General features: G+C 36.8%; 61 protein-coding genes, 1 pseudogene and 2 other annotated features (2 of these 64 running past the window's edge). Of the genes and pseudogenes, 4 read left to right on the top strand and 58 right to left on the bottom strand.

Features of this window, described 5'->3' with window-relative positions; translation table 11 throughout:
• Positions 1–1,518, top strand: the 3' portion of a protein-coding gene (locus tag A9Q68_RS03345) for a surface-anchored 5'-nucleotidase (protein WP_071793272.1). Its footprint begins 570 nt before the window's first position; the window shows 1,518 of its 2,088 coding nt (coding positions 571–2,088); its start codon lies beyond the left edge, outside the window; the stop codon is at positions 1,516–1,518.
• Between the two features lie 122 nt (positions 1,519–1,640).
• On the opposite strand, the gene A9Q68_RS03350 is transcribed toward A9Q68_RS03345, so the two are convergent.
• From A9Q68_RS03350 to A9Q68_RS03555, 44 genes and pseudogenes are all read right to left on the bottom strand, one after another.
• A complete protein-coding gene (locus A9Q68_RS03350; RefSeq protein ID WP_071793273.1) occupies positions 1,641–2,051 on the bottom strand; it encodes a peptide deformylase in 411 nt (136 codons plus the stop codon).
• Between the two features lie 88 nt (positions 2,052–2,139).
• Positions 2,140–3,492: an NADP-specific glutamate dehydrogenase gene (gdhA, locus tag A9Q68_RS03355; protein ID WP_071793274.1), complete on the bottom strand. Its 1,353-nt coding sequence runs from the start codon at positions 3,490–3,492 to the stop codon at positions 2,140–2,142.
• Positions 3,493–3,619: 127 nt separating this feature from the next.
• Positions 3,620–5,389, bottom strand: a complete 1,770-nt coding sequence (locus tag A9Q68_RS03360) for an ABC transporter ATP-binding protein (RefSeq protein ID WP_071793275.1) — start codon at positions 5,387–5,389, stop codon at positions 3,620–3,622.
• A complete protein-coding gene (locus tag A9Q68_RS03365; RefSeq protein WP_071793276.1) occupies positions 5,389–7,128 on the bottom strand; it encodes an ABC transporter ATP-binding protein in 1,740 nt (579 codons plus the stop codon). Before A9Q68_RS03365 ends, A9Q68_RS03360 begins: the two co-directional genes overlap by 1 nt.
• 92 nt (positions 7,129–7,220) lie before the next feature.
• Entirely contained in the window at positions 7,221–7,697 is a 477-nt protein-coding gene (locus tag A9Q68_RS03370; protein WP_071793277.1) for a GNAT family N-acetyltransferase, read from the bottom strand.
• 2 nt (positions 7,698–7,699) lie between these two features.
• Entirely contained in the window at positions 7,700–9,571 is a 1,872-nt protein-coding gene (locus A9Q68_RS03375; protein WP_071793278.1) for an ABC-F family ATP-binding cassette domain-containing protein, read from the bottom strand.
• A complete protein-coding gene (locus A9Q68_RS03380) occupies positions 9,564–10,775 on the bottom strand; it encodes a CCA tRNA nucleotidyltransferase (RefSeq protein WP_071793279.1) in 1,212 nt (403 codons plus the stop codon). Before A9Q68_RS03380 ends, A9Q68_RS03375 begins: the two co-directional genes overlap by 8 nt.
• Positions 10,772–11,539: a 4-hydroxy-tetrahydrodipicolinate reductase gene (dapB, locus tag A9Q68_RS03385; RefSeq protein ID WP_071793280.1), complete on the bottom strand. Its 768-nt coding sequence runs from the start codon at positions 11,537–11,539 to the stop codon at positions 10,772–10,774. Before dapB ends, A9Q68_RS03380 begins: the two co-directional genes overlap by 4 nt.
• 10 nt (positions 11,540–11,549) lie before the next feature.
• A complete protein-coding gene (locus A9Q68_RS03390) occupies positions 11,550–12,401 on the bottom strand; it encodes a DegV family protein (protein ID WP_071793281.1) in 852 nt (283 codons plus the stop codon).
• Positions 12,401–12,781 carry a DUF1149 family protein gene (locus tag A9Q68_RS03395; protein WP_071793282.1) on the bottom strand — a complete coding sequence of 127 codons (381 nt, stop codon included), beginning with the start codon at positions 12,779–12,781 and terminating at the stop codon, positions 12,401–12,403. The genes A9Q68_RS03390 and A9Q68_RS03395 overlap by 1 nt, the downstream gene beginning before the upstream one ends.
• Before the next feature lie 69 nt (positions 12,782–12,850).
• A complete protein-coding gene (locus tag A9Q68_RS03400; RefSeq protein WP_071793283.1) occupies positions 12,851–13,372 on the bottom strand; it encodes a hypothetical protein in 522 nt (173 codons plus the stop codon).
• Between the two features lie 58 nt (positions 13,373–13,430).
• Positions 13,431–14,183 carry a glycoside hydrolase family 73 protein gene (locus A9Q68_RS03405; RefSeq protein WP_071793284.1) on the bottom strand — a complete coding sequence of 251 codons (753 nt, stop codon included), beginning with the start codon at positions 14,181–14,183 and terminating at the stop codon, positions 13,431–13,433.
• Between the two features lie 137 nt (positions 14,184–14,320).
• Entirely contained in the window at positions 14,321–14,938 is a 618-nt protein-coding gene (locus A9Q68_RS03410; protein WP_071793285.1) for a glucosaminidase domain-containing protein, read from the bottom strand.
• Positions 14,939–15,023: 85 nt separating this feature from the next.
• Entirely contained in the window at positions 15,024–16,976 is a 1,953-nt protein-coding gene (locus A9Q68_RS03415) for a PTS fructose transporter subunit IIABC (protein WP_071793286.1), read from the bottom strand.
• A complete protein-coding gene (pfkB, locus tag A9Q68_RS03420; protein ID WP_071793287.1) occupies positions 16,973–17,884 on the bottom strand; it encodes a 1-phosphofructokinase in 912 nt (303 codons plus the stop codon). The genes A9Q68_RS03415 and pfkB overlap by 4 nt, the downstream gene beginning before the upstream one ends.
• Positions 17,881–18,600, bottom strand: coding sequence for a DeoR/GlpR family DNA-binding transcription regulator (locus tag A9Q68_RS03425; RefSeq protein ID WP_276204037.1), 720 nt, complete (start codon positions 18,598–18,600; stop codon positions 17,881–17,883). The genes pfkB and A9Q68_RS03425 overlap by 4 nt, the downstream gene beginning before the upstream one ends.
• Before the next feature lie 151 nt (positions 18,601–18,751).
• Positions 18,752–19,675, bottom strand: a complete 924-nt coding sequence (locus A9Q68_RS03430; protein ID WP_071793289.1) for a 2-dehydropantoate 2-reductase — start codon at positions 19,673–19,675, stop codon at positions 18,752–18,754.
• Positions 19,676–19,707: 32 nt separating this feature from the next.
• On the bottom strand, positions 19,708–20,766 hold the full coding sequence (locus A9Q68_RS03435) for a PTS sugar transporter subunit IIC (protein ID WP_071793290.1): 1,059 nt from the start codon (positions 20,764–20,766) through the stop codon (positions 19,708–19,710).
• Positions 20,767–20,918: 152 nt separating this feature from the next.
• Positions 20,919–21,911, bottom strand: a complete 993-nt coding sequence (locus tag A9Q68_RS03440; RefSeq protein WP_071793291.1) for an NAD(P)/FAD-dependent oxidoreductase — start codon at positions 21,909–21,911, stop codon at positions 20,919–20,921.
• A gap of 8 nt (positions 21,912–21,919) precedes the next feature.
• On the bottom strand, positions 21,920–22,642 hold the full coding sequence (gene trmD / locus A9Q68_RS03445) for a tRNA (guanosine(37)-N1)-methyltransferase TrmD (protein WP_071793292.1): 723 nt from the start codon (positions 22,640–22,642) through the stop codon (positions 21,920–21,922).
• Positions 22,632–23,150 carry a ribosome maturation factor RimM gene (gene rimM / locus A9Q68_RS03450; protein ID WP_071793293.1) on the bottom strand — a complete coding sequence of 173 codons (519 nt, stop codon included), beginning with the start codon at positions 23,148–23,150 and terminating at the stop codon, positions 22,632–22,634. The genes trmD and rimM overlap by 11 nt, the downstream gene beginning before the upstream one ends.
• A 111-nt stretch (positions 23,151–23,261) precedes the next feature.
• Positions 23,262–24,791: a glycosyltransferase gene (locus A9Q68_RS03455; RefSeq protein WP_071793294.1), complete on the bottom strand. Its 1,530-nt coding sequence runs from the start codon at positions 24,789–24,791 to the stop codon at positions 23,262–23,264.
• Positions 24,778–26,073: a hypothetical protein gene (locus tag A9Q68_RS03460; RefSeq protein WP_071793295.1), complete on the bottom strand. Its 1,296-nt coding sequence runs from the start codon at positions 26,071–26,073 to the stop codon at positions 24,778–24,780. The genes A9Q68_RS03455 and A9Q68_RS03460 overlap by 14 nt, the downstream gene beginning before the upstream one ends.
• Before the next feature lie 133 nt (positions 26,074–26,206).
• Positions 26,207–26,326, bottom strand: coding sequence for an LPXTG cell wall anchor domain-containing protein (locus tag A9Q68_RS11135; RefSeq protein ID WP_165605220.1), 120 nt, complete (start codon positions 26,324–26,326; stop codon positions 26,207–26,209).
• 194 nt (positions 26,327–26,520) lie between these two features.
• Complete coding sequence (locus tag A9Q68_RS03465; RefSeq protein WP_071793296.1) at positions 26,521–27,552, bottom strand: MSCRAMM family protein; 1,032 nt, start codon at positions 27,550–27,552, stop codon at positions 26,521–26,523.
• 346 nt (positions 27,553–27,898) lie between these two features.
• Positions 27,899–28,138 carry a KH domain-containing protein gene (locus tag A9Q68_RS03470; protein ID WP_003082623.1) on the bottom strand — a complete coding sequence of 80 codons (240 nt, stop codon included), beginning with the start codon at positions 28,136–28,138 and terminating at the stop codon, positions 27,899–27,901.
• A gap of 9 nt (positions 28,139–28,147) precedes the next feature.
• Positions 28,148–28,420 (bottom strand): 30S ribosomal protein S16, encoded by a 273-nt coding sequence (rpsP, locus tag A9Q68_RS03475; RefSeq protein WP_071793297.1) that lies wholly within the window; start codon positions 28,418–28,420, stop codon positions 28,148–28,150.
• Between the two features lie 139 nt (positions 28,421–28,559).
• Positions 28,560–29,165: a TVP38/TMEM64 family protein gene (locus A9Q68_RS03480; protein ID WP_071793298.1), complete on the bottom strand. Its 606-nt coding sequence runs from the start codon at positions 29,163–29,165 to the stop codon at positions 28,560–28,562.
• On the bottom strand, positions 29,158–30,384 hold the full coding sequence (locus tag A9Q68_RS03485; RefSeq protein ID WP_071793299.1) for an ABC transporter permease: 1,227 nt from the start codon (positions 30,382–30,384) through the stop codon (positions 29,158–29,160). The genes A9Q68_RS03480 and A9Q68_RS03485 overlap by 8 nt, the downstream gene beginning before the upstream one ends.
• A 10-nt stretch (positions 30,385–30,394) precedes the next feature.
• Entirely contained in the window at positions 30,395–31,093 is a 699-nt protein-coding gene (locus A9Q68_RS03490) for an ABC transporter ATP-binding protein (RefSeq protein ID WP_083426032.1), read from the bottom strand.
• A 35-nt stretch (positions 31,094–31,128) separates the two neighbouring features.
• Positions 31,129–32,361 (bottom strand): efflux RND transporter periplasmic adaptor subunit, encoded by a 1,233-nt coding sequence (locus A9Q68_RS03495; RefSeq protein WP_071793301.1) that lies wholly within the window; start codon positions 32,359–32,361, stop codon positions 31,129–31,131.
• Between the two features lie 274 nt (positions 32,362–32,635).
• Positions 32,636–32,778, bottom strand: a pseudogene (locus tag A9Q68_RS10950) (IS200/IS605 family transposase); the annotation flags it as partial.
• Between the two features lie 207 nt (positions 32,779–32,985).
• The gene (locus tag A9Q68_RS03500; protein ID WP_071793302.1) at positions 32,986–33,921 is read right to left on the bottom strand and encodes an aspartate carbamoyltransferase catalytic subunit; all 936 of its coding nucleotides are present in this window, start codon (positions 33,919–33,921) and stop codon (positions 32,986–32,988) included.
• Positions 33,922–33,968: 47 nt separating this feature from the next.
• Complete coding sequence (locus tag A9Q68_RS03505) at positions 33,969–35,231, bottom strand: uracil-xanthine permease family protein (RefSeq protein ID WP_071793303.1); 1,263 nt, start codon at positions 35,229–35,231, stop codon at positions 33,969–33,971.
• A 14-nt stretch (positions 35,232–35,245) separates the two neighbouring features.
• Positions 35,246–35,767: a bifunctional pyr operon transcriptional regulator/uracil phosphoribosyltransferase PyrR gene (pyrR, locus tag A9Q68_RS03510; protein WP_071793304.1), complete on the bottom strand. Its 522-nt coding sequence runs from the start codon at positions 35,765–35,767 to the stop codon at positions 35,246–35,248.
• A gap of 214 nt (positions 35,768–35,981) precedes the next feature.
• A complete protein-coding gene (locus A9Q68_RS03515) occupies positions 35,982–36,881 on the bottom strand; it encodes an RluA family pseudouridine synthase (protein ID WP_071793305.1) in 900 nt (299 codons plus the stop codon).
• 2 nt (positions 36,882–36,883) lie between these two features.
• Positions 36,884–37,330 carry a signal peptidase II gene (gene lspA, locus A9Q68_RS03520; RefSeq protein WP_071793306.1) on the bottom strand — a complete coding sequence of 149 codons (447 nt, stop codon included), beginning with the start codon at positions 37,328–37,330 and terminating at the stop codon, positions 36,884–36,886.
• Positions 37,327–38,244, bottom strand: coding sequence for a LysR family transcriptional regulator (locus A9Q68_RS03525; RefSeq protein WP_071793307.1), 918 nt, complete (start codon positions 38,242–38,244; stop codon positions 37,327–37,329). Before A9Q68_RS03525 ends, lspA begins: the two co-directional genes overlap by 4 nt.
• A 181-nt stretch (positions 38,245–38,425) precedes the next feature.
• Positions 38,426–38,719, bottom strand: coding sequence for a 50S ribosomal protein L27 (rpmA, locus tag A9Q68_RS03530; protein WP_003082817.1), 294 nt, complete (start codon positions 38,717–38,719; stop codon positions 38,426–38,428).
• Positions 38,720–38,746: 27 nt separating this feature from the next.
• On the bottom strand, positions 38,747–39,070 hold the full coding sequence (locus tag A9Q68_RS03535; RefSeq protein ID WP_071793308.1) for a ribosomal-processing cysteine protease Prp: 324 nt from the start codon (positions 39,068–39,070) through the stop codon (positions 38,747–38,749).
• 9 nt (positions 39,071–39,079) lie between these two features.
• Positions 39,080–39,394, bottom strand: a complete 315-nt coding sequence (gene rplU / locus A9Q68_RS03540) for a 50S ribosomal protein L21 (protein WP_071793309.1) — start codon at positions 39,392–39,394, stop codon at positions 39,080–39,082.
• 33 nt (positions 39,395–39,427) lie between these two features.
• Positions 39,428–39,499: a sequence feature (ribosomal protein L21 leader region), on the bottom strand.
• A gap of 63 nt (positions 39,500–39,562) precedes the next feature.
• Positions 39,563–40,753: a CapA family protein gene (locus A9Q68_RS03545; RefSeq protein WP_071793310.1), complete on the bottom strand. Its 1,191-nt coding sequence runs from the start codon at positions 40,751–40,753 to the stop codon at positions 39,563–39,565.
• Positions 40,754–40,835: 82 nt separating this feature from the next.
• Positions 40,836–42,050: a tRNA uracil 4-sulfurtransferase ThiI gene (gene thiI, locus A9Q68_RS03550; protein WP_071793311.1), complete on the bottom strand. Its 1,215-nt coding sequence runs from the start codon at positions 42,048–42,050 to the stop codon at positions 40,836–40,838.
• A gap of 1 nt (position 42,051) precedes the next feature.
• On the bottom strand, positions 42,052–43,194 hold the full coding sequence (locus A9Q68_RS03555; RefSeq protein ID WP_071793312.1) for a cysteine desulfurase family protein: 1,143 nt from the start codon (positions 43,192–43,194) through the stop codon (positions 42,052–42,054).
• Between the two features lie 236 nt (positions 43,195–43,430).
• On the opposite strand from A9Q68_RS03555, the gene A9Q68_RS03560 reads away from it, so the two are divergent.
• The gene (locus A9Q68_RS03560; protein ID WP_071793313.1) at positions 43,431–43,853 is read left to right on the top strand and encodes a DUF6556 family protein; all 423 of its coding nucleotides are present in this window, start codon (positions 43,431–43,433) and stop codon (positions 43,851–43,853) included.
• A 30-nt stretch (positions 43,854–43,883) separates the two neighbouring features.
• Here A9Q68_RS03560 and gorA read toward each other — a convergent pair whose 3' ends face one another.
• From gorA to A9Q68_RS03590, 6 genes are all read right to left on the bottom strand, one after another.
• On the bottom strand, positions 43,884–45,236 hold the full coding sequence (gene gorA, locus A9Q68_RS03565) for a glutathione-disulfide reductase (RefSeq protein ID WP_206281796.1): 1,353 nt from the start codon (positions 45,234–45,236) through the stop codon (positions 43,884–43,886).
• 148 nt (positions 45,237–45,384) lie between these two features.
• A complete protein-coding gene (locus A9Q68_RS03570) occupies positions 45,385–46,248 on the bottom strand; it encodes a lactate/malate family dehydrogenase (RefSeq protein WP_071793722.1) in 864 nt (287 codons plus the stop codon).
• 30 nt (positions 46,249–46,278) lie between these two features.
• Positions 46,279–46,617, bottom strand: coding sequence for a YlbF/YmcA family competence regulator (locus tag A9Q68_RS03575; protein ID WP_071793315.1), 339 nt, complete (start codon positions 46,615–46,617; stop codon positions 46,279–46,281).
• A gap of 60 nt (positions 46,618–46,677) precedes the next feature.
• The gene (gene aroC, locus A9Q68_RS03580; RefSeq protein WP_071793316.1) at positions 46,678–47,844 is read right to left on the bottom strand and encodes a chorismate synthase; all 1,167 of its coding nucleotides are present in this window, start codon (positions 47,842–47,844) and stop codon (positions 46,678–46,680) included.
• Between the two features lie 71 nt (positions 47,845–47,915).
• Positions 47,916–48,593, bottom strand: coding sequence for a type I 3-dehydroquinate dehydratase (gene aroD / locus A9Q68_RS03585; protein ID WP_071793317.1), 678 nt, complete (start codon positions 48,591–48,593; stop codon positions 47,916–47,918).
• Entirely contained in the window at positions 48,590–49,750 is a 1,161-nt protein-coding gene (locus A9Q68_RS03590) for a class I SAM-dependent rRNA methyltransferase (RefSeq protein WP_071793318.1), read from the bottom strand. The genes aroD and A9Q68_RS03590 overlap by 4 nt, the downstream gene beginning before the upstream one ends.
• Positions 49,751–49,886: 136 nt before the next feature.
• On the opposite strand from A9Q68_RS03590, the gene A9Q68_RS03595 reads away from it, so the two are divergent.
• On the top strand, positions 49,887–52,073 hold the full coding sequence (locus A9Q68_RS03595) for an LTA synthase family protein (protein WP_106404003.1): 2,187 nt from the start codon (positions 49,887–49,889) through the stop codon (positions 52,071–52,073).
• A gap of 103 nt (positions 52,074–52,176) precedes the next feature.
• Here the strand turns inward: A9Q68_RS03595 and rplT are convergent, their stop codons facing one another.
• From rplT to A9Q68_RS03620, 5 genes are all read right to left on the bottom strand, one after another.
• Positions 52,177–52,536, bottom strand: coding sequence for a 50S ribosomal protein L20 (gene rplT, locus A9Q68_RS03600; protein WP_071793320.1), 360 nt, complete (start codon positions 52,534–52,536; stop codon positions 52,177–52,179).
• 57 nt (positions 52,537–52,593) lie between these two features.
• Positions 52,594–52,794 carry a 50S ribosomal protein L35 gene (gene rpmI, locus A9Q68_RS03605; RefSeq protein WP_003099936.1) on the bottom strand — a complete coding sequence of 67 codons (201 nt, stop codon included), beginning with the start codon at positions 52,792–52,794 and terminating at the stop codon, positions 52,594–52,596.
• A 41-nt stretch (positions 52,795–52,835) separates the two neighbouring features.
• Positions 52,836–53,366, bottom strand: a complete 531-nt coding sequence (gene infC / locus A9Q68_RS03610; protein WP_071793723.1) for a translation initiation factor IF-3 — start codon at positions 53,364–53,366, stop codon at positions 52,836–52,838.
• A gap of 15 nt (positions 53,367–53,381) precedes the next feature.
• Positions 53,382–53,504, bottom strand: a sequence feature (ribosomal protein L20 leader region).
• Between the two features lie 23 nt (positions 53,505–53,527).
• Positions 53,528–54,208 (bottom strand): (d)CMP kinase, encoded by a 681-nt coding sequence (gene cmk / locus A9Q68_RS03615; RefSeq protein ID WP_071793321.1) that lies wholly within the window; start codon positions 54,206–54,208, stop codon positions 53,528–53,530.
• Between the two features lie 20 nt (positions 54,209–54,228).
• Positions 54,229–54,732: an SAG1386/EF1546 family surface-associated protein gene (locus A9Q68_RS03620; RefSeq protein WP_071793322.1), complete on the bottom strand. Its 504-nt coding sequence runs from the start codon at positions 54,730–54,732 to the stop codon at positions 54,229–54,231.
• 46 nt (positions 54,733–54,778) lie between these two features.
• Between A9Q68_RS03620 and A9Q68_RS03625 the strand changes: the two genes are divergently transcribed.
• A complete protein-coding gene (locus tag A9Q68_RS03625) occupies positions 54,779–54,976 on the top strand; it encodes a ferredoxin (protein WP_071793323.1) in 198 nt (65 codons plus the stop codon).
• Here A9Q68_RS03625 and A9Q68_RS03630 read toward each other — a convergent pair.
• From A9Q68_RS03630 to A9Q68_RS03640, 3 genes are all read right to left on the bottom strand, one after another.
• Positions 54,963–55,451 (bottom strand): EbsA family protein, encoded by a 489-nt coding sequence (locus A9Q68_RS03630; RefSeq protein ID WP_071793324.1) that lies wholly within the window; start codon positions 55,449–55,451, stop codon positions 54,963–54,965. The two genes, A9Q68_RS03625 and A9Q68_RS03630, sit on opposite strands and share 14 nt — an antisense overlap.
• Before the next feature lie 29 nt (positions 55,452–55,480).
• Positions 55,481–56,704, bottom strand: a complete 1,224-nt coding sequence (gene pepT / locus A9Q68_RS03635; RefSeq protein ID WP_071793325.1) for a peptidase T — start codon at positions 56,702–56,704, stop codon at positions 55,481–55,483.
• Positions 56,705–56,790: 86 nt separating this feature from the next.
• Positions 56,791–57,671 carry the end of an N-acetylmuramoyl-L-alanine amidase gene (locus A9Q68_RS03640; protein ID WP_071793326.1) on the bottom strand. It continues 988 nt past the right edge of the window, so only the last 881 of its 1,869 coding nucleotides appear in the window; its start codon lies beyond the right edge, outside the window; the stop codon is at positions 56,791–56,793.

Below are 57,671 nucleotides of genomic sequence, written 5' to 3' on the forward strand. Positions count from 1 at the left end.
AACATCCCCGTTAATAATACTTCTGTAAATGTAGGTATTATTGGTGTTGTTACAACTGAAATTCCTGACTTAGTTCTTAAACAAAACTACGAGCAATACAACTTCTTAGATGAAGCTGAAACAATTGCTAAATATGCTCGTGAACTCCGTGCACAAAATGTTAATGCTATCATGATTTTAGCTCACATTCCAGCAACTACTGGTAAAGACGGTATTGTTGGTAATGAAATTGCCACAATCATGGAAAAAGTTAACCAAATTTATCCAGATAACAGTATTGATATCATCTTTACCGGTCATAACCATGTATATGCTAATGGAACAATCGGTAACACACGTGTTGTCCAAGCTCTTTCTTCAGGAAAAGCATATTCTGACGTACGTGGAACTCTAGATACAGATACACAAGACTTTATTGCTACTCCTACAGCTCAAGTTGTTGCTGTTGCACCTGGTGTTTTAACTGGAACTCCAGAAATTCAAGCAATTGTTGATAATGCTAATACAATTGTTGCTCAAGTTACAGAAACAAAAATCGGTACAGCTGTTACAACTGACAGTATCTCAAAAGAAGTGAACGTTGATAAAGAATCAGCTCTTGGTAACCTTATTACAACAGCCCAATTAACAATTGCCAAAGAATCATTCCCTGATGTTGATTTTGCCATGACTAATAATGGAGGTATCCGTGCTGACTTAGTGGTTAAAAGTGATGGAACAATTACTTGGGGTGCAGCACAAGCTGTTCAACCATTCGGTAATATCCTTCAAGTCATTGAACTCACTGGTCAACAAATTTATGATGCTTTAAACGAACAATACGATGAAGGTGAAAAATACTTCCTTCAAATGTCAGGTCTTAAATATACTTATACTGACAGTGGTTCAACAGATCCATTAAATCCTTACAAAGTTGTTAAAGCTTATAAAGCTGATGGTACTGAAATTAACCCTAATGCTACATACAAAGTCGTAACAAATGACTTCCTATTTGGTGGTGGTGATGGCTTCAAGACCTTCAAAAATGGTAAATTACTTGGTGCTATTAACCCTGATACTGAAGTCTTCATTAAGTACATCAAAGATTTAGAAGCAAAAGGACAAAAAGTGTCAGCTGCCATTACAGGTGTAAAAACATATGTAACTATCAAAATGGAAGCTAAACAAACGACTGATGCTACTGGAACTCACGATATTGTTAACCGCCTCTACTTAGATCGCGATGGCAATGTTGTCGTTACTGAACTTGTATCAGATCTCTTTACTCCAGCTCCAGTTGATGATACAAAACCAGAGGACACAACTAAACCAAGTCCTAAACCAGCAACTCTTCCAGTTAAAGTTAAAACATATGGTTACGTTTTAACAGCTGAAAAAGCTGCAAAAGATGCTCAAAAAGCAAGTGCAAATAAAGAATTGCCTACTGCTGGTAGCAATAACCAAAATTCAATTCTTCTGACTTTAGCAGGTATGGCTACTCTATCACTAGCTGGTCTCCTAAAGAAAAAAGAACAATAATAAAGCTTAAAACCCATGCCTTTTAAAGGGCATGGGTTTTTTGATAACAAAAGTTAATCTAAATATATGTGTAGAAACTTTATTCGATTTTCAATTATACAAGGTTAAAACATCAGAAGAAATTATATAAGGATTCCTTCTAAATGGTCCAGTTCATGTTGACAAATTTGTGCAGGTAAACCACTTAAGGTTAAGGATTTACGACGCCAATTATGATCACGATATTCTACTTTTATTTCAGCAAATCGTTTTGTTGGACGACTTCCAGTCAAAGATAAGCAGGATTCTTCGGTTTGATAAGGCTCTTTTTGACTAACCACTTTAGGATTAAACATGACTAAATCAACAAAACCCATGGAAACCACGATAATCCGTTTCGATTCTCCGATCATATTGGCTGCCATACCCAAACAATTTTCACGATGAAAGGCTAGAGTGTCCAATAAATCTGTACCGATTTGAATGTCTTCTTTAGTCGCCTCTTTAGCAATTTGTTGTAAAAATAATGGGTCCTTAACTAATTTGCGAATCACAATGCTTCTCCTTAAGTTCAATTGCTATTATTATATCAGAATATTTTAGAAAGCAAAAAGAACTCATCCATAATGAGTTCTTCAGTGACTAAACAAGTCCTTGAGCATACATTGCTTCAGCAACCTTTAAGAAACCAGCAATATTAGCACCGACGACCAAATTACCTTCCTGACCAAATTCTTTCGCTGCTTGGGCTGAACTTTGATAAATATTTTCCATAATTTCATGAAGTTTCTGATCAACTTCCTCGAAAGTCCAAGCTGAACGTCCACTATTTTGCGCCATTTCAAGTGCTGATACGGCAACACCACCAGCATTTGCTGCTTTACCAGGACCAAAGAGAACTCCCGCCTCAAGGAAAAGATCAACAGCTTTTACAGTCGTTGGCATATTAGCACCTTCGACAACGGCAATGACACCATTATCAATCAACATTTGAGCATCTTTGTAGTCAATTTCATTTTGAGTGGCACATGGGAAGGCTAAATCTGCTTTAAGCGACCAAATGGACTGACCATTGCCAGTCGCAATATAAGAAGCTTGAGGATGTTTTTCTATATAAGATTCAATTCTACCCCGTTCGACTTCTTTAATTTGTTTTAAGGTCTTTAAATCGATGCCGTTTTCGTCATGAATATAACCTGAAGAATCTGATACAGCGATAACTGTCGCTCCAAGTTCTTGCAATTTTTCAGTGGCATAAATGGCAACATTACCAGAACCTGAAACAATCGTTTTCTTACCTTGAAAATCCTCATTTTTAGAATCTAACATATGCTTGGCAAAGTAAACAGCACCGTAACCAGTAGCCTCAGTTCTCGTAAGTGAACCACCATAAGTTAAGCCCTTACCAGTTAAGACACCATTTTGATAGCCATTAAGTCGTTTATATTGTCCAAAAAGATAGCCAATCTCACGACCACCAACCCCGATATCGCCAGCAGGAACATCTAAATCTGGACCAATGTGTTTTTGTAACTCAGTCATAAAGCTTTGGCAAAAACGCATAACTTCACGATCCGACTTCCCCTTAGGGTCAAAGTTTGAACCACCCTTACCGCCACCAATAGGTTGACCTGTTAATGAGTTTTTAAAGATTTGTTCAAACCCCAGGAATTTAACAATTGATTGATTAACCGAAGGATGAAATCTTAAACCACCTTTGTATGGGCCAATGGCTGAAGAGAATTGAACACGATAACCACGGTTTACTTGGACTTGACCTTGATCATCTAACCAAGGAACTCGAAAAGAAACAATTCTCTCAGGTTCCACTAAACGCTCAAGGATATTTTCCTCAATATACTCTGGGTATTTGTCAAAAACAGGAACTAGAGATTCAAAGACTTCTTCTACCGCTTGTAAAAATTCACCTTCATGCCTATTATAAGATTTTACTTTTTCAAGAACACTATTAACATATTCAGTACTTGTTACCATTAATTCACACTCCAATCTTAATCCCTTTATAAGATAATAAATATTATAAATTTTCTGAATATTTATGTCAAGCAATAACTGTATACAAAAAAACAATCTTTTCAAATATGAAAAGATTGTTTTGACATTATTGAGCATTCTTAAATTGACTTTGATATAAGTCATGGTAAAAACCTTTTGCAGCTAATAAGCTCTCATGATTGCCTTGCTCGATAATTTGTCCATCCTTTAAAACGAGGATTTTGTCTGCTTCTTGAATGGTCGATAAACGATGGGCAATAACAAAACTTGTTCTGCCTTGCATCAAATGCTTCATCGCCTTTTGAATTAAAAGTTCTAATCGAGTATCTACCGAAGAAGTTGCCTCATCCAAAATCAATATTTTGGGATCAGCTAGTAAGGCTCTAGCAATCGTCAATAATTGTTTTTGACCTAATGAGATATTACTAGACTCTTGATTCATTAACATCTGATAGCCACCAGGTAAGGTTCTGATAAAATGATCAACATTAGCCATTTTGGCAGCATTGACAATGTCTTCATCACTTGCATTTAAGTTACCAAACTGTAAATTATCGTGAATCGAGCCTTCAAATAACCAGGCGTCCTGTAATACCATACCAAACTGACTGCGATAGTCTTGACGCGATAAATCACGAATATCAATACCATCAACTTTTATAGCTCCCTGATTAACATCGTAAAAACGCATTAATAAATTGATCAAGGTTGTTTTACCAGCACCTGTTGGTCCAACAATGGCAATCATTTGACCCGGTTCAACTTCCAAATTAAAGTTCTCTATCAATGGTTTCTTGGAGCTATAAGAAAATGAAACATTTTGGAAGGAAACCTGTCCCGTCAATGGTTTTTCCAAGTTTCTAGTCACATCACTTAGGTCTTCAGCTTCATCCAAAATGGCAAAAATCCTTTCAAGAGATGATTTTGCACTTTGTAAACCTGGTGCTAACTGGGTTATTGTTTGAATCGGTTGACTAATTTGCCATGTGTATTGAACAAAGGCTTGCATATTACCAAGAGTCAGAGTCCCAGAAATAACTTTTAAACCAGCCACTAAAGCAATAACCATATAGACTGAATCGGAAATAAAATGCAGTAATGGCATCATGATTCCTGAAATAAAGCTGGCTTTAAAACCAATTTTTTGCAGTTTATCGGTAATTTGGTGAAATTCTTCTTCCGAAGCTTCTTCTCGTCCATATAGCTTTAAGACATTAAAACCAGTTAAACGCTCTTGAACGAAACCATTCATTTCACCCAAAACTTTTGCCTGTTCTTTAAAATAGGGTTGTGATTTTTTGAGAACAAACTGACTTGAGAAATAGATAAATGGCATTGAAATAATCAGAATCATAGCCAACTGGACATTTAAATATAAAGTCATGGCGATAGCCAAGACAAGCGTTAAGATAGCATTAACAATTTGTAAGAATGATTGTTGCAAGGCATTTGATACTGTTTCAATATCAGATGTGAAGCGACTGAGCATATCACCAAATTGATTCTTATCGAAATAAGACACGGGTATCTTATTAATCTTTCTACTAAGGTCACTGCGTAAATCTTTGATACTGGACTGAACAGCCTTGGTCATGAAATAGTTGGATCCATAGGAACCTATTTCAAAAAAGAGAGCTCTGATGAAGTAAAGACAGAGAATTAAAGCAATATAGTCCTTATTAAGAGTCGCACCTTCAACCCCCTTGGCCATGTCAATTAGATTTTTTCCAATTTCTGTAATGGCAAGACCCAAAACAAAAGGTTCTAAAACACTCATGCAGACACTGAGGACTTTAAGGGCTAAAGCTAGAGTAAGGGAGAGGCGATAGCGACTAAGGTAATGCCATAGACGTTTAAAGACATGTTTTTCGGTCATTAGTCCACCTCCACTTCCATTGAGCTATTGAGTTGCGAGTTGGCAATTTCTGAATAGATGGCATTGCTTTCCAACAACTCTTCATGGGTTCCACGACCAACAATTTCGCCCTGATCTAAAACAATGATTTGATCAGCATCCATAATGGTTCCAACCCGTTGGGCAACAATCAGAACAGTGGCATCCTGTGTCACTTCTTTTAAACGTCGCCTTAATTCAGCGTCTGTCTTATAATCCAAAGCTGAAAAGGAATCATCGAAAATGTAAATGTCTGGTTTTTTAACAACAGCACGCGCAATCGAGAGCCTTTGTTTTTGCCCACCAGACAAATTACTTCCACCTTCTGCCAGATGCGTCTCGTAACCCTCTTCCCTACTTTCAATGAAGGATTTAGATTGAGAGACATCACTTGCATGATCCAACTCAGGACGACTAGCATCTTCTTTACCATAGCGAATATTTTCTTCGATGGTTCCGGTGAATAGCAGAGCTTTTTGGGGAATGAAGCCAATTTTCGAGCGAAGTGCTTTTAATTGATAGTCCCTGACATCGATGCCATCGACCAAAATTTTTCCGAAAGTAACATCGAAAAAACGTGGGATTAAATTGACGAGAGAAGATTTCCCTGAACCTGTTGAACCAATAAAAGCAATGGTTTCTCCAGGCTTTGTCTTGAAAGAAATATTATTTAAAACTGGATTTTCTGTTTCTCCTGGATAAGCAAAAGTCACATTATCAAATTCTAGATAACCTCTAGTTTCACTTTCAGTAATGCCATCTTCATTTTTGGAAATTGACAGAGATATTTCAAGGACTTCGCTTATTCTTTGACTGGAAACAGCCATTCTTGGATACATGGTAAACAAATTGGCAAACATTAAAAAGGCAAACATAGCATGAAAACTATACTCAATAAAGGCTACTAAATCACCAATTTTAAAGGCTGCTTTTTGTAAAGGATCTAAAGCAAACCAGACAATAGCAACAATCATGGCAATAATAATTTGCACAAAAAGGGGCTCTGTTAAGCCAGTTAATGTAAACAATTTTTTTGAAGTATTGGCATAATCTTGATTTTGTTGCTGAAAACGCTCCTCTTGGAAACTTTCTCTGGAAAATGCCCTGATTACCCTTAATCCCGTTAAATTTTCACGAACTAATTGATTGAGTCTATCCAAATTTGCCTGTTGCTTCTCAGATAAAGGTTTGGTTTTTATGGCAACATATAGAACAACAACAATTAAAAAGGGCATTGATACGGCAACTATCCAAGCTAAAGAAGGGCTAGTTATCAAAATCATGATGACAGAAAATAGCATCATAAAAGGAGTGACAACACCAAGTCGTAATCCCATTTCAGCAAATTGCATTAAGACAAAGGCATCATTTGTGATACGGGTTACTAAGGAGGATACACCGATTTTTTCATACTCAGTATGTGAATAGTCCTGCAATTTTTGATACATATCATTGCGCAGGTCTTTTATCATTTGTGTTGTTAATTGACTTGAAGCATAGGCTAAAATAATGCGACCAATAACACCTAAAATAATAATGATGAACATGATTCCAGTCCAAAAATAGAGAGATTGGGGATTTTTATCTGCTATTCCTTGATCAATCATTTTGGCTAGAATTGCTGGCAAACCAAGATTAACCAATACAAAAAATAGAGCACCAATGATATCTAGTAGAAGCCAAACTTTACCTTTTTTAATATAAGTCCAAATTAAGGCCATTTTACACCTCCTTCTTGCTAAAAAAGAAGCGCTAGTCTGCACTTCTTCATTTATTCTAGTTTACCATATTTTCCATAGCTTAAGCAATGACCTTAAGTAAGATTTTTTAGCATCCAAATATCCATTAAAAAGTGATTCTCGTGATTAGGCAATGGTCTTTCTAAGGATTCATAACCCATCTTGTGATAAAAGGGAATGGCCCTCTCTAATTGGCTTGAACTTTCCAAATACATTTGACTAAAGTTCATTTGTCTAGCCACTTCTTCTACTTTTGTCAGTAAGGTAGACCCAATTCCTTTACCTCTATAATTAGAGGCAACATAACACTTTTGCAATTCACAAATATCCTTGCTTAATGGGGCAAAACCAGCACCTGCAATAATTTGCCCTTGCTCTTCGACAACGAAATATGCTGAAGCTGGTATTTCTTGGTAATAAGCAGTTAAATGGTCTAGCTGAGGATCCGTATAAGCTGTACCAGGAAGGTCTAAAGCAACCTCTTCAAGTGAGGTTCGAATAATGGCAGCTATTTCTTGGTCATCCTTTTTTTGAATCGGTCTAATAAGCATCCTTATGGCTCCAATTCACTCAAATACTCATAACGATCATATTTTTCCAATAAATCTTCATTGAGCTGATCAATTTCTTTTTGTAAATCAGCAAGTTTCCCATAATCACTACCAACATCAAGCATCTGCTCTTCAAGACTAGCAATTTGTTCTTCAATGTCAGCAATCTCATCTTCGATTTTTGCCCATTCTTGTTTTTCCATATAAGACATGCGTTTCATATCTGTTAATATTTTAGCTTCCATTTTAGGAGCTTTTTTAGGTTTGAGAATTTGATTTTCCTTTTGGAATTCTTTTTCATCCAAGTAGTCACTATAATTTCCAAAGAAAGTCTTAATCTGACCATTCTCAAAAGATAAGATTTTATTAGCCACTTTATCAAGGAAATAGCGGTCATGACTTACCGTAATCACCGGACCAGAAAAGGAATTTAAAAAGTTTTCAAGTACTGTTAGAGTCGCAATATCTAAGTCATTGGTAGGCTCATCCAATAATAAGACATTGGGTTTTTCAATCAATATTTTCAAGAGAAAAAGTCGTTTCTTCTCACCACCAGAAAGTTTAGCGATGATTGAGCCGTGGGTAGACCTTGGAAAGAGAAATTGTTCTAACAATTCACTGATACTCGTACTACCTACACTGGTTTTAACTTCATCAGCTACTTCCTGAAGGTAGGAGATAACCCGTTTGCTCTCATCCATGCCTTTGATTTGTTGTGAAAAATAGCCAATACGAATGGTTTCACCAATGTCAACCTTGCCTGATGTTGCTTGGATGTCACCATTTATCAATTGTAAAAGCGTTGTTTTACCAACCCCATTATCACCTACAATTCCAATACGATCCTTATTTTGAATCAAAAGATTGAAGTCGCTAATTAAGGGTTTGGATGGCTCATAAGCAAAGGACACATCTTCAAAATTAATGACTTTCTTGCCAATCCGACTGGTTTCAAAGGACATTTCCAAATCATCACCTGATGTGCTTTGAGACAAATCAGCTTTTAGGTCATTAAAGCGATTAATTCGGGCCAGTTGTTTGGTTGCACGCGCCTGCGGTTGGGTCCGCATCCAAGATAATTCTTGCTTATACAATTGTTTTTTTTTGTGCAGACTGGCCGCATCACGCTCATCTTGTTCTGCCTTCAAACGGACATAATCTTGATAATTGCCCTGATATTCTATCAGGCTTGCATTATCCAATTCAAAAATCCGAGTTGCTAGACTGTCTAAGAAATAGCGATCATGGGTGATGAAGAGGACGGTTTTTTTACTTGATTTAAGATAGTTGGTTAACCAAGCAATGGTATCAATATCCAAATGGTTGGTTGGTTCGTCAAGTAGTAATAAATCCGCAGCTCCTAATAAGACTTGTGCTAATTGAACGCGTCTTCTTAAGCCCCCAGATAAGAGCCCCACTTTTTGATTGAGGTCAGAAATACCAAGTTTAGAGAGAACTGTTTTGACATCACTCTCAATTGACCAAGCATCTAAACGGTCCATCTCAGCCATGACTTTCTCCAAGCGACCTTGGTTAGCTTCTGAATAGTCAACCATTAATTGTTCATAATCACGAATCAATTTCATTTCTGGCAGATCGGCTGAAAGGACAGTTTCCAAGACTGTAGCCTGGTCATCGAAGTCAGGATCCTGAGTTAGATAGGACATTTTATAATCATTTGCCTTCATGAATGGTGTGACATCCCCATCGAAGCCTAATCTACCTGAGATAACATCTAATAAAGTCGTTTTTCCAGTCCCATTGACACCAATGATACCAATGCGATCATAGTCATGGATGAGGAAAGAAATATCGCGAAAAACAGTTTTATCACCGACTGATTTACTTAATTTTTCAACTAAAAAGTCACTCATTTTTGTCCCCTTCTTCAATAAACTGGCGGATAGCTTCAATCTGATTTGGAACCTGTCCATTAACAATAGCTAGCTCAACTCGATTTAAAATCTCACCTAATTGCGGCCCCGGTTTCATACCCATTTCCTGCATTAAATAACGGCCATTAATCGCCATTTCATGTTTATCATGGATGACTAATGCCTCATCCAACTCCTGAATTCTAGCAAAATCAGACTCTAAAGCCCTGGCTTGGCGTAAATCTTCTACAAGTAGCGCCACTTCTTTGCCGTAGGTGTAAAGGCTAAGCTTGTCCAGCTCCTGCTTTTCCCTAAAATGATATAGACTGACAATCTTACTAACAGCTTTTTGAAAGTCGTTTGATGTTTTCCATTTTTTGAGAAAAGCTCTGCTGTCATAGATCCCCAAACTGATCATCAGGTGTGCCCAGGCTTGAGCAGAATTCTCAAAGGTAAAGGTGTCCTTTATAACAGCCATAAGTCTAAGCAAGTCCTCTTCTTTACCGGCTAAGTCTGGTAAGAATTGATTAGCTTGCGCGTCAATTAATAACGCCAAGCCTTTGCGCCAATACTCTGCCATTAATAACTTATCAAACTCAATAAAGATACGTTCGACAGATATTTTAGCTAAGAGCTTGGCCTCTTGTTTCATTGCCTGATAGGTTGCCTCTTCAATCGTAAAACCTAATGTGGCAGCAAAACGAAATCCTCTCATGACGCGAAGTGCATCCTCTTCAAAGCGTTCATGGGCCTTTCCTACTGCTCTCAGGCTCTTATTTTTTAAATCTTCCAAGCCATTAAAACAGTCAATGATATTGCCTTCTTCATCTAAAGCTAAAGCATTCACTGTAAAGTCTCTTCGTTTTAAATCTTCTTCAAGAGAGCGCACGAAAGAGACATGGCTAGGGCGTCGAAAATCAACATATACATCTTCTGTTCTAAAAGTTGTAATTTCGTACTCTCCACCATTTTCTAAAACAAGGACCGTTCCATGTTCAATTCCCACATCGACTGTCCTCGGAAAAATGCTTTTTGTTTCTTGTGGGTAAGAAGAGGTAGCAATATCGACGTCGTGTATGGGACGTTCTAAGAGGACGTCACGTACACTGCCACCAACGAAGTAGGCTTCAAAGCCTGCTTCCTTTATTTGTCTTAGTATTGGTAAAGCCTTCTGAAATTCAGAAGGCATTGTCATTAATTTCATAATAAATTCTCTAATCCATAAACCAGCTGTTTTTCTTTGACAACGGCTTTAATTCCAATATTAACACCTTGCATGAAGGATTGTCGGTCATAAGAGTCATGTCTGATGGTAAGTCCTTCTCCTGGACCACCGAAAAGGACTTCTTGATGAGCAATTAGACCTGGCAAACGAACACTATGAATGTGAATTCCTTGATAGTCTGCCCCACGAGCTCCAGCAATCAGTTCTTCTTCTTCACTTGGCTTGATTTCAAGGTTTGAACGATTTTCAGCAATCACTTGTGCTGTTTTAAGAGCCGTTCCACTTGGTGCGTCTTTTTTCTGATCATGATGCAATTCAATAATTTCTAAGTTTGGAAAATACTGGGCTGCTTTTGCCGCAAATTCCATCAGTAAAATGGCGCCAATGGCAAAATTGGGTGCGATCAAACCACCAATTTCTTTCTGAGCAGAGAGAGCAACTAGATGGTCAATCTCTTGATTGCTAAAGCCTGTCGTTCCAACTACTGGAGCAAAGCCATTCTCAAGAGCAAAGAGAGTATGCTCAAAAGCAAGCTCTGGTTTGGTAAAGTCAACCCAGACATCAGCCTGGAGATTTTTAAAATCTTCTTTTTGTTTAAAAACTGGAATACCTTGGTATTGGTCAACTTGCGTATGAGGATCTAAAAGTCCAACTAATTCTAATTCAGGGTCAGCTAAGACCATTGATGTTGTGGTTGACCCCATTTTGCCTCGATATCCGGCAATGATGACTTTAATTCCCATACTTTTTCCTTTATTCAATGATTGGTGAATAGCCAATTGCGACCGCATTTGAACCTAAATGAGCGCCGACAACAGAAGAAAAATTGGCTTCAGTAAAACAGTCTGATAAACCACTTTCCAGTAATAAATCTTTTAAGGTTGCAGCTTTTTTAGCACCGTTAGCATTTATGATTGAAAATTCAAAGTCACCTTCCTTAGCTTTCTCGTTTAATAAATCAACTAAGCGTTTCATGGCTTTTTTTTCAGTCCTTATTTTTTCAAAAACAACAATCTTTCCTTCATCATTAAAGTTTAAGATTGGCTTGATGCTAAGGAGATTCCCTAAAAGTGCAGAACCATTTGACAAACGACCCCCTTTAACCAAATGATTTAAATCATCTACTAAAATGTAGGCAGATGTTCCATCAATCTTAGTATGCAATTTACTAAGAATAGTTTCAAAACTATCGCCGTTATCATTCCATTTCATGATACTTTCAATCATATTTCCTGTCGGAACAGATGCAATCTTACTATCTGGAAAAGCAATGGTTAGTTCAGGATGTTCATCAATCAAAAATTGGATATTTTGCCAAAAACCTGAAATACCTCCTGCTAAGAACAAACCAATGACATGGGTGTAACCAGAAGCATGAATGTCAGATAAGATTTCGTCTAATTCAGTTAAGGATGGTTGACTGGTTTTAGGTAATTCTTGGCTTTCTGACATTTTCTGATAAAATTCATCCAAACTCATGTTGATGCCTTCATAATAAGTTTCATTATCAATGATAACTGGAATATTGAGCACATATAAATCATCGTGATTCTGTAGGGGTTCTGGAATGGCAGTAGTGTTATCGGTAACGATTGCTAATTTCATTAATTCTTAAACTCCAAATTAATTCCCGGTCTATCAAGTGCAATTTCAGTCACTTCGTATGTTAAGCGTTGAACCATATCAAGCAAAGGTTCCGCTAAAGATTCAACTTCTTCTTGACTAAATTCGCTAGGTTTGTCAATCAAACGATCGATAATGCGAACCATTTGGGAAATAACCCCACCAATGACGAATTCTTCCTTAACAATCATAAATTGAAGGACTGATACAATAACTGTTTCATTTTTTTCTTCATCTTTGTTAAGCAATTGGAAAGTGACTTCGAAATTTGTTTCAGGGGTTCCATTTTCTTTTTCCCATTCTAAATTCCGAGCATCATAGTGGTATTGGTTAACAAATTCTTTTTCACGATATACTTGCATGATTTATTTTTCTCCTTGAGCGTTATTCCCCATTATAGCATAGAATCTTAGATTATTAAAGTTTACCCTTTAGTACTTTTTCTGCGGATGGAGCTCAATAATCTCAGGATGAGCAGCCAAGGTTTCTTTACCTTTTTCTAACAAAGAATAGGAACGTAATTTAAATTTTTGACCTAGACTCTCTTCAGAATATTCACGAGCCATAGCTTGATCGAGGTCAGGACGTTTCATCTTAGAAAGGCCTTTAACATCTTTTTCCTTTAGAAACTCTTTTAATTGAATTGCCGACAGGTGTTTTAAAGACTCGAATGCCGAATCAACAGCAACATAATTATTAGCAATTAGCCAGTCTAATTCCTTTACAGCATCAATCCCATAAGTTGTATAGAAATATTTATGATGCGGATTTTCAGTCGTGTAAGTTCCAAAATTAATTCGCCAAAGCATGATAATATGCCCAGGCAAAAGGCCTTCTACCGTCCGAGTCATATTGCGTTTAGGGATAGGTTTTTGAATTAAATCTAACTCATATTTGGGATTTACAAATGGTTTTTCGGGATGATTTTCATATACTTCTTTTATTGTTTTCATGTTCTTATTATAACAAAAAAACCACCCAATTTGGATGATTTTAGTCTAAAGAATAGCATTAATTACCATTTTTCAAAGCAGACCAAGCCTCGTCTTGAGCAAGGGTTTCTGAGTCCGTGTAAGAACCGCGATAATGATTCCATACCAGATTACTTGTATCGGTAGTTGCACTTGTTCCAACTACTTGGCCAGAGGCATCTACACTTGCTGCTTGTGTTTGAGCTGGAGCAACTACATCGTAGGCTGTTAAACCATAAGTTTGAATGATATTATTAAGTTTGACATTATAAGATGTATCAGTCGCATAAAGACCTGTCAAAGCTGCAGTTGCATCTTGATAAGACAAGGTATTTGACCGCCGAACACCAGCATAAATTGGTGAACTTAACAAATTAGCGTAATCGTATAAGGAATCTGCAATACTTGGATAAGATCTGAAAGCTGCATCAATTTCGTAAGGATTACCTTGGCCATCATCTTCCCAAGTTTTCATGGTAACAGATGCTCCATTATAAGAACCTTTAATACCAAAGAAATTATAATTCGGCGCTTGACTTAAACCTGATTGGCCATTACTTGATTCTAAAATAGCTTGGGCAATCATAACTGACGCATATAGGTCTCTTTCAGCAGCAATCTGACTGGCAGTACCTGCAATTTCATTGATAAATGTTTGCGTAGGTCCATATGCCAAACTATCGGCCTCAACTTTCTTTTGTTTGCTTTGACCTTGTGTCAGAATGATTAAGCCAAAGACCAATGCAGCCATAAAAATGACTAATAAGCCTTTATTACCTTTCAATTTACTCATCTATTATTCATCCTTTATCTCATTTGTTAGGTGAATAATATTATAACACACAAGTTTAGTATTTGGATACAAAATTATCCTATTTAAATTTTTTGATATCAATTTGTAGCAAAACTGCAATATTTAACTCTCTTCATTTAAAATGGATAATCAAATAAATCCAAGCGATATACCGAAATAATACGGTTTAATTTTTCGTGGTAAGTCGTATCGGTAGCGTAAGAACCTGTTAAGACTTTACTAGCCTCTGAATAGGATTTAGACTGGGACTTATGCGTTTTTTGATATAAAGGATCTGATAAGACACGGGCATAATCATTAAAGGCATTGGTTGCCGTACCATATTGCCGAAACTTGGCATCAATTTGATACAGATTGCCATCACCATCATCCTCATTTGTCGGTAAAATAACCGACTTGCCCTGGTATTCTCCTTTGATCCCAAAGAAATTGTAATATGGTTTTTGACTTAATTGAGATAAGCCATTGTTTGATTCTAAAATAGCTTGCGCTAACATGATGGAAGAATAGAGATCATTTTTCTGAGCGACAGTCTGTGCAGGTCGGGCTGTTCGCGAGAGAAAATGCATGGTTGGATTGCCTGCATAGGCTGACAATTTATCCTTGTAGTATCTTAAGGATAGAAATGATGTTAAAAAGCAAAGCAAAATAATCAACATGACTCGTTTTTGAAACTCTAATCTGGAGGCTGACTTAGAACTTTTTTTTCTTCCACTTCTTCTATTAGTTGCCATCTTAACTCCTTTTTTTCTTCCTCTAAGTATATCAAAAAACTAGAATCATAGCAGATTCTAGTTGATTTTTAGCTTATTACAAATATTAGATTTTTTTGCGAAGGGCACCAAATAACACGCCTGATACTAGGGCACCGATTGCCACAAAGACTAAGTAAAGGATTGGGTTACTTGTAAGGGCAATAACGAAGATACCACCATGTGGCGCCATCAATTTGATTCCTGCTAGGCCAACAAGGGCTCCTGTTAAGGCAGATCCTGCGATAAAGCTTGGAATGGCACGAGCTGGGTCAGCAGCACCAAACGGGATTGCTCCTTCTGTAATGAATGAGAGACCCATGATGATGTTTGTAAGTCCAGATTCACGTTCTTCTTTAGTAAATTTGTCTTTAAATAAGAGGGTTGCTACAAAGACTGCTAATGGCGGAACCATACCACCTGCCATAACCGCTGCCATCACGACTGAACCACCATTGGCAACTGATGCTGCTAGAGTACCTGTACCGAAGACATAGGCTGCTTTGTTGACAGGTCCACCCATATCAACGGCCATCATGCCACCGACTAATAAGCCCATTAAGACAGCAGAGCTACCAGATAAACCTTGTAGGAAGTTATTAAGAGCTGTATTAATGGCTGCCATTGGAATGTTGACAAAGAGCATTAGGAAGCCTGTTATTAATACACCAAGTAATGGGTAAAGAAGAATTGATTTAACACCTTCTAATGAACGTGGTAAGCCAGAAAGTAATTTGCGAAGTAAGAGGATAACACCACCGGCTAAGAAACCACCAACTAAAGCACCAAGGAAGCCTGAAGGTACGCCAGCAAGAGCAAGTGATTTTTCACCACCAGCGGCGAAAGCAACTTTACCAAAGGCCAAACCATTTGAAGCAATAGCTCCAGCTACGAAACCAGCAACTAAACCTGGCTTTTCAGCAATTGAATAAGCAATGTATCCTGCTAAAACTGGAAGCATGAATGAGAAGGCAGCGCCACCAATATTTTTAAAGATAGCAGCAATCTCATGATAAGAACCCAAGTTTCCAAGTTGATCTTTTGGAACACCTAGCATGTTATCCAATAAGAAAGCTAGAGCAATCATGATACCACCACCAATAACGAATGGTAACATTTGTGATACCCCACCCATTAGGTGTTTATAGAAAGCTCCCCCAAGAGATAATTTTTCTTGGCTAGCTGCAGCTACTTGCCCATCATTTTTAGCTTGATAAGGACTTGCTTTACCATCTAAAATAAGTGAAATTAATTCTTGGCTTTTCTTAATACCGTCAGCAACTGGACGTGATACTAATGGCTTACCGTTAAAACGATCCATTTCAACCGCTTTATCAGCCGCTATAATAATACCTTTTGCTTTACTGATATCTTCGGCAGTCAGACGGTTTCCAACTCCTGAAGCACCATTTGTCTCTACTTTAATACCAACACCCATTTGAGATGCTTGTTTTTTCAAAGCTTCTTCTGCCATATAAGTGTGGGCGATACCAGTTGTGCAAGCTGTTACCGCAACAATAAATGGTGCATCAGCTTTTGCTACAACTGCTTCAGAAGTTTTTCCTTCTTCTTCAGATGCATCAAACAAAGCGATGACATCGTCTGGACTTTGGACAGCTCTTAATTTATCTGCAAAACCATCTTTTAAAAGGTATTGAGATAATTGTGCAAGGGCCGCCAAGTGTGTATCATTAGCTCCTTCAGGAGCAGCAATCATAAAGAACAAGTCTGTTGCTTGACCATCAAGAGCTTGGTAATCTAAACCATTAGCTGACTTAGCAAACAGAACAGCAGCTTCTTTAACAGCGCTATTCTTACTGTGTGGCATAGCAATCCCATCACCTAAACCAGTTGAGGTTTGTGCTTCACGCGCCATGATACCAGCTTTGAAAGTTTCAAAATCAGTAACAACATTTTTCTCAACAAGCTTGCCAATCATTTCATCAATAGCTGATTCCTTGCTATTTGCTTGTAAATCTAAAATCATCAAGTCTTTTTTCAATAAATCTTGAATTTTCATCTTTTTTCCACCTCTACTTTTTGATAAGTTTCTTTAATAAAGTCAATAGTTGCCAAATCATCAGAAAAAGCTGTTGCTGTACCACAGGCAACACCCCATTTTAAAGCTTCCACAGGGTCTTTTGTTGTGACGAATTTACCAGTAAAACCAGCTACCATCGAATCACCAGCCCCGACAGAATTCTTAACGGTTCCTTTAATCGGTTTGGCAAAATATGATGTATCCGGTGTTACCAACAAGGCACCATCACCAGCCATCGAAATGATAACGTTTTGTGCACCCATTTCGATAATCTTGCGGGCGTATTTTTCAACATCATCAAGACCATTTAGTTTGACATCAAAGATAGCTTCTAGTTCATGATTATTTGGTTTAACCAACAAGGGTTGATAGGCTAAAGCATCTAAAAGTGTTTGCCCTTCAAAGTCACAGACAACCTGTGCACCAGTCTGACCTACCAAAGGAATCAATTCATCATAGATAGCATTACCAATATTTGATGGTGCTGAACCAGCAAAGACCACCGTATCATTGGCTGATAAGCCAGATAAGATTCCTTTCATAGCTTCAATATCAGCCGGACTGATTTCAGGACCACGACCGTTAATTTCTGTTTCTTGATCCGATTTGATTTTGACATTAATCCGTGTATCTTGGGAAACAGGAATAAAGTTAGTTCTGATATGCTCTGCACTCAAGCTTTCTTCAATAAATCGTCCTGTAAAACCACCCATAAATCCTGTCGCAACATTGTCTACATTTAGACGTTGAAGGACACGACTAACATTAATACCTTTACCACCAGCAAATTTATCATCACTATCCATGCGATTAACTGCACCTGTTTCCAAGTGCTCGATTCGGACGATAAAATCGATTGAGGGATTGAGGGTTACCGTATAAATCATACTTCGATTACCTTAGCTCTTTCTTTAATTTTTCCTAATAAAGCAGATGTGGATTTTTCAGTAATAATACCAATATCATCAATTGCTGCAACTTTAACAAAGGAAACGTGACCGATTTTTGAAGCATCTGCCAAAATATAGGGCATCTTAGCATTACTGATAATAGCTCTCTTGATAACTGCTTCTTCCATATCTGGAGTTGTTAAAAAGGATGCATCAATACCATTCATTCCTAAAAAGGCTTTATCAAAATTCATTAATTGAATTTGTTCTAAAGCAACATTCCCAATACTGGCATCAGTCGTTTGCTTGACAAAACCACCAATGATAATGGTTTTAAGGTTCATCTCAACCAACTTTGCCGCGTGATGAATGGAATTGGTAACAACAGTTATATTCTTTTGTGTCAGTAAAGGTATCAAGAATTCTGTAGTCGTCCCTGCATCAATGAAAATAACATCATTATCATTTATCAAATCTACTGCTTTTTGAGCTAGTTGCTTTTTGTTTTGACTGTTTTTGACAGATTTTTCGCTATTAGATAATTCCTCCTGAAGGGAGGGAAATAATTCGGCACCACCGTGAACACGGTGCAATTTACCCTCAGCTTCTAATTCGTCCAAATCTCTTCTAACTGTTGATTCGGAGGTGTTCAAGCTTAGAACTAAATCTTCTAAAGATACATAGTTATCTTTAGCGATTAGTTCCATAATCAATTGTTTTCGCTTTGATTTTAAGATAAGACCACCACTTTCTGTAATCGTTTACAGATAAATTATACTATATAATCTTCCAAAGTCAAGCATATTCTATCAATTTCTATCAAAACATGCAAAAAAAGCCGGATTGCTCCGACTTTTAGATAAATTATTTAATTTTAAGAATTTCTTCTTTAGCATGTACCAATTGAGTGATAAGGCGGCAATATGGTGTATCAATGCCGAGTTTTGCACCCTTAGTATTAACCGCACCATTGATAAAATCAATTTCTGTTAAACGGTGATTTTGAACTAAATCTTGGTGCATTGAAGGGTAGTGATGTGCTGCTTTAACTGAAGTGTCAAATACATATTTAACAATTTCTTCTTCATTTAAGCTAACACCTTCTGCTTCACCAACGATAACGAATTCATGAATGATTTCTTTAACCATTTTAGGTCCATCTTCACTGGCAAATAATTCACCGATTGTACAATCTAAAAGGGCACAAGTTGAGTTCATTGTTCCATTAACACAAGCTTTTCTCCAAATATTTGGAAGAACATTTTCATCATAAGTTGCGAAAAGTTTAGCTTCAGTTAACATATCAGCCACTTGACGTCCAGCTTCTTGGTTTTCAGGATCCATACTTTGTAAGTTAAGGGCACCCACACCTTGTAAGTGTGCATGTCCTGGTCCTTCTAAACCAGCTGTCCATACAGTAACACCCATTAAAATGTTATGCTCTGGAATGTATTGACGGATAACTTCTTCATGTCCTAAACCATTTAATAAGCAAAGAACTTTAGTTTCGCTTCCGATGATTCCTTTAATATCTTGAAGCATTTGTGGCAATTGCATTGCTTTAGTAAAGAGGATAATTAAGTCCGCTTCTTTAGTTGCTTCAGTTGGTTTCATGATTGGAAGTTTTACAGTTTCTTCAACATCACCTGTAATTTTCAAGCCATTTTCTTGGATAGATTTGATGTGTTCTTCCCAATTATCTAAAAGAATAACATCATTTCCAGTTTTTGAAATTTGGTAGCCAAAACGACAACCCATTGCTCCAGATCCTGCGATATAAACTAACATGCTTATCTCCTTTATCTCTTTATAATATATGATTAACCTTCAAAGACAAAGATTTCGTCTTTATAAAGTTTAAGAACGTCTTTACAAATTTTGTGTGCTACAAAGCTAACACCAAATGGAATCACTACCCATGAAAGAATAATCATGATGACATTACTTCCACCCGCAAGTGAAGCAATTGGTCCTACAGCACCAACTAGACCAAAACCAGATGAAGCTGGTGTACCAACTAAGTTAAATAATGGAACAGTTAATGAAGAAATTGCTGCAGTAATGATCATTGGAATTGCCATGATTGGGTGTTTCAAGAAGTTAGGCATCATCATTTTCATTGCTCCTAAAGCTATGGCAATTGGAACACCTGATTTGTTAACTTTTAATGTTGCCCAAACAAGGAATGCTGCTGTTGCTGCAATACCCATTGAAGCTGCACCTGCTGCCATACCATTTAAACCAATAGCTAAACCGATAGCAACAGTTGAAATAGGGCTAACAATAAGCAATGCAAAGGCAATAGCGATAAGAATTGACATTAATACTGGTTGTAAAGTTGTGAATGAGTTGATACCTTGTCCGATAAGTGTTGTTACGTAAGAAACGTATGGTAATAATTTCCAACCAATGTAACCAACACCTGTACCAATAATAATTGGAAGTAAGATGATTGTTAATGAGCCAAATTTGTTACCAAACCATTTAACGGCTAATACAGCTAAACTTGCTGTAATCATCATGTTAATAAGGTCACCAATACCTCTAAGTTGGAAGCTACCTACGGCAACACCTTTTTGAACAACTTCTGAATACATCCAAGCACCAGAACCGATATAAGCTGCACCACCAACTGCTAATTGTTGCATTGGGTTGAATTTAAATTGTTGACCAATTAAAAATCCAGCCATGATTGGTGTGAAGAATTGGAAAACTTGTACGACGTGCAAGAATTCTGCTGCTGTTGCATTTGGTAACAATGGTTTTAAGAATGTTGCCAAAATTGCATTTGGGATTAGGGCTACGACGATGGCTGTTGCAGTACCAGCCAAAATTTTGTTCATAAATGAAGAAAAAGTTTCTTTGTTTTCTGTTGTCATTTTTCATGACCTCTCTAAATTTTTTAGTGTGAAATCAATCACATTTACAAGTTAATTATATCACAATTGCAAGCGATTGAATAAAAATTCAAAAAAATTAACCTATGGAATAATTTATAGTTCCATAGGTTAATTTTATAGTTTTTATAAATTTAATCAATAAGTGAGGTTGAATGAACAACACGATTATCCCTATCTGGATATATCTGATTAATCGCTTGATTAACTGCCATCGGAGCTTCACCAAAGCCTGTAGCAATCAAGTCCACTTTTCCATCATATTGGGCAGCATCACCAATGGCATAAATACCTTTTTGGCTGGTTTCAAAATGATTGTCAACGTTAATACTAGTCCGTTTAAAATCAAGGTTCCAATTCTTAAGGTTCTTATTCGATGTTGAAAAACCATAACTGACAATCAGAGCATCCATGTCAAGCGTGATTTCTTCTTCTTCCTTGACCTTTTGAATAACTAACTGTTCAGCTCGGCCATTTTCCCCGTGTAAAGCCTTAGGAATATAAGGTGTTAAAATCTTTACGCCAGATGCCTTTAGGAGCTCTACACTATGCTCATGGGCACGAAAAGCTTCCCGACGGTGGACTAAGGTAACACTTTCAGCTAAACCATATAAGGCCAAGGCCCAGTCAACTGCTGAATCGCCACCACCACAGATAACAACTTTTTTACCGGCAAATTGGTCCAATTTATGAACATTGTAAAAGATGTTTTCGTCCGCAAATTCCTCTTCGCCTTCTAAGCCGAGGGTTTTTGGAGCAAATGCACCATTACCACAAGCAATGATAATCGCTTTTGTTTGGTGTTGAGCTTTTTGAGTCCTAATGGAAAACCCTTCTTCCGTTTTTTCAAAAGACTGAACTTCCTCTTTTAAACAAACACTTAGACGGTCCTGAAAACGACTCAATTGCTTGATTAAATTATCGGTTAATTCTGCACCAGTTACTGCTGGAATTGCTGGAATATCATAGATTACTTTTTCAGGATATAAGATAGCAGGTTGGCCACCTAATTCTGATAAACTTTCAATAATCTTAACCTGCATGCCACGAAGTCCAGCATAAAAGGCAGCAAATAAGCCAACTGGACCACCACCAATGATGGTAATGTCATATACTTTTTCCTTCACAACTACTCCTATTCTTGGTATTCTTTTTTTATTTTTTCTAATAGTTTTTCTTCTTCATCCGTCAGCTGATAATGTTCCAAGAGGTCCGGTCTTCTTAAATAGGTTTTACGCAAACTTTCTTCTAAGCGCCAGCGACGAATATTATCATGATGACCGCTCATTAAGACCTCAGGCACAGTCATCCCACGAAAATCATAGGGTCTGGTATATTGCGGATACTCCAAAAGGCCTGAAGAGAAGGAATCATCCTGATGACTAGCTTCTTTACCAATCACATTTGGAATTAAGCGAACAGTTGCGTCAATCATGGTCATTGCCGCTAGTTCCCCTCCGGTTAATACAAAGTCGCCGATGGAGATTTCGTCTGTGACCAAGCTTTTTATGCGCTCATCGTAGCCTTCATAGTGGCCACAGATAAAAATTAATTCTTGCTCCTGAGCCAGTTCTTCAGCATAGGCCTGGTCAAAAGTTCTACCCGCAGGATCAAGCAAGATGACTCGAGGATTTTTGCGGTCAATTTTTTCGATGGTGTCAAAAATAGGCTGGGCGCGTAGTAACATACCCTGTCCACCGCCATAAGGTTCGTCATCTACGTGTCTAGCTTTTTCAGCATTTTCCCTAAAATTATGGTAGGAAATATCCAGTAATCCTTTTTCGCTTGCCTTGCCAACAATTGATGCTTCTAAAGGGGCAAACATTTCTGGAAAAAGTGTTAAAATATCAATCTTCATCGTCAAGACCTTCCATAATCTCGACGTCTACTCGCTTAGCTTGAAGATCAACATTGAGAACCACTGGTGGAATATAAGGGAGTAATAAGTCTTTCTTACCTTTTCGTTTAACAACCCAAACATCATTGGCACCAGGTTGTAAGATGTCAGAAATTTTTCCGATCAACTGGTCACCTTCATAGACATCCAATCCAATGATTTCGTGATAATAAAATTCATCATCTTCCAATTCAGTCAGGTTTTCTTCAGCAACCTTCACAGAAAAGCCTTTAAATTTTTCCACATCATTAATATGATACATGTCTTTGAACTTAACAATGTCAAAATTTTTCTGTTGGCGATGGCTAACGATTTCAACTTCTTGGACAAATTGATCTTTGTCATCGAACAAGGCTAAACGTGATCCTTTTTGATAACGTTCTTCAGCAAAATCACTGACTGAAAGAAGACGTAATTCTCCCTGCAAGCCTTGTGTATTAACAATTTTTCCAACATTATAATATTTCATTCTTACTCCTGTGTCATTTCTGGAATTTAATTATGCCAGAGATTTTCTACAACTAGATTCTATTTTAACACCTTCAACACTTTTTTGCATCCTATTGGAAAGAGAATTTCTTTAGAACTTTTCAAAAAATTCTTGCCATTCTGCTAACAATTTTTCTTCGGTAAATCTGTGAGATAATTGGCGTGAATGTTGGTGGAAGGCAGCTTCTTCTTCAAATGTTAAGGAATAATAAGTTATGATTTTCTCAGCCATGGCATGAATAACCACTTCTTCATCAGCATTATGGTCAAAATCGACTAAATAGCCATTTTTGCCATCTTCAATAAAAAGCTGATTACCATAATGAACATTCAAACCGATTAAGGACAAGCCATAACTTGCTGCTTCCAGTAGAGTTAAGCCAAAAGTCTCCCAGATAGAAGCTGATAAATAAACTTGATACTGAGGATAAATTTCCTCCAGTAACTGATGGCCACGCATATGAATATAAGAATCAGCATTAAGCTCTTTTATCAGCTCTGACAATTCCCCCCTCAGACCACCCATCCCATAGATATCAAATTGCAATTGAGGAACTTGCTTCTTAGCGAGAACAACAGCTTTTATTAGCCAGTTAATCCGTTTGCGTGGATCTAAGCGTGAAGCAGTCATAAGCGAATAAGGCTTACGACTTGTCTCGGGATTATCTTTTAAGCTTGCACTTCCGACAGGGATGACCTCTACTCTCGCCTGATAATCAAATTTCGCTTGGATATAGGCTTGTAAAGATTCTTTTTGCAATTGTGTTGATGTGATAAAGCAATCAATTTCTTTCATCTGTCGCAATAGGTAATAGTACTCATAATTAAAATAGAGGTAATGGCTATCATAATTTGGTTCAAAATAGTGATCCGAGTGCAGAAAAGCTGCTATTTTAGCATTGCCCTTATTCTTGAAGACCGGCTGGACAAAATCAAATTCCGTACTGCGATCAATAAATAGCCAATCTTCTGATGAAAGAGATAACCCTTTTAAGAACTTCTCAATTAATTCATGTTTACTGAAGCGTTCACTATTATTTTTGAAAACATACTCTGAGCCATTTTGGCCAATTAATTCTTCATAGACCATTTTGCCTTTGCTAGAGTAGAAAACCCGTCTGTAAAGCTTTGCATAGACGTAGCCATCATCTCCAACAGGATAAAAATATTCACTGTACAGTTTGCGATTGGTAAAATAATCCCTGCGCAGCAATTTCCCCTCAGCAAAAAAAGAAACACTATCAACACAATGACTATCTGCCTCCGAAAAGAGGACAGCCATCAGCAGCTGATGATTCCCTAGATAATGTACTTCTTTCTCCGTCCTCTGAATACACTCCAACTTTTCCACTTGAGGGTAGTGGGCTTCAACTTCTTTCAGACTTAGACTTGGTATGTAAGAAACATCATCTAAAAAAGAAAAATGGACCGAATCAATTTCTTCAGGTAAAATACCAGTATTTTGGGTATACATTTTGACATAAGGCCACTTCGGAACTTCCGTAAAAATAAATTTAGCTTCTTGTTTAAGCTGCCTCAAGAGTTTAGCGCGATAACCTTGAGCATAGTCAACACCTGAAGGAGCATAGCCAACTAATAAATTGAAATTATATATTGTCATCTTCTTCTCCTATTCCATTTAGCTCAATGAATTGAAAAGGTAACTGTTCTCTTTGGAAATGGCAAAGCGCATTAAATTGAGAGCTATCAGTAGCCAAGTCTCGCATCAGTTTAGCAAATTGCGTAATTTGTTGCATTTTAAAAAGAGTTGACGGCTCTTGAATCTGAGGCTGATGACAATAATCTTTGAAAGAAAGAATACACAAGTTTTCCAAAGCTGCGCGTGATAAAATATTATCGACTTCAATACTGTGATTGATGTCCAGGTAAAAACTTGCCCGCTTCAAATACTGATTGACCTCACCCAAAGTAAGTAAGGGGAGAATTGTCACATTTGGATGGATATCCAATTGCATTAATTTATCAGAAACCGTTGTCCGAGCACCGATATAGAAAGTAAAGTCAGGCATAGCCTCAATGAGCTCATCAATCTGATAAAGATGGTCACTAGCCGTTAAAATAAAAATCGACTTAGACGGCAACAGGATCATTTCATTTTGCTTATTCAAAACTTTAATGTAATGCGAAGAAAGGGTTTGGCTTTGATCCGTGAAATCTAGAATCAACGGAGGCTGAGAAAAATCACTCAAAACCTTCTCAAAATCTTGATTCTCTTCAAAATTTAACCAAATCATTTCAGCATCCATCGCTTTTAACAGTTTTGGATTAGCTGCCGCAATGGCAAAGCTAGAAAGGTGTTTTTCTCTCACAAAAGCCTTAAATAAGGCTAAACGGTTGGGGTAATAACCATCTAAGCTACCGCGGTTATAGACAATTAAAGCCTGACTATTAGGTACAGTCTGTGCAAATTCGTGTCCATTATTATCATAATAAATCTTTGTTTTACATAAATCATTTTCATAAAAGACACTAGTTATTTTTTTCCCATATTTATTATACTCGTCAATAGACTGAAGCTTTTCCCACTTGTCTAACCAAGAAACTTTGGAAACATAGCGCTTGTTGACTGGTTGGCAAAAGTCAATAACTGCTTTTTTTTGACCCCAAAATTGAACGCGTCCACGCTCTCCAGGTTCTGTCCTTACTTCCCAGTAATCTGGTAAAGCTAGGTTATTATAATATAAGGGCTGAGCTCCATCTTCCTTCTGATAGCCAGCTAAGGCTAAAAGCAAGGGCATATGCCCATGTTCACTAAAAAAGTCATCGTCTAACCCCACATAGACGGTAACTAAGTCATTTAATTCTGCAAGCTTGAGCTGTATCTCAGCAATTTCAGCTTCGTTAGTTGCTAGAACTAAAATTCTCTTCTCTCTCTCAAACATTTTTAAAACCTCTTTTTTCTACTTCCTATAATCATAACATATTCTACCCATCTTCGTTAAGTGACAGAAGAAAAAAGACCCTCTACAACTAGAGAGTCCATTCTATCAATACAAAATGTTTATAATATCATTTTTAAAAACGTTTATATTTATTTGCCAATAAGATTAGTGATGCAATTGAGAGGCTAATAAGACCAACCAAAGATAAAATGATTCTTTTTTCAGAACCTGTCTTAGGAAGGAATCTATTCAATTGTTTCGAAATACTTAAATTCTTACTATTCGTTGAATGTAGCTTGGTTGCCGAAGAATCTTTGGCTGAACCTATAGTAGATGTTAAGTTGTCTTTTGATTTCTCGACAAGACCTACACTTTGTACAGCTTCACTATTCGTACCAGTCTTGACACTTGAATCATTTCCAGCTTTTTCGTCTTCATCTCTTTTTTCTAAATGATCAGAAGTATTTTAGTTTTATTCTTTTGAATTTGCTCATTTGTTAAATAAATACTGACATCATTACCAGGCATTAATTCTTCCATAGCAACACCATTGACTTTAACAGTGTAGAATGTACCTTCCATTAAATTATCCGAAAAAGTTGCTTTGCCATCTTTATCGGAAAGCAATTCTGCAACTACTTTTCCTTGTTTATTACTTAATGTCACTACTTGATTTGAAATTCCCTCTCCATCTTCGTTTCGAATAGCGACGGAAATTGGAATAGTTGAATTGGTTGGCATTTGATTACCATTTTCTTCTACAAAAAAAGTAGCAGCCTTTTTTATACCAGCTTGGCTTGATTGAATTGTATAGCCTTGATTTTTTCCATCAACTGATACACTATAATTACGATTTAAGGCTAAACCATCAAAAACTGCTTGACCATTAGAATCACTAACTAATGTTGAAACCTTGATTGGATTACTATCTGTGATATCATAAAGTTCAACAGACTTACCTGATACTGTATTTCCGTCCTTACCTAAAATATTGGCTGTAAAGGTAAAGTTTTCTACTATCTTACTATCATCAAGATAAATTGTTCCCGAAATACCAGGCATCGTTTCCCCGTATTTTTGATCACCAATATAATGTGAATAATAGGTACCTTCCATTAGCTTATCTGTAAAATGAACCAAGCCATTTTCATCACTTTTAAGAGTTGAAATGAGATTGCCATTCTTGTCTTTAAGACTAACCTCTTTACCTTCAATACCTACACCTTCTTGATTTCGAACATAGACGTCTAATGGCTTAATACCATAACTAGGATCAACGCTACCTGTTCCTTCAGCTGTAAAACTAGCTGCCATAGTTGAACCGCTTTGACTAGTCCGGAGTGTGTAACCTTGAACTTTGTCATCTACCGTAACGCTAATACTTCTATTTGTTGGCAATTGACTGAAAACAGCCTGACCGTTTTTATCAGTAACAAGTACTTGCAAATCTTTTGCAGTTGAATCCGTGATATCAGTCAATTGGACAGCTTTACCAGCAAGAACTTTACCGTTTTTATCTAAAACAGTTGCCGTGAAAGAAAAACTTGAGTTCTGACTGGTTAATGTTACAGGCTTTACATCTTCAGCTTGGACAGAGCTAACAAATGGTTATGCTAAGCATAATGTTGTTAATGTAACTAGACTAATAATAGCTGAATTAATATGACGTGAATTTTTCATCTTTACCCCTTCTAATAATTAACTGGTTAATTATATAGTTTTAAATAATTAACCAGTTAAGTTTATAGAGCTATTTTATCATTGATTCAAACATTGGTCAATAGCAAAAAAGCCTTAGATTTTTATATCTAAGGCTTTTAAGGTCTTACTTCTCATCAATGACAAGTCTGACTTTTTTTCCTTGAGTTGGAACCGAATAAACAATCGATCTTATCGCTGTAATGGTACGACCTTTTTTTCCGATAACACGACCGATGTCTTGAGCATCCAAGTCAAGATGGTACTCTAGGAAATCTGGAGTATCTTCAATTTTAATGGTAAGATTGTCAGGTTGTGAAATCAAGGGTTTCACAATGGCGATAATGAGATTTTCAATGGTATCCATAGGCTTTTATTATTTAGAGAATTTTTGTTCGTGGAATTTAGTCATAACGCCTTCTTTTGAAAGAAGGTTACGAACTGTATCAGAAGGTTGTGCACCTTTAGCTAACCAATCAAGAATACGATCTTCTTTAAGAGTTACTTGATTTTCAGTTACTAATGGATTGTATGTTCCAACAGTTTCGATGAAACGTCCATCACGAGGTGAACGTGAATCTGCAATGTTGATACGGTAGAAAGGTTTTTTCTTAGAACCCATACGAGTTAAACGGATTTTTACTGCCATTTTATAATGTCTCTTTTCTTATTTAGTATTATCGAGAAAGCACAAAGTCATTTCTCACTTTATCTAGTATACTACGACTCTCTTAAGCTGTCAAGTTTTTTTCTTGACAGACAAAGTTTTTTTTTGCTTCCACTTTTGCCTATAAAAGACTCAGCAAATGTCCCCCATAAATCCAAAAATAAGAATAGAGAATAATAGATATTGGACGACAAATAACCACAATTAAGATAAATCGCTTAAAACTGATACGACTAAGTCCTGTAATCATAATCATGATATCAGCTGGTGCGATGGGTGATAGCATATTTAATATAAAGAAGCGTTCATAAGTCTTTGAAGCTAACTTTCTTTCATACTTCTCCATTTGATCATCATTAATAAATAAAGCAACGAAAGGACGTCCATATTTTCTAACTAATAAGAAGAGAATTGCTGATCCCAAAAAAATTCCTAAGGTATTTAAGAAAAATCCTAAGAATGGTCCGAAAGTCAAAAAACCAACTACAGTAGTAATACCACCTGGTACAATGGGTACAACCACTTGAAATATTTGAAAACAAAAGAAGACTAAAGAACCCCAAAAAATGTGATTTTTAATCATCTGCGATAAAATTGTTGGATTATGGAAGATATCCAGTTTTCCAATCAGATAGGACACCAAGAGAACGGATAAGATGATTGAAAAAAGTCCAATCATCCGAAATACTTTCTTTAAACGTTCATGTTTGGGACCGTAATTATTCATAACGCAAAGCCTCAATCGGGTTTAATTTACTTGCTTTGTTGGCCGGTAAAAGTCCAAAGATGATACCGATGGTTGCGGAGAAGACAATGGCAATGAGAGCCACATCAATTGAGACTGATGCTCCTTTTAATTGCAATGCATTGCCTAAAACACCGACAATGGACCATGCAAATAAAAGACCAATCAGACCCCCGAGAATAGTTAAGACAACTGATTCAATTAGAAACTGTGTTAGTATCTTTCCACGGGTTGCTCCAAGAGCTTTACGCAAACCTATTTCACGAGTCCGCTCGGTAACAGATACCAACATGATGTTCATAACACCAATACCACCAACAAGCAGGGATATCCCAGCAATAGAACCAATAACTGTCGTCATAATTCCAAACTGAGTGTTTATATCATTAATAATAGCACTATTATCAGGAATTGTATAATGTCCACCTTTTACATGGGAAATATTGGTTAACATTTTTGCAGCTTTTTTCCCTAAATCAGTACTGCGTTTGACATCTTCGACATGAACATAGATTTGTCCAACTTCATCAACTTGAAATTCTGATGCAACTTGAGTATTAGCCATAACTGCACCGCCAATTTCCATACCACCCATCGAAACAGCAGCCATATCCGTCTTATAGACACCAACAACTAAATAATCTTTATTATTGACCGTTACGACTTTATTTAAGGCTTGCTTATACTTATTCTCTCCAAATAGCTTATTGGAGAGATTATTATCGATAACAATAATTCGAGAAAAATTACTGTAATCTTCATCAGTTAATTTACGACCGGCAACAATATTATATTTCTTGATTTTGAAGTAGTCTTTACTAGCACCTGTAATGCTTACATCCTTCATTTTTTTCTTACCAAAGGAGATTTCAGCAGTCGTATTGTTGGTAAAATAATAAGAGTCAATACCATCAATATTTTTTACAATTTGCTCAAGCCATTCATTTTTGACTTGATTTGTATCTTCCTGAATATAAAAACTTGCATAAGGATCATCTGATTTTTCATCATTGGACTTAAAATAAAGGCGTACTTCTTTTTGATTGTTTGAAAAAGAGTCGGTAACACTATCCTTCATTGCATTCCCCAAACCCATGATAATAACAACGGCAGAAACACCAATGATAATCCCTAACATGGTCAAGAGTGACCGCATTTTATGCCCCCAGATAGAACTCAGGGCGAATTTCCAATTTTCCATAGAATTCCTCCTATTCTATCCGGACACTTTCAGTAGTATCCGCTGTAATTTGACCATCACGAATAACGATTTTACGAGTCGCAAAATCAGCAATATCCGGCTCATGAGTAACCATAATAATCGTTTTTCCTTCTTTATTAAGATTGGTAAGAAGTTCCATTATCTGCTCACCAGTCTTGGTATCCAAGGCTCCTGTTGGTTCGTCTGCTAAAATAATAGACGGATTATTTACTAAGGCACGCGCAATGGCAACTCTTTGCTTCTGACCACCTGATAATTCTGAAGGTAGATGCTTCATACGCTTTTGCAAATCCACTTTTTCCAAATATTGCATGGCCAGATTTCTTCTTTTAGAGACACCAATACCTGCGTAGATGAGCGGTAGCTCAACATTCTGTAAGGCATTCAATTTTGAAAGCAGGAAAAACTGTTGGAAAACAAACCCAATTTCTGCATTACGAACACTTGCCAAATTTCGGTCACTTAATTGATCGACTTCATTTCCATTCAACCAATAATCTCCTTCAGTCGGACGGTCAAGTAAACCTATGATATTCATCAAAGTTGATTTCCCAGATCCAGAGGGACCCATAATGGCAAGAAATTCACCCTCATTCACTTGTAAATTAATATCCTTAAGCACTCTCAATTCCTGGTCTCCATTTTGATAAGTCTTATTGATATTAACTAATTTAATTAGTTCTTTCATTTCTAATGTCACCCAATATCACCTCAGGTTTCTATTTAATTAGATTTTTTGTTGGTATCTTCAGAGATAATTCTCTCAAGCTTTTTACCGTCTTTGATAGATTTATCTGGATTTGAAATGACAATTTGTCCTACTTTAAGCCCAGTTAAAATTTCTTGACTTTTTGCGTCAGAATTTCCCAAAGTCACTTCTGTCTTAGTTACCTTAGAGCTCGCATCATCATAGGTCCAAACATAAGTTTTACCTTTTTCCTTAAAACTAGCATTGACAGGAACCAAAGTATGTTTATCTTGGTTAAGGATTTCTACGGTTACGGTAAATCCCTGTTTTAATTGATCTAATGGGCTGGTAATATCGACTTTATAGTCATAGCTTGCGGCAGCTGAGCTAGACGCTGACTGTCCGGCTTCACCAGCGGAAGCATTTTTATCACTAGGATAATTAGAGATGTAAGAAATTTTGCCATCCCAAGACTTATCAGAATAAACTTTGGATTTAATTTTAACCGCTTGGCCAACTTTAATCGTTGCTAAATCATATTCTGTTAAACTACCTTTAACTTGTAATTGCCCTTCAGAAACAACATGAACAAGCGTTTGACTCGTTTTAGAAGACGGGTCTACATCGTTATTAACCTCAACAACAGTTCCCTCATGGCTACTGGTAACAACAGTTTGATTTAAAGCCTCTTGCGCTTTATTGACTTCTGCTTGAGCATCAGCATAGGCATCGTTCAAATCTTGTAACTGTTGGCTATATGAAGCATTTGCTTCTTGAACAGGAGCTTGGGCTACCGCCTGCCCACCTTCTTGACCATTTGTAGGACCGCTTGCCTCAGTTGTTTGCCCTGACATAGGGCTTCCATATGTTTGTAGGTAGTTAATTTGACGACCAACTTTATTCAATTGACGAACTGCTGTATCATAGGCTGCTTGTGCATTTGTCGTGTTATATTGTACTAATTGTTGACCTTCAGTTACTTTATCACCGACTTTGACAACAACCTCTGCATCACTACCTTTAGCTTGATCAAAATAAATGTATTCTTCAGAAAGTGCTTTGACATTACCAGAAAGTAAAATAGTCGAAGCGATACTTCCTTCTTTAACATTAACAGCAGAATAAGATTCTTTTTCTTTATTATTTGCTTGCTGGTTTTGCTGTTGGAAATAAAGAATACCACCAATTAATACAAGGGAGGCAACAACAGCTCCTGCTATAATCATCTTTGTTCTTTTTGTCATTTGACCTTTTTTTCTTCTAGCCATGATGGTCTCCTATTCATTTTTTGTATTGTATTAATCATATAAGACAAGTATATAACCTTTTATGATGTCTGTCAAGTTAATTCCAATTTTTTTCCAATTAATTTAATGAAGTACCTTATATTCTCATTTTACTTCTTTTGAAGAGCGATGAGCTTACACTTTTGTAATCATTATAAGCCCAGAATACAAGCCAGCGTCTAAAGGCGGTTATTTTCACTTTGTTCAATCCATATTACTTTTGACTCATAACATGCCTCTCAAAAAGGTGCTTGTATTACTTGCTACTATCCCTAAAGAGATTGCATATTCTTTTACACTTAATTTATCTAGTGCGATATCATGTTTCTCCTGATCTTGAATCTATTTCTTTCTTGTGGCTTCATTATGTTCTACAGTACTTACGTAAAATCCTTCAGCTATTGTATCGCGTTAGGAGTTTTTTGGGTATAACCTTTGATGCGCACCCCCATAGCGGGTGGTTTTTGTTTCACACCTTCGGAGTGAAACAGACTAAAAGCCACATAAATAAAAAAGAACCAATCCCTAGGAATTAGTTCAACTTCTTTTAGTTCCTAAATAATATCTTGGAGATTGGAGGCCTATTATTTATTACAATAATACCTCTTATTTTTCCAAATGACGTCCATTCATGATGGCTTCTAACATTGCCATTCTAACGTATACGCCATTTTCCATTTGGGCAACTATTCTTGCTTTAGGGGCTTCTACAAGCGAGTCCGCAATTTCGGCGTCACGGTTAACAGGGGCTGGGTGCATGATAATAGCTGAATCTTTTAATTTGCTATAACGTTCTTCAGTAAGACCAAATGTTCTATGATAGTCTTCTTTTGAAAAACCAGCTGAGCCATTGTGACGTTCATGTTGGACACGTAAGAGCATGAGTACATCCAAGTCTTCGATCATGTCATCAATGGCTTTATATTGTCCATAAGCCTCAAATTCTTCTGAATACCATTCATCTGGACCTGCGAAATAAATTTCTGCTCCTAAGCGTTTCAAAATTTGCATATTTGATTTAGCAACGCGAGAGTGTGTTAAATCACCTGCAATACAGATTTTTAAACCATCAAAATGGCCATATTCTTCATAAATAGTCATCAAATCAAGCAGACATTGACTTGGGTGTTGTCCAGAGCCATCACCACCATTGACAATAGATGCGGTAATGGTTGAGCTATCAATCAGTTCTTTATAGTAATCAACTTCTGGATGGCGGATGACACAAACTTCAACTCCGAGTGCACTCATTGTCAAGACTGTATCATATAAGGTTTCACCTTTTTTCACTGAGCTAGTATCCGTATTAAAATCAATGACATGCATCCCTAATCTTCTTTCGGCAACTTCAAAGGATTTATGTGTCCGTGTTGAGTTTTCAAAGAAGAGATTAGTTGTGAAAATCGATGAATAGTCAGGAAGTTCAACTTTACTTGCTTTAAATTCGGAACCTCTTTTGATTAAAGCTAAGACTTCTTCATTGCTTAGCATTTCCATTGATACTAAATTGCTAACTGCGACCTGATTATTGATGACTGACATATTATTTCCCCTTTTCATTTTGCTATCTATGAAGATTTGTTTAACGGTTATTTATTTTCAGGTAAGATTTGGTAAAGGATAATTCCCAAAAGCGTTGAGAAGGCAACACCAGAAATTTGTAATCCTTTAACTTGTAACATTAATCCACCAATACCAGATACAAGAATGACACTGGAAATGAGGAGGTTTTTCTTACTATCCAAATCAACTTTTGATTCAATCAGTATCTTGAGACCACTTGAAGCGATAACTCCGAAGAGGGCTACTGAGATACCTCCGATAACAGGTGATGGAATTGATTGGATGAGAGCTGAAATTTTTCCGACAAAGCTCAGTAGGGATGCAATAACTGCTGCACCTGCGATAACATAGACTGAAAAAATTTTATTAAGGGCCATAACACCGATGTTTTCACCGTAGGATGTTACTGGAGGAGCACCTAGGAAACCGGCAACAATTTGTGCCAAGCCATCTCCTGTGAGGGTTTTATCTAGGCCTGGATCTTTGAAATAGTCACGATTTGTTAGGCTGTTTAGAACCATAACGTGTCCAAAGTGTTCTGTCATGGTTACAAAGGCGATTGGGGCCATGGTTAAGATTGCGCTAGGGTATAATTTGAATCCATATGATAAGAATGGGATTGAGACGCTTGGAACACTGAACCACTTAGCTTGTGCAACTTGGGTGAAGTTAATGATTTCATGTCCTGTTACTAATCCAACAATTAAAGCGAAGACGTAACCGATGAGCAAGCCAAGTAGGATTGGGATGATGGCTACCATCCCCTTACCGTAAATATTGAAGAAGATTACAGCTAGTAGGGTTACCATACCAATCAGTAAGTAGATGAGGTCATATTTGCCATCTTTTAGCATAACACTATTTACTGCTGTGGTTGCTAAGCTTAATCCGATAACCATGACGATTGGTCCAACGACAATTGGTGGTAAGATTTTATCAATCCAATCATTACCAATTGATTTTACGACTAAGGCCACGATCATGTAAACAAAACCGCCTGTTATTGCTCCTTGAGCAACAGCTCCGATACCATCTGTTTTCATCAGCATTTGCATGGCTGCAATATAAGCAAAACTTGAACCCATATAGGCTGGGATTTTGAATTTTGTAACTGTTAAGTGAGCTAAAGTTCCCAAACCACTTGATAAAAGTGCGACTGATGGATCAATTCCAACCAAGATTGGCACTAAGACAGTTGCTCCAAACATGGCAAATAAGTGCTGGAAGGATAAGCCAAAGAGAATTCCTGCTTTTGGCATTTCCTCGACATCATACATTACGTCTTTCATTTTTTCCCCTTTTCTTAAGATGGATCCACAATAGTCACACGATCATGACCATCAACTTCGACTACTTCAACGACAATTTCTTCAATACTGCTTGTTGGAATGTTTTTCCCAACATAGTCAGCTCTAATAGGAAGTTCCCGGTGACCTCGGTCAACTAAGACAGCCAAACTTACACGAGCTGGTCTTCCCAAACTCACTAAGTTATCAATGGCCGCTCTAATGGTTCGTCCAGTGTAAAGAACATCATCAATTAATATAACGTCTTTTCCAGTAATATCAACTGGCATTGATGTAGTATCTTCTTCCACTTTCATATCATCTCTAAAAGGTTTGGTATCAAGTTCGCCAATTGGTAAATCGATAGCTTCTAATTCTTTAAGTCTTGCTTGAATACGGCGTGCAAGATGGACCCCTCTGGTCTTAATTCCTGCAAGAACTAAATTCTCTAAGTTCTTATTGCGTTCAATAATTTCATAGGTTATCCGAGTGATGGCCCTTTTCATGGTCACATCATCAACTATTTCTTTAGTCTTCATTTTTACCTCCTCAAAATGACAAAAAAAAATCTCCTTGAACAAGGAGATTCCACAAAATGATGGCATACTTGAAAAAGCATACACTTCGGTCTTGACTGGTCTCCTTGACAGCCTCACGGGACTGTTTTAAAGGAATATCAAATTTTTAATAGTATAGCAAAATTCAATTTGAAATACAAGACATTTTTTAACTTTTTTTGAAAATTGTGACCCTTTAGTTTGCAGCCTGACTGCGTAACTGATCCAAGGTTTTCAAGAAAATCGCAGGTGGCTCTGCAGTAAAGGTCATTAATTCACCCGACTTCGGGTGAGTCAGACCAAGTGTTTGCGCGTGTAAGAATTGACCAGCCCCTTTTAAGGTCTTGCGTGGCCCATAAAGAGGGTCACCAGCAACCGGATGACCAATGTAGGCCATATGAACCCGTATTTGATGGGTTCTACCGGTTTCTAAGGTTAATTCTACTAGTGTATAATCGCCAAACCGTTCTAGGACATTGAAACGTGTAACAGCATCTTTTCCTTTGACACTTATGGCTTGTTTTTTTCGGTCTTTGTCACTACGACCGATTGGTGCTTCAATCATGCCACGATCATTTGGTAAATTCCCATGAACAATAGCTAGATATTTACGTAAGGATTTCTTAGCCTTGAGTTCGTCAGCTAAAATATGATGAGCCTTATCATTTTTAGCAACCATTAAAAGACCTGAGGTATCTTTATCAATCCGATGGACAATACCAGGTCGGACAACACCATTAATGGATGATAAATCCTTGATATTATACATGAGCGCATTGACTAAGGTTCCACTGGTATGACCTGCTGATGGATGAACCACCATTCCTTGAGACTTATTGATAATGGCAAGGTCACTATCTTCATAGATAATATCAATAGGTAGATCTTCCGCTTGGTATTCTAAGATTTCCTCTTCGGGCATTTGATAGGTTATCAAATCACCTAATTGGACACTGTATTTGGCTTTGGCTGGCTGGCCATTAACTAAAACAAGTCCTTTTTTAATTTGTTCATTTGCTTGACTTCGAGAAAGTTCTGTTGCGTCAGCAACAGCTTTGTCTAATCGAAGGCCAGCTTCTTCTATTGTAAATTCCATGCTTATTCTTCCTTCCAAAAGACAATCACTAATAATAAGACACCTACTGAGAGGTAAGAATCGGCCACATTAAAAATGGCAAAGTTCATAAAATCTAAATCGACCATATCGACCACATATGATAATCTTAAACGATCTATAAAATTACCAATGCCACCCGAAATAATCAATAGCAAAGCTATTTCTTTCAGTAAGGTCATGTTCTTAGATTTAAAATAATAAATAATAGCAGCGCCGATGACAGCAATTGTCATCAAGGTAAAAAACCACTGTTGGTTTTGTAAAATGGAAAAGGCTGCTCCGCGATTCTGCAAATAAGTAAGACTAAAAAGTCCAGGTATAAATGGTCTAACTTCCCTTAATGGGATTTCTTTGACGACCCACCATTTGCTGGCTTGATCCAGTATAATGAGGAGGCTTGTGACAAAGAGTAATTTTAATGCTTTCATGCTTTCTCTTTCTGACAATAAGATTCCAAGTATTCCTTCAGTAAGGTGATAAATGTTAGGGCTGAAGGTGTTAGATTGCGATCTTGGCGTTTAACATAGACCATTTTATTTTCTAAATGATCTTCAACGGGTATAACTTTTATGGCATTAACTGACTCTTGATCAATATAACCCGAACCAGTCGCAAAAGCTACCGTTCTTTCTAGGATACCATTCAAGGTTGCTCTGTCTGTGACATAGTAAGTAATCCCTGTTTCGTTTGTATTGACAAAGTTTTCTGAATAATAAAGATACTCGTCTTTTTCCTGAGTAAACTTAACCACTGGATAACCTTCCAATTCAGCTATCTTAACACTTTCTTTACTGGCAAGGGGGTGCTGCTGTCCTAAATAAACATGTGTTTGGAAGCTATCTAATTCCTGGTATTCCAAGCCTAATTTTTCCATTCTTTGGTAAAGGCCTTTACGGTTTTGCAGGTTTAAATAGATAATGCCAATTTCACTATTCCCTTGAGCAACTTCATCTAATATTTGAATGGTTGTTGTTTCAAATAAACGTAGACGTTTATTTTGACTGTTCTTTTCAGCAAATTCGGTGATGATTGGTGCTAAGAAATCATAATGTTGACTGGCAACTGAAAACTCATTCTGGTCAAATTCCGATTCTGAAAATTGTTTTTCAAATGAATCAAAACATTTAACCACTTCTAATGCTTTTTCATAGAAAACCAAACCCTGCGTAGTCAAAACGGTACCAGTTGTTGTCCGGTTAAAGATTTTGAAATTTAATTCTTCTTCCAAATCTTTTATTGACACTGACAAACTTGGTTGGCTGACGTATAATTTACTTGCCGCTTCACGAAAAGTTCCATTATTTGCAATAGCGACGACATAGCGTAATTGTTGTATATTCATATATCAATCCTTTTTCCTGTAAGAGCTATTATACCACAAAAGACGCTTTAATCGCACCTATTTGGAAAGAGCTATACGTATAAGACTTATTGACATGCCATGGCCAAACATAAGTTCAGCTCAGCAATTCCAAAATGCAAAAAGAAAAACTCTCCGACCAGCAGAGAGTTCTATTTCTTAATTATTTAGCAACTGGGTATACAGATACTTGACGTTTGTCGCGACCTTTACGTTCGAAACGTACAACACCTTCAACTTTAGCGAAAAGTGTGTCATCACCACCACGGCCAACGTTTACGCCTGGATAGATATGAGTTCCGCGTTGACGGAAAAGAATTGAACCACCTGATACAGTTTGTCCGTCAGCAGCTTTAGCGCCTAGACGTTTAGCTTGTGAATCACGTCCGTTTGATGTAGAACCTCCACCTTTTTTGTGGGCGAAAAGTTGCAAGTTAGCAAGATTCATTTTTAACATAATGTTGTTTCCTCTCTTAATTTAAATTTAGATGACCTTTGTTTTGACAAATTCCGAGGAATTTTCAGACAAATTAGTCATTCCTAGAAGAAATGATTCAAATAATAATTGAACCTTCTCCTGATTGTCATGTGGGACTGAAATCTTCATGTACCCACCTTCAACCTGATCGACATGTAAGTCAGCATCAGTATGTGTCAGTACTTCTAACGAATTAACAAAATTAATAGCTAGTGTACTTACAGATGCGCAGACAATATCAAAGCCATATTCACCACTACCAGCATGCCCTGTCAGTGTGACACTGTTTAAAGACCCATCTGGATGTCGAGTAAAAATTGCTTTAATCATGCGACTAAATTATGCGTTGATTGCGTCAATGACAACTTTAGTGTAAGGTTGACGATGACCTTGTTTACGGTGACTACCTTTTTTAGGTTTGTATTTGAAAGTAACAACTTTCTTTTGTTTTCCTTGTTTTTCAACAGTTCCAACAACAGTAGCTCCTTCAACAACTGGAGTACCAACTACAGTTTTGTCACCACCTACAAGAACAACTTCGTTAAAAGTTACTTCTGCGCCAGCTTCAGCGTCAATTTTTTCAACGTAGATAGCTTGACCTACTTCAACTTTAACTTGTTTTCCACCAGTTTTGATGATTGCGTATGTGCTCATGATGCACCTCCTATAAATATTTTGACGAGGTTTCCCTCTGTGAAGACTCGCCTGGAATCGTGAGATTTCTCTACTTAAACGATTTTCGTGCGGTTGCACAGGATGTGCATTTAGTCAACATTACTATTATAGCACTCTTTTTTAATTTAGCAAGTAATTTCTATTATTTTACCATTTTAAATTGACGTGCTCATTCATTTCTTTGTATGCTGTATCAACTTTTACTTTGGTTTCTTTATCAATTTTATCCCGATATTTTCCTCCCTTGATAAAATCTTCTAAGACTAAGGTACGATAGTTATACAAAGCAAAACCACTTCTACCAGTTGTCCCTTTAGGTTTAGCTAGAACCATAGTAGGATGCGCTTTAACTGTCTTTATTCTAGTTACCTTACCTTTTTTCTCAAAAGTTAAATCCATTAAGAGCCCACGTTCTGTCCAAATATCATCCAAAGTCTCTAATCGTTGGTTAGAAATAAAATTCCCCATGGAATAAATAATGAATTTTTTCTCTTTCCCCTTCTTAATAGTCTCCGCTGGTTCAACAACGTGGGGATGTCCACCAAGGACCACATCTGCTCCCCAATCAACCATGGACCGGTATAATTTCTTTTGTTCTGCGTTAGGTTTTAAGGCATATTCAACCCCTGTTTGTGGCATCACGATTGTGATATCTGCTTTTTCCTCGGCTTCTTTGATTTCAGCTTTTATCTTCTTCCGATCAAAATCTGACATATGCTTTTCATATTGTTCAGAACTTAAATTGGCATCCATGCCATTATAACCATATGCATATCCAAGGATTGCAATTTTAATGCCATTAACTTCTTTTATTAAAAATGGCTCAGTTTTACGATTTTTTTCATAAATTCCTATAGAGTCGATGCCTAACTTTTTAAAGTTTTTTTTAGTATTCAGTGCGCCCTCTAGACCAGAATCCAAAATATGGTTATGTGCAATATCAACCACGTCATATCCCGTTGCCTTTATATCTCTGGCAATCTCTTTTGGTGCATTGAAAAGAGGATATCCTGCAAGTGGATAATCCGGACTGATGGTTCCTTCATAATCGCCAATGGCCAAATCTGCTTGACTGATTCTGTCTTTAACATATTCAAAATAGGGAGTAAAATCATATTTATTGGGACTAACTTCAGCACTTTCATAGAGAACATCATGTAACAAGATGTCACCATTTGCGACAACCCGAGCTGTCTGTGTCACATCCTCTTTTGCTTTTGTTTGGGCCTCATGTTTATGAAAACCTAAAAAATCATAGATTAAAGCAAAAATTAAGATGGCAAGAATTAAACTCATAATCGAGGTTATCAGTTTAAAATACTTCTTTTTATTTGTCATGACAGCTCCTCCTCTTTTCATCATTATACCATTTTTTAATAAGCAACTTATAGACAAAAAAAAGATTTCCTAGGAAATCTTTTTATAAAATATCTTCAATTAATTCTTCAATGGCATCGCTATCATCAACAGGAGTGATTTCAGAAACGATAATACCTGCAACAGCTCTTTGAACTAATCCCTCAATATCAAAACGTTTTTCGTATTGTTCAACATTTTTAATTTTAGGATTTGTTTTTGGTCTATCTGGAGCAAATATAGTACAACAATCTTCAAATGGTTGAATAGAAATATCAAAGGTATTGATTTTTTCAGCAATATCAATAATTTCTAATTTATCCATTGTAACCACTGGTCTAATAATAGGTGTCGAAGTGACAGCATTGATAGCTTGCATACTCTCAAGTGTTTGACTGGCAACTTGACCAAGGCTTTCTCCATTAATGATGACTAAGCCATTTCGCGATTGACGGATGGCATCTGTAATTCGCATCATGAATCGACGAGTTAAGGTCATTAAATAAGCTTCTGGTGCTTTTTCTTTAATCTCTTCTTGAATCTCTGTAAAAGGAACTTCGATAAATTGAATGTTACCACCAAAACGGGTCAAACGTCTGGTTAGATCCTTGGCTTTTTTCAAAGCTCCGGGACTTGTATAAGGTGGACTAGCAAAATGAACTGCCTCAATATCAACACCACGTTTTAAGGCCAAGTAACCTGCTACTGGTGAATCAATTCCCCCAGATAACATGAGCATGCCTTTTCCTGATGTTCCAACTGGTAAACCACCTGCACCTTTAATATTTTCATAAGATAAATAGGCCGCCTCATCACGAATTTCAACTTGCAAATTGACATCAGGTTGTTTCATTTGAGCTTTGATATGCGGTAAAACATCAAAAACAGCATTTCCCAAAGTTAAATTTAAATCACGGCTATCTAATTCAAATTGGTGGTCACTCCGTTTACTAGAAATTTTAAAGGTCATACCTTCTTTGTACAAGGACTGCATGATTTCTTGAACAGAGCTTTTAAGTACTTCGACATTTTTTTCAACCTTATAAACGGGTGATAAGGCTTGAATACCAAAAACTAATTTCAAAGCCTCTACAACTGGTTGATAGTCTGCACCGTTTAAGTAGACATGTGTCCGATCACGGTCTGAGCGAACAGTTACTTGTGGAAAAGGGCTCAATACATCTTGAATATTGCTTTTCAATTTATTAATGAAACGCATACGGTTTTTGCCTTTAGTTGAAAGTTCACCATGGCGAACCATAATTTCTGAATACTGCATTTTATCTTACTTTCTGTGTTTTTTGGTAGATGAGTTTAAAAATCGTTAGAAATTGCTCAATTTCAGCCATGTTATTATCATCATCAAGACTGATTCTAACAGCTGTCTGTGCATCTTTGACTGGAACTCCCATAGCAATGAGTGTCCCTGCTGGTTTTCCTGCTTTTGATGAACATGCACTTGTCGTTGAAATGTAAATATCATAATCTTCAAAGGCATGGACTAAGACTTCTCCACGAACACCTTTAATACCAAATGTTAAAATATTTGGTGCAAAAGATTCTTGACCAGAAAAGATTTGAACATCATCATAAGTTTGGAGAGCTTGATAAATGAGTTCTTTCATCTTAGCAATCCGTTGGTTTGACGCTTCTTCTTTTTCTCTTGTCATTCTTAAGGCCTTAGCCATACTTGCGATGGCCGCAAGATTTTCTGTTGTTGATCTTTGGTCACTTTCTTGACCACCACCATGTAATAATGGTGTGATATGTTTTCCAGACTTTTTATAAAGAATTCCAACGCCTCTTACAGAGTGAAATTTATGCCCTGAAAAAGAAGCTAAGTCCACGCGCTCAGTCATAAACTCTTCTAAAGCTACTTTTCCTATTGCTTGAACAGCATCAACATGGAAAGTTACACCTGGTTTATCAGCTAATAATTGTGAAATGGCCTTGATTGGCTGAATAGCACCAATTTCATTGTTTACTGCCATAATTGACACTAAAATAGTATCTTGACGAATCAAAGCGCTGAGTTTTTCAAGGTCAACGAATCCTTTATCAGTAACGGGCGCATAAGAAATATCAAATCCTTGACCAGCCAACCATTTGGCAGTCTCTTTGATGGCAGGATGCTCAATCTCAGACACAATAATATGCTTACCAAAAGCACTCTTTTCAAAAGCAGTCCCTTTTAAAGCCCAGTTATCACTTTCTGTACCACCGGAAGTAAAATAAATCTCACTTTCTTGGCAGTTTAAGAGCTCTGCAATTTGCTGACGCGACGCTTTTAGTATCCGACTAGCATTTGTCCCTAAGCGATGAAGGCTTGAGGGATTACCATAAATTTTACTAGCTACTTCCTGATAGGTACGCAAAACCTCTGGATAGGGTATTGTAGTAGCCGAGTTATCAAAATAAATCATTTTTCACCTTCAATTTTTTCAATACTCTATTCTAACACAAATTACTATAAATGAAAAAGAATGATAATTCTAGCATTTGCTTTTAAAACCCTATCCATCGGTTGGAGAGAGATAGCAGAGCTATGGTAAATAATTGACTTACCATATCATCAAGCTTATACTAATAAGTGAAACTTTTTAGCATTTGTCTTAAAATTTAAAAATGCTGACTGTTTAAACAGAATTAAGGAGAAATCATGACTTCACAATATTCCCGTAAAAACAAATCAACAGCAAGTAAGAACACTTTGTCACCTGGTAAACATATCAAGACTGGCTTAACAGCTTTGCAAAAAACCTTGGCTTTAGTTGGTTCAATCTTGAGTATCATTGTTGCTACCATCACTATTTCTAAAGTGCTACATCCTGAAACTGAAAGCAAAAAAGATAATTCTAATAGTTCTACTTCTACTATTGTTAAAATTATCGAAAAGGATTCTTCAAAGCAAGATAGTAATACTGATACGAGCTCAAGTTCTAGCTCTGCTATTCCCCAAGAAAGCATCGATACCCAAAATAGCTCATCATCGGAAAATCCTGCTGCTAATACTGATACAAGTACCAGCACAGCTCCGGTGATAGATTCTAGTAGTGACAGTCAAACTAATACGACACCATAAAAGTCTGAGAAAAATCTCAGACTTTTATTCTTATCTCATGGTCACAAATTCTTCGGCACCCGTTGGGTGGATGGCAACGGTATTATCAAAATCGGCTTTTGTCGCTCCCATTTTAATAGCAACGGCGAAACCTTGAATCATTTCGTCAACCCCATAACCAATACCATGGAGACCGACAATTTTTTCCTCTGGCCCTAAAGTCACTAACTTCATCTTGCAAACTTGACGGTGACTAGTCACAGCAGTATACATGGATGTGAAGGTAGACTGATAAGTTTTTATATTATCCGATCCATATTTTGCAATAGCAGCTTCCTCACTAAGACCAACAGACCCAATAGCTGGATGACTAAAGATAACTGTTGCAACATTGTCATAATCCAATTTTTCATGCGTCTTACCATTGAAAAGACGTTCAGACAGACGACGACCAGCCGCCACAGCAACAGGAGTCAAGGCTAATTTCCCATTAATATCGCCAACAGCGTAAATACCATCTACCGACGTATTCTCGTAAGCATCCGTTTTGATATAACCATCTTCTGTCATCTCAAGTCCCAATTTTTCAAGACCAAAACCAGCTGTATTTGGCTTCCGTCCAATAGCCCAAATCAGTTGATCAACTTCTAAGGATTTCCCATCTTTTAGGAGAATAGTCAAAGACTGATCAGGATTTTTAGTAACAGATTTGACGTGAGCCTCGGTCATTAAATCAAGACCAGTATTAGCCATTTCTTCCACTAAACTAGACACGATATCTTTATCAAATTCCCGCAAAGGACGATCATGTCGAACCAGCAAATGCGTTTTCGACCCTAAAGCATTTAAAACTCCAGCAATTTCAACAGCAATATAACCAGCCCCCACAATGGCGGTCCGCTCCGGAGCCTGGTCTAAATCAAAGAAACCATCCGAAGTAATGCCATAATTAGCTCCAGGAAGATCAGGAATCACTGGATGTCCACCCGTTGCAATCAAGATATGTTCTGCAGAATAAACTTGGTCAGTAACTTGAACATGGTGCTTATCAAGAAAAGTTGCGTAGCCTTCCAAAAATTCGACGTCATTATTTTGAAAGCCTCTTTGATATGAAGCATGAATCCGATCAATATAAGCTTGACGATTAGCCTTTAAGGTAGCAAAATCAAAAGCTTTCTGCTCGACATCAAAGCCATAATCTTGAGCATAAGTGTTTAAGGTGTCAGCTACTTGAGCACCATACCACATCACCTTTTTAGGAACACAGCCTAAGTTAACGCAAGTGCCACCAACTAAGTTGGCTTCAATTAATAAAACTTTGGCACCATGGATAGCGGCACGATTAGCAGAAGCGATTCCAGCACTGCCACCACCAATGACAATATAATCATATGTATTCATAATCTATACCTCGATTTCTTGCTCTAAATGTAACATAATTCAAATTGGCACTCAAGAATTTGCTACAAAAAAACCATTTTCAAATGAAAATGGTTTGAACTTACAATATATCTTTCACTTTACTTTTTATATAATCTGCTGATTTCTTCAGTTACATTTCTTCTTCTTCAGTCAAATCTAAATAAATGGCTTCAATAACTCCCTGACGTCCAATGATTGCTGGAGTCGATAAATAAGTATCATATTTTGAATTAAAATGTGATACAGCAAGTTCTTCATGACTATCCGAAACAACAGCCAAAGCTAATCGGATTGCTGAGCTGGCAATCCCATAACTTGTATATTTCTTACCAAAGAAGACACGATGTCCACCCATGATAGATTCTTCTGTCAAGGCTGCCAATTCTTCTTCACTAGCCAATTGATGGATTGGTTTACCTTTTATTTTCACTTGACTCCAAGCAGTAAACTGTGAGTTGCCATGCTCACCTAGATTATAACCATATACACATCTAGGATCAATAGCAAACTTTTCAGCTACTGCTCTTTTCATTCTAGCAGTATCAAGTAAGGTACCAGTACCGATTACAGACTCTTTTGGAAGTCCTGTATAAGACTGATAAAGACTAGTGATCATATCAACAGGATTTGTAATAGCAATAATGATTCCTGAAAAACCAACATCTTTTAGCTTTTCAGAAACTTTCTTCACTTCTTTAGAAGTAAAAGATAATTCTGCAAATCGGTCAGCATTAGGATTATCTTGAAGGGCAATATTTCCAAGTGCCGAAATAATAATCTCTGCATCGGCTAAGGCTTGATAATCATTAACCTTTATATGAGCATGATGATTGATATTAGCCATCGCATCACGGAAATCAATTGCATCTGCTTCAACTTTTTCAGTATTTGTATCTATTAAAACATATTCATCAAAGAGAACTTGTGCAATTAAACCATGTGCAACCGTTGAACCCACATGTCCCATTCCAATGATTCCAATTTTTCTTGTCATCTGCAACACAACTAATCCGTCTAGCAATAATTAAATTAAATCTTTAAGTGGTGCAAAGACAATACGCTCAATATCACTAACATAGATTGAAAGTGCCTGTTGGGCATCGAAATAGGCTTTCAAGAGGGAATTCCCTTCAATTTTTTGACTCAATTCTTGAATTTCAGTTTGTTCTTCAGCAGAAGGCATTTGACCACTCTGCATCATTGCTTGAAGTTTTTCTTGCATGGCTACAAATTGATCAAATAATTGATTAGCTTGCTCATCTTCTTTGATGGCAACTTTTGCCTCTTCAACTTTTTTGTATTCAGAAAGGTTTCTAATAGCTCTTTCCAATTGGTTAGCGTAATCGTAAATTTCTTGAGACATAAGGTTTTCTCCTTTATTTTTTATCACTTCTATCTTAACACAATGCTATTAATTCTGCCTTTAATAACTTTTTGTATGAGCAATATATGTTTCAAAAGACATTTTCAAGTCGGATAGGTGTTCTGCTGGAAATTGATCAAGAATCTCTTGTGCGATAACTGTAGCAACAACATTTTCCATAACAACTCCTGCTGCCGGAAGTGCCGTCGGATCAGACCGCTCGACAGTAGCTTTAAAGGGTCGGTGATTATCGATATCTACTGACATTAATGGCTTATAAAGTGTCGGAATGGGTTTCATAACCCCTTTAATGATGATGGCTTCTCCATTTGTAACACCAGCTTCAAATCCCCCGAGATGATTACTTGATCTCCGGTAGCCCTCTTCTTCATTCCAAACAATCGGATCCATAACCTCTGAACCTTTATGATTAGCCATATCAAATCCCATTCCAAATTCAACACCTTTAAAAGCATTGATAGACAGAACGGCTTGAGCTAATTTACCATCTAATTTCCGGTCCCAATGAACAAATGACCCAATACCAGCTGGGAGACCAGTAACGATTGTTTCGACAATACCACCTAAAGTATCACCATCTTTTTTGATTTGATCAATATATGCTTTGATTTCAACTTCTTGTTGACGATTTGCGATAGATAGTTCTGATAATTGTGCTTTACTTTTAATTTCTTTGATACTCATATTCTCAGGAATCTTAACACAGTGACCACCAAAATTGATGACATGGTTACAAAAGGCAACTCCAATTTCCTTCAAAAGTATTTTTGCAAAGGCACCAATTGCGACTCTAACTGCGGTCTCACGCGCAGAAGAACGCTCTAAAGAATTTCGCAAATCATCAAAATGATATTTAATGCCACCGACTAAATCGGCATGACCTGGTCTCGGCTGATGAACCCGACGTTTCATTTTAACGGCCTCAGCAACTTCTTCAGTCGTCATAATATCAGTCCACTTTTGGTGATCAATATTTATAATCTTAAGAGCAATTGGTGCACCAGTTGTTTGACCATGTCTTATACCAGAAGTAATGATAACCTTATCCGACTCAATAGCCATGCGACCACCACGACCGTAGCCACCTTGCCGTCTTTTCAATTCTTTATTAATATCGTCCTGATTAATCCTAACACCAGCTGGAAATCCCTCGATGATTGCCGTTAATTCTTGTCCATGGGATTCACCTGCAGTTAAAAATCTCATTTTCTTTCTCCTTCAGATATAGAAAAACATTACCCTAATAAGTTTAGAATAATGTTTTGTTGAATTCATCTTTAATCAGCTTCAAGTACTGAAATTATTTTTTTCATATCAGCCAAAGAAACTTGGCCAGGTGCTGAGGCATCATCAACAGCAACAAATGTCCAAGCTGAGCCGATAATGTCACCAGCGATACGAGAAATCCGACCTAGATTGCCCATTGACATAGTCGCATAAGTTTGCTCAGGATTTAAAGCTTTAAATCCTCGCGTGAAATTCATAACATTTAAAACATCCTGTTCACTTTTAGGCATAACAGCTATCTTAACAACTCTTGGTGCTAATTTTGTCAACTCAGAAAATGATTCCATTAGATTTTCAGGAGTCTCTTCGAAGTTATGATATGACAAGACTAAATTTGGAAAATCTAGCATTTGTCCAAAAACTGACTTATGAGTGAAATATTCAAAATCAATAAAATCGGGGTTATAAATAGTATTAATTTCTTTAATAAGATCAAGGTACTCTTGGTCACTTAAATCAATTTTTCCACCTTCAGGTTTTGTTCTAAGTGTAAAAATGATTTCTCTACCAGCAAACTTCTCAAAAATGGCTGGTGCAACTGTAATCACTTCATCCTTTGGAAGGAAATCGGCACGCCATTCTATGATATCGACCCCATCATATTTAGAGACGTCTATCGACTGTGCTTCTTCAAAACTTGTCGGCATTATTGGAGCTACTATTTTCATTTTTTTACCTTTATTGTAAATACTTTTAAATAATTACTTCTTTCATCTGCTTTATTCGTTAGAAAATCTTTGGGAAGCTGTTTTAGGGTCATTTCTAAAATACTATGTCCTTCAAAGCCTTTCTCAATTTCTGTTTTGAATTGGGAGACCGTCATATTGGCCGCATTAGTTGAGGCTATAATGGTGCCATCGGGATTCAAGATGGCTAAAGCATCAGAAATAAGCCGATGATAATCCTTCTGAACAGAAAATGTTTGCTTCTTATTGCGGGCAAAACTTGGTGGATCAATTACTATTATATCAAAATATAACTGTTTTCGTTTAGCATATTTAAAATACTCAAAAACATCCATAACATGGAAATAATGATTATCTAATTCCAAATTATTTGCTATAAAATGAGCTTGTGATAATTCTCGAGATCTTTTAGCTAAATCTACCGATCTTGTTTCTTTAGCGCCACCAATAGCTGCAGCCACTGAAAAGGCAGCTGTGTATGAAAACATATTTAATAAGGTTTTATCCTTAGCCAAGCCATTAACGAGAGTCTTTCTGACATCATGTTGATCCAGAAAAATACCTGTCATCAAGCCATCGTTCAGAAAAACCTGATAATTGACGCCATTCTCTTTAACGATAAATGTTTCTGGAGCTTCAAGTCCAAATAAATGTGCCGACTCAAATGTTTGCCCCTTAAATCGAATTTTTTCATAGGCACCTTTAACTTCAGGATAAACTGACTTAAAGGCATCAATAATTTGATTTTTTATGGAATAAACAAAAGTATTGTACCATGTAAAGAGGGCATATTCATTATACAAATCAATGGTTAAACCACCAAAGAAGTCCCCTTCTTGATTAAAAAGTCGAAATGCTGTTGTAGAGTCTGACTGAAAATAAGAATATCTTTTTTCTTTGGCTTGGGAAAATAATCGATTAAAATAGGCACTATCAACGATAATACCAGATCCTAAAAACCAGCCAATCCCTTTATGTTGTTTTGAAAGATATGCTGTTCCGATTTCTTTATTAGATTTAGAATATAATTGTACAAATTGATCAGTGATTTTAAGATTTTTAAAATCATTTTCTTCTAATAATTGAACTCCGGAAGCAATCTTTTTTTCAACAAAAGAATTAATATAGAGTTTATTCATAGTCTTTATTATATCAAAATCTACTAAAAATTCCTACTAATTTTAAACTTATAGCGAGCACAACCTTCTTTTTTTTGATATAATTTACTTTGAGATTTTATCTTTAGGAAAAAAAATGAATGAGGAAGTTTCTTCAGTGACAACATTTAAAAATATCATATCAAAATTTACCTGTACTAGGCTAGGCTTTATCCTGACACTGCTTATTGCCTACTGGATAAAAACCATATGGGCATATCAAATGGATTTTTCACTTGATTTAGGAAATCTCTATCAAGTCTTTTTATCGCTTATTAATCCTGTCCCTTTAGCTTTATTACTATTGGGACTTGCACTTTATATAAAGAATACTAAAACTTTTTATATAGTGACTTGGGTTATTTACATCTTACTTAACTTATTACTTATCTCTAATGCTATTTACTATAGAGAGTTTTCTGACTTTATTACCGTATCAGCCATGTTAGCTTCAAGTAAGGTTTCTGCTGGTTTAGGGGATTCAGCTCTAAATTTAGTAAGAGTTTGGGATATTATTTTTATTTTTGATTTTATTGTCTTTATTGCCTTAAAAGTAAGTAAAAAATTCAAAACAGATTCAAGACCATTTAATAAGCGTGCTGCTTTTGCCGTATCTGCCCTTTCCTTCTTAATGATGTCGGCTAACCTCTTCTTGGCAGAAATCGACCGGCCAGAATTATTAACACGAGGTTTTTCAAATACTTATATTGTAAGAGCATTGGGATTACCGGCTTTTACCATGTATAGTGGTAATCAAACTTATCAAGCTCAAAAAGAACGAAACGGGGCAACAGCTGAAGAATTAGTTGATGTCCAAAATTACGTCAAAAGTCATTACGCTGCTCCCGATCCTAAATACTTTGGAATCGCTAAAGGGAAGAACGTTATCGTTATTCACTTAGAGAGTTTCCAACAATTTATTATTGATTATAAATTAAAATCTGAGGATAAAGAATACGAAGTGACACCATTCTTAAACTCACTTTACCACTCCAATTCAACAATTGCCTTTTCAAACTTTTTCCACCAAGTAAAAGCCGGAAAAACATCTGATGCAGAAACCATGATGGAAAATTCTCTATTTGGTCTCAATTCAGGATCCTTCATGGTTAACTATGGAGGCGACAATACACAATTTGCAACTCCTACTATCCTCAAACAAAACGGCAATTATTCAAGTGCTGTCTTCCACGGTAATGTAGGAACATTCTGGAATCGAAACAATGCCTACAAACAATGGGGATACAATTACTTCTTTGACTCCTCATACTTCCAAAAACAAACAGATACCAATTCATTCCAATATGGACTCAACGACAAATACATGTTCAAAGATTCCATCAAATATCTAGAAAGAATGCAACAGCCATTCTACACTAAATTTATTACCGTAAGTAATCACTATCCATACACTAGTTTGAAAGGTGAAAAGGATGAAGAAGGTTTCCCATTAGCCGAAACAGATGATGAAACCATCAATGGATACTTCGCTACTGCTAATTACCTCGATGCCTCAATTAAGTCGTTCTTTGACTATTTAAAAGCTTCTGGTTTATATGATAATTCCATTATTGTCATGTATGGTGACCACTACGGTATCTCTAATTCAAGAAATACAAGTCTTGCTGAACTTCTTGGAAAAGATCCCGAAACCTGGTCAGAGTATGATAACGCCATGTTGCAACGCGTCCCTTATATGATTCATGTGCCTGGTTTTAATGGCGGTGGCATCAAAGAGACCTTTGGTGGTGAAATCGATGCCTTACCAACCTTATTACACGTATTAGGGGTTGACACATCCAACTATATCCAACTAGGACAAGACTTACTATCTCCTCAGAATAAGCAAATTGTCGCACAAAGAACATCAGGAACTTATATGACACCTGAATATACTAACTATGGTGGCCGTCTATTCAATACTAAGTCAGGAATTGAGATAACAAATCCTGATGAAATGACTATTGAGAAAACTAAACTGATTCGAGATGAAATCACTCGACAACTGGCCGTTAGTGACGCTGTTCAAACTGGTGATTTACTTCGCTTCAATACAGATAACGGTCTTAAAAAGAATGATGCAAGTCTTTATGATTACACCCATCAATTGAAACAAATGAAGGCTATTGAGAAAAAACTCGGTGATAAATCGACAAGTCTTTATAGTAAGAATGATAATAAAAGCACTACAAAACTCTTTAAAGCCCCTTCTTATCTAGAACTTAATCCAAAAGAAGATGAAACTAGCTCTTCATCGACAAGTACTTCTACTTCTAGTTCAAACCAAGAAAAGAAAACCAATTAACAGACTTTAAAAAGACGCTTTCTTTAATGAGAGCGTCTTTTTTCTGAACAAATTTTTCATAAGCGAAAGAAAAAAACTAGTCACCAGGACTAGTTTTTAAATATTATTTACCTAATTTAGCTTTCGCTGCGTCAGCAAGAGCAGTAAAGCCAGCTGCATCAGTAACTGCTAAATCAGCAAGCATTTTACGGTTAACTTCAATTTCAGCAAGTTTTAAACCATGCATTAATTGTGAGTATGATAAACCATTCATGCGAGCTGCCGCATTGATACGTGTGATCCATAATTTACGGAAATCACGTTTCTTTTGACGACGGTCACGGTATGCATAGTAATAAGAATTCATTACTTGTTCTTTTGCAGTACGGAACAAGATATGTTTTGCTCCATAGTAACCTTTTGCTAATTTTAAAATACGTTTACGACGTTTACGTGAAACAACTCCACCTTTAACACGAGCCATTTATAATTCCTCCAAATAGTTCTAATAATTCTAGTAAATGCTTATCTTTAGGGTCTCTTATTTAAGACCAGTAAGCATTGCTTTAATACGTTTGAAATCTCCGCTACTTACCATAGTAGCTTTACGAAGATGACGACGTTGTTTTTTAGTTTTTCCGTGGAAACGGTGTGATGTAAAAGCACGGAAGCGTTTCAAACCACCAGAACCTGTACGTTTAAAACGTTTAGCTGATGCGCGGTGTGTTTTTTGTTTTGGCATTTTTGTATTCTCCTCTAGTAAATCTTAAAATCTTTTGACAATTATTTTTTGTCGGAAATTGGTGCAAGTTGCATAAACATTTGGCGTCCATCCATTTTTGCTCTTTGCTCAATGATAGCGATATCTTGAGTAGCTTCAGCAAATTCAGCTAGAACCTTTGCACCAATCTCTTTATGAGTAATCATACGCCCTTTGAAGCGAATCGAAACTTTTACCTTATTTCCTTTTTCAAGGAATTTACGGCCGTTACGGAGTTTTGTTTCAAAGTCACCCTTATCTATAACGGGACTTAAACGCACTTCCTTAACAGTAACAACACTTTGTTTTTTGCGTTGTTCTTTTTGTTTCTTTTGAAACTCAAATTTGAACTTTCCATAGTCCATGATTTTGGCTACTGGAGGAACAGCTTGTGGCTGGATTAAAACCAAATCAACATTAGAAGAATCAGCAAGTGCTTGTGCTTCAGATAATGGTTTAATTCCTAATTGTTCACCTTCTAGACCGACTAGACGAACTTCGCGAACACGAATTTCATCATTAATGAATAGATCCTTTTTAGCTATGACCTTCACCTCTTTATTTTTTTTAGAGAAAAACGAAAGCGGACTTGATAAATCAAGCCCACTCACATAATATCCTATTGGAATTTATCATGTTGGGCCAGACAACCTAAGTCGCAAGGCGAGAAGCTCTCACTTCTACTTTTCTCATTACTATTATCTTACCACAGTCATTAGACCATGTCAATCATTTTTTCTGCTTTTTCTTGAATAAATGCTACAACTCCAGGAATATCGATTCCAGTTGTATCAAAAATGATAGCATCTTCCGCAGCTTTTAATGGTGATACCTTGCGGTTACTATCTTTGAAATCACGAGCAGCAATTTCTTCTTTCAGGGTTTCTAAATCACTTGAAATCCCTTTTTCAATATTTTCTTTATAACGTCTTTGAGCTCGCTCGTCTACAGAAGCAATTAAAAAGATTTTTAATTCTGCATCTGGTAAAACAACTGTTCCAATATCACGACCATCCATGATAATTGCTCCATTTTGGGCAATTCGTCTTTGTTGAGCCACTAATTCTTCTCGAATCTCAGCGATAGCGGATACCCAAGAGACATTGTTAGTCACATCGTTTTGGCGGATAGCTAAGGTTACATCCTGATCACCTAAAAAAACAAGTTGACTTCCATCATCAGACTTTTTAAAAGAAATTGGGTTTTTAGATAATTCATTTAAAATGGCATCAACATTTTTATCAGTAAATTTATGTGTTAATGCAATATAGGTCGCACAACGGTACATAGCACCTGTGTCCAAATAAGTAAAGCCAAGATTTTTTGCTATAATCTTGGCTACTGTACTTTTACCACTTGATGCTGGACCGTCGATAGCAATTCTAATAGCTTTCATTATGTCCTCTTATTTATTAATTATTTAATGATGACAGCGTCTCCAGGATTAGCATACCAGTATCCCTGAGTCATGTGATCAGGATTTAAGGCCTGAAGTTGTTCAACACTTATGCCTGCTCTAGCTGCAATAGCTGCAACTCCTTCTCCTTGAAGGACAACAATTGTTTCTCCAGTTTTTGCATCTGAACTTGAACTTGTCTCAGTAGATGATTCAGTTATTTTGTCACTGGATGACTCATCTGAACTATCCTTTTTAACAGAAGATTTTGCTGCTTTTGATGCCTTGGCAGCTTCTTTTGACTTAGATACTGAGGCTCCATAGAAACCACTGGTCTCCGTTTGCTTATCTCCACCACTGTTTGATGTATAGAAAAAAATAAATAATATACCAACAATGATTACGAAGAAAACACTTAAAAGAGCAGTTAACCAAGGTGTGCTTAGTAGTGGCCCTCTAGACTTACGTGATCTTGTTTCCTTGTCTTCATTCACAATCTTTTCTTCCCATGGTTCATTAGCCATGATTTTCCCCCTTGTTAAATAACCGAAATCATATTAAAATGATACTATGAAAGTATCGATAATACCAGAAAAATGTATTGCTTGTGGTCTATGCCAGACCTATTCATCACTCTTTGACTATCAAGACGACGGCATTGTTAAATTTGCTGACTCAAATCTCTTAGAAAAAGAGATTTCTCAACAAGATCAACAAGCTATCCTTGCAGTCAAATCATGTCCCACAAAGGCTCTTACAATAAAGTAAGGGTCTTTTTCTCATCCTTGTAATGCTCAAAATAATCTAAATTTATTAGATTATCAACTAAGACAACTTCTCCCTCAAAGTAGGGATTTATTGCTAAAGCATCTAAGAAATATTTCTTAGGCCATTTGCGCATATAGAAGAGATAATTTTTATCGTTAGTACAAATTGTCACACTCGATTTAGTCACTTCAACTTTGTTGATGCTCGAAATTGCAAGCTTACGAGGTCCCAAAAGTCTAAATGAAACTATTTTTAAAATACCACCTTCTTCAATTAAGAAGTAACGATGCAATCCAATTCCTACTAATACGATAAATAAGAAGAATAAGATAAAGACGCGTCTAGGAATATTTGTATTTTCATATAGCAAGGACAAACCAATAAAAATAGGAGCAATAGCAATTGACCAATAGATAATAGACCAAGATAATTCTGGTTGCCAATGGTATCTTATTTTTCCAAATAATTTAATCATTTGTTATAGCCCCCTTTGAAAATTCATCATTACGATTTTTGAACAATTCCAAGAATAACTTGAATTGCTTTTTCCATCGTTTCAAGGCTAACAAATTCATACCGGCCATGCATATTTTCACCACCAGCAAAAATATTTGGTGTCGGAATACCCATGAAGGAGATTTTAGAACCATCAGTACCTCCGCGAACCGGTTCGATAATTGGTTTGATATCTAAGTCTTCCATCACTTCTTTAGCCAATTCAATTGGCGTCATATCTTTTTCAATAACTTTACGCATGTTGTAATATTGATCATATAAATGTACTTGTACACGTTCTGTTCCAAGTTCAGCATTCATTTTATCAGCAATTTCTTGTACTTTTGCTTTTCTTGCTTGGAAAGAGTCATCTTGGAAATCACGAATAATGTAAGTACTTGTTGCTTCTTCAACATTTCCTGATATTTCATCAAGCATATAGAAACCATCATAACCATCAGTGTACTCAGGACGTTCTTCCTTAGGTAATTGATTATGGAAGTCTACGGCTAATTGCAAAGCGTTAACCATTTGCCCTTTGGCAGTACCAGGGTGCACGTTTCGTCCTAAGAATTTCAAATCTAAACCAGCTGCGCTGAATGTTTCAAATTGTAATTCACCTAAAGGACCACCATCGACAGTGTAAGCAAAATCAACATTGAAGTCCTCAACATCAAATTTATCAGCACCAACACCGATTTCTTCATCTGGACCAAATGCAACACGAATCTCACAATGTTCAATTTCTGGATTTGCTACTAGAAACTCAATTGCTGTCATAATTTCAGCAATACCAGATTTGTCATCTGAGCCGAGTAGGGTTGTTCCATCCGTCGTTATCAAGGTTTGACCAAGATAATTATTCATATTAGGAAACTCATCAGGTAGTAGGGAGTAGCCTGAAGTTCCTAAGACGATTTCGCCACCTTGATAATTCTCAATGATTTGAGGATTGACATTATTAGCATTAAAATCAGCTGTATCAATGTGGGAAATAAAACCAACTTTACGCGTTAGATGGCTAGCATTCGCAGGCAATGTTCCGATGATATAACCATTTTCAGCAATATAATGAACATCTTGTAATCCAATAGCTTCCATTTCTGGTTTTAGAATGTTTAAAGCAAAATCAACTTGACTTTGTGTACTTGGAGTTGTTTCACTAGCAGGATTACTACGAGTGTTAACTTTAACATACTTCAAAAAACGTTCTAAGAGTGCGTTGTCTAACATAATCCACCTCAATATATAATATACCTTCATTATAGCACAAAAAAACTCAAAAATCGTTAGGACAAATAGATTTTTGAGCTAGAATTTTAGGCTTGATATTGTTTGTAATAAGACAAAATACCACTGAAAATACCGTTGGCTAGTTTTTCTTGGTAAGTTGCAGAATTAATATTCTGGAACTCAGTCGGGTTTGACATATACCCTAATTCTAATAGCACAGCTGGTGCTGTAGTTTCTCTTAAAACTGAGAAAGTATTTCGTAATACACCATTGTCTTTAGCGCCAGTATTCCCAACAGTAGCCGATTGAATAGCTTGAGCTAAGGTGTTACTTCGACTGAGACGATCCGGATCTAAGTGCCAATCTGCATTTATCTTTGGTTGATACTCTGGATAATACTCATAATAATAGGTTTCAATACCGTTTGCCGTACTACTTGTAGAAGCATTAAAATGAATTGAGATAAAAAGGTCCGCTAAAGTCTGATTAGCACTCTGAGAGCGTGGAAGCAAGTCAACGAAAGAATCATCGGTCCTCGTTGTAACTACTTTATAACCGGCTGCTTCAAGTTTAGTTTTGAGGCGCGTTTGCATTTGCAAATTCAATGTTTTTTCGGATTGGTTAAAGTATGCTGCACCAGGATCATAGCCACCATGACCAGCATCAAGATAGATGACTTTATTAACGACCGCATAATTACCTTGAGAAGCAGAAAGACCAACAGGTTTTGTTACTTTCTCAACTAACACAATTTCAATTGCTTCAACGCGTTTTGATTGACCAGTTGTTCCAGCAATAGCATTATCATAAACCCAGTTTTGCCATCCAATATCTTGAACATGAACACGATATTTAACACTATATTTTTGGGCTAAGACTCCAGTTAATTGAAGTTGTAATGCTTCGATTCGTCGTGATTGTCCACTTGTACCTGTCATACTACCACTTTGAACATATTTTTGCCAAC

Source organism: Streptococcus bovimastitidis (assembly GCF_001885095.1).
GTDB lineage: Bacteria > Bacillota > Bacilli > Lactobacillales > Streptococcaceae > Streptococcus > Streptococcus bovimastitidis.

What these genes read in the sequence shown, in the direction of transcription:
- A9Q68_RS03375 (WP_071793278.1), bottom strand. Translation starts at nt 9,571, where the DNA reads ATGAGTGACTTTTTAGTTGAAAAATTAAGTAAATCAGTCGGTGATAAA.
- aroD (WP_071793317.1), bottom strand. Translation starts at nt 48,593, where the DNA reads ATGAAAATAGTAGCTCCAATAATGCCGACAAGTTTTGAAGAAGCACAG.
- A9Q68_RS03400 (WP_071793283.1), bottom strand. Translation starts at nt 13,372, where the DNA reads ATGAAAACAATAAAAGAAGTATATGAAAATCATCCCGAAAAACCATTT.
- A9Q68_RS03515 (WP_071793305.1), bottom strand. Translation starts at nt 36,881, where the DNA reads ATGGAATTTACAATAGAAGAAGCTGGCCTTCGATTAGACAAAGCTGTT.
- rimM (WP_071793293.1), bottom strand. Translation starts at nt 23,150, where the DNA reads ATGAAATATTATAATGTTGGAAAAATTGTTAATACACAAGGCTTGCAG.
- rpmI (WP_003099936.1), bottom strand. Translation starts at nt 52,794, where the DNA reads ATGCCAAAACAAAAAACACACCGCGCATCAGCTAAACGTTTTAAACGT.
- rpmA (WP_003082817.1), bottom strand. Translation starts at nt 38,719, where the DNA reads ATGTTAAAAATGAATCTTGCTAACTTGCAACTTTTCGCCCACAAAAAA.
- A9Q68_RS03500 (WP_071793302.1), bottom strand. Translation starts at nt 33,921, where the DNA reads ATGTCAGTCATCAATAATCAGGTCGCAGTTAGCAATTTAGTATCAATG.
- rplT (WP_071793320.1), bottom strand. Translation starts at nt 52,536, where the DNA reads ATGGCTCGTGTTAAAGGTGGAGTTGTTTCACGTAAACGTCGTAAACGT.
- A9Q68_RS03365 (WP_071793276.1), bottom strand. Translation starts at nt 7,128, where the DNA reads ATGGCCTTAATTTGGACTTATATTAAAAAAGGTAAAGTTTGGCTTCTA.
- A9Q68_RS03620 (WP_071793322.1), bottom strand. Translation starts at nt 54,732, where the DNA reads ATGGCTAATGAACCATGGGAAGAAAAGATTGTGAATGAAGACAAGGAA.
- A9Q68_RS03535 (WP_071793308.1), bottom strand. Translation starts at nt 39,070, where the DNA reads ATGATTAAAGCAATTTTTACTCGACATCCAGATGGGTCTTTAAACAGT.
- pfkB (WP_071793287.1), bottom strand. Translation starts at nt 17,884, where the DNA reads ATGATTTATACGGTAACCCTCAATCCCTCAATCGATTTTATCGTCCGA.
- pyrR (WP_071793304.1), bottom strand. Translation starts at nt 35,767, where the DNA reads ATGAAGACTAAAGAAATAGTTGATGATGTGACCATGAAAAGGGCCATC.
- A9Q68_RS03525 (WP_071793307.1), bottom strand. Translation starts at nt 38,244, where the DNA reads ATGAATATACAACAATTACGCTATGTCGTCGCTATTGCAAATAATGGA.
- pepT (WP_071793325.1), bottom strand. Translation starts at nt 56,704, where the DNA reads ATGTTAGACAACGCACTCTTAGAACGTTTTTTGAAGTATGTTAAAGTT.
- A9Q68_RS03485 (WP_071793299.1), bottom strand. Translation starts at nt 30,384, where the DNA reads ATGGAAAATTGGAAATTCGCCCTGAGTTCTATCTGGGGGCATAAAATG.
- A9Q68_RS03470 (WP_003082623.1), bottom strand. Translation starts at nt 28,138, where the DNA reads ATGGATACCATTGAAAATCTCATTATCGCCATTGTGAAACCCTTGATT.
- dapB (WP_071793280.1), bottom strand. Translation starts at nt 11,539, where the DNA reads ATGGGAATTAAAGTCATCATTGCCGGATATCGAGGCAAAATGGGGTCA.
- A9Q68_RS03395 (WP_071793282.1), bottom strand. Translation starts at nt 12,781, where the DNA reads ATGCAAGTATATCGTGAAAAAGAATTTGTTAACCAATACCACTATGAT.
- A9Q68_RS03545 (WP_071793310.1), bottom strand. Translation starts at nt 40,753, where the DNA reads ATGACAAATAAAAAGAAGTATTTTAAACTGATAACCTCGATTATGAGT.
- A9Q68_RS03625 (WP_071793323.1), top strand. Translation starts at nt 54,779, where the DNA reads ATGAAAGTATCGATAATACCAGAAAAATGTATTGCTTGTGGTCTATGC.
- A9Q68_RS03575 (WP_071793315.1), bottom strand. Translation starts at nt 46,617, where the DNA reads ATGTCTCAAGAAATTTACGATTACGCTAACCAATTGGAAAGAGCTATT.
- A9Q68_RS03390 (WP_071793281.1), bottom strand. Translation starts at nt 12,401, where the DNA reads ATGAAATTAGCAATCGTTACCGATAACACTACTGCCATTCCAGAACCC.
- A9Q68_RS03460 (WP_071793295.1), bottom strand. Translation starts at nt 26,073, where the DNA reads ATGTTTGAGAGAGAGAAGAGAATTTTAGTTCTAGCAACTAACGAAGCT.
- A9Q68_RS03480 (WP_071793298.1), bottom strand. Translation starts at nt 29,165, where the DNA reads ATGAATAATTACGGTCCCAAACATGAACGTTTAAAGAAAGTATTTCGG.
- A9Q68_RS03380 (WP_071793279.1), bottom strand. Translation starts at nt 10,775, where the DNA reads ATGAAATTAATGACAATGCCTTCTGAATTTCAGAAGGCTTTACCAATA.
- trmD (WP_071793292.1), bottom strand. Translation starts at nt 22,642, where the DNA reads ATGAAGATTGATATTTTAACACTTTTTCCAGAAATGTTTGCCCCTTTA.
- A9Q68_RS03630 (WP_071793324.1), bottom strand. Translation starts at nt 55,451, where the DNA reads ATGATTAAATTATTTGGAAAAATAAGATACCATTGGCAACCAGAATTA.
- A9Q68_RS03495 (WP_071793301.1), bottom strand. Translation starts at nt 32,361, where the DNA reads ATGGCTAGAAGAAAAAAAGGTCAAATGACAAAAAGAACAAAGATGATT.
- A9Q68_RS03590 (WP_071793318.1), bottom strand. Translation starts at nt 49,750, where the DNA reads ATGAATAAACTCTATATTAATTCTTTTGTTGAAAAAAAGATTGCTTCC.
- rplU (WP_071793309.1), bottom strand. Translation starts at nt 39,394, where the DNA reads ATGAGCACATACGCAATCATCAAAACTGGTGGAAAACAAGTTAAAGTT.
- A9Q68_RS03370 (WP_071793277.1), bottom strand. Translation starts at nt 7,697, where the DNA reads ATGCTTATTAGACCGATTCAAAAAAAGGATGACCAAGAAATAGCTGCC.
- A9Q68_RS03415 (WP_071793286.1), bottom strand. Translation starts at nt 16,976, where the DNA reads ATGAAAATTCAAGATTTATTGAAAAAAGACTTGATGATTTTAGATTTA.
- A9Q68_RS03560 (WP_071793313.1), top strand. Translation starts at nt 43,431, where the DNA reads ATGACTTCACAATATTCCCGTAAAAACAAATCAACAGCAAGTAAGAAC.
- A9Q68_RS03410 (WP_071793285.1), bottom strand. Translation starts at nt 14,938, where the DNA reads ATGGCAACTAATAGAAGAAGTGGAAGAAAAAAAAGTTCTAAGTCAGCC.
- thiI (WP_071793311.1), bottom strand. Translation starts at nt 42,050, where the DNA reads ATGCAGTATTCAGAAATTATGGTTCGCCATGGTGAACTTTCAACTAAA.
- A9Q68_RS03570 (WP_071793722.1), bottom strand. Translation starts at nt 46,248, where the DNA reads ATGACAAGAAAAATTGGAATCATTGGAATGGGACATGTGGGTTCAACG.
- cmk (WP_071793321.1), bottom strand. Translation starts at nt 54,208, where the DNA reads ATGAAAGCTATTAGAATTGCTATCGACGGTCCAGCATCAAGTGGTAAA.
- A9Q68_RS03430 (WP_071793289.1), bottom strand. Translation starts at nt 19,675, where the DNA reads ATGTTAGTTTATATCGCAGGATCTGGAGCAATGGGTTGTCGTTTTGGC.
- lspA (WP_071793306.1), bottom strand. Translation starts at nt 37,330, where the DNA reads ATGAAAGCATTAAAATTACTCTTTGTCACAAGCCTCCTCATTATACTG.
- A9Q68_RS03555 (WP_071793312.1), bottom strand. Translation starts at nt 43,194, where the DNA reads ATGATTTATTTTGATAACTCGGCTACTACAATACCCTATCCAGAGGTT.
- rpsP (WP_071793297.1), bottom strand. Translation starts at nt 28,420, where the DNA reads ATGGCAGTAAAAATCCGTTTAACTCGTATGGGTTCTAAGAAAAAACCT.
- A9Q68_RS03435 (WP_071793290.1), bottom strand. Translation starts at nt 20,766, where the DNA reads ATGACAACAGAAAACAAAGAAACTTTTTCTTCATTTATGAACAAAATT.
- A9Q68_RS03505 (WP_071793303.1), bottom strand. Translation starts at nt 35,231, where the DNA reads ATGAAAGACGTAATGTATGATGTCGAGGAAATGCCAAAAGCAGGAATT.
- A9Q68_RS03455 (WP_071793294.1), bottom strand. Translation starts at nt 24,791, where the DNA reads ATGACAATATATAATTTCAATTTATTAGTTGGCTATGCTCCTTCAGGT.
- A9Q68_RS03360 (WP_071793275.1), bottom strand. Translation starts at nt 5,389, where the DNA reads ATGACCGAAAAACATGTCTTTAAACGTCTATGGCATTACCTTAGTCGC.
- gdhA (WP_071793274.1), bottom strand. Translation starts at nt 3,492, where the DNA reads ATGGTAACAAGTACTGAATATGTTAATAGTGTTCTTGAAAAAGTAAAA.
- A9Q68_RS03490 (WP_083426032.1), bottom strand. Translation starts at nt 31,093, where the DNA reads ATGAAAGAACTAATTAAATTAGTTAATATCAATAAGACTTATCAAAAT.
- aroC (WP_071793316.1), bottom strand. Translation starts at nt 47,844, where the DNA reads ATGAGATTTTTAACTGCAGGTGAATCCCATGGACAAGAATTAACGGCA.
- A9Q68_RS03405 (WP_071793284.1), bottom strand. Translation starts at nt 14,183, where the DNA reads ATGAGTAAATTGAAAGGTAATAAAGGCTTATTAGTCATTTTTATGGCT.